The organism is Frigoribacterium sp. 9N (assembly GCF_902506305.1).
Lineage (GTDB): Bacteria > Actinomycetota > Actinomycetes > Actinomycetales > Microbacteriaceae > Frigoribacterium.
Map to the genome: position 1 here is coordinate 1455712 of NZ_LR733392.1, position 56473 is coordinate 1512184.

Below are 56473 nucleotides of genomic sequence, written 5' to 3' on the forward strand. Positions count from 1 at the left end.
GTCAGGCGGGGCGGGCGAGGGTGCCCGCGGCGGCACCGATCAGCTGGACGGCCTTGCGGCGGCCCGTGTCGGTGCCGAGCGTGGCCTGTCCGCCGGCGTGGGCGAGCAGCTGCGACGCGACGCCCGGCGCGAGCCGGTCGGCCAGGCCGGGCAGGCGTTCGACCCAGGCGCGCGTCACGTCGTCGGCGAGGCGTTCGCAGGCCCGGGCCTCGGCCTCGTCGCCGTTGCCCCGGTGCCACTGTCCCGTCACGACCAGATGGGCGACGAGGGCCGCCGCGTCGCGCGCCGGGTGCCCGAGCCCCGCGGTGTCGACGTCGAGCAGACCGGTGACCCGCCACGGCTCGGACGGGTGCACGAAGAGCTGCTCGAGGTGCAGGTCGCCGTGGATCACGGCGAGGGCGTCCGAGGCGGATGAGGCGCGGCGCCGGTCGATCTCGTCGTAGAGGCCGTCGATCTCGGTCGCCCGGTCGGGCAGCGCGGCGCGCAGCGTCGAGCGGTGCCAGGCTCCGTGGTCGAGGGCGTCGGACTGCGCCCGCGCCACCACGTCGACGCGGGCGATGCGCGTGCCGAGGTCGACCATCTGCTCGACGAACCGCGGGTCGTCGACGAGCTCGACGACGCGCTGCCCGGCCGGCACCCCCGGGACGCGTTCGAGGACGAGCAGGCCGTCCGCCCGCGAGGCGAGCACGGCGGGCACCGGCAGCCCCTGCGCCCGGAACGCCTCGTGCAGGGCGACGATCGGTGCCACCCGGTCGGGGCGGACCACCTTGAGGAAGACGGTGGTCTCGGCGGCGTCGAGTCGGATGACGGCGCGCTTGCCGGGTCGGTACGCCGCGACGCTCAGCCGCGGTTCGGTGACGACGACGCCGAGCGCCGCGAGCGCGTCGGCCACCCGGTCGGGATACGTGGCCCCGGCGAGCGCCGGCAGCATCGGGTCGGCCGGGTAGGCCCAGACGGCGAGCGGCTGACCGGTGGTCGGGTCGCGGGTGAGCACCGAGGACTCGTCGGCGGCCCGGGTGTCGGTGTCGATGAACGTCAGCACGGTCGAGGTCGCGCCGACCGGGTCGACCGTGTCGACCTCGTAGCCGTAGAGGAACCCGGCGCCCGAGGGCTCGACCGAGTGGGGTCGGAAGGCGACGACGGTCAGCCCCGAGTTCGCGAACGCGGCGGGGAGCACCTCGGCGGAGTTGGGCCACACGAGGACGCAGTCAACCAGCAGCCGGACCGATCGGTGGGGAGGCGCGGGCGGGGTGACCGTTTCGTGACCTGTCGCGACGTCGCGACGCGGGCGGCGCCTCCCCGTCTACCCTGGAGGGCGTGAAGGTCGTCTCGCGCATCCGGCAGACGAAGCGCACGCCCCTGCTCCAGGTGGTGAAGACGAGCGTCGCGGTGATGGCGGCCTGGTTCGCCTCGGTGGCCCTGTTGCAGCAGCCCCTGCCGATCTTCGCCGCGATCGCGGCCCTGCTCGTGGTGCTGCCGAGCGTCAACCAGTCGTTCGTGCGCGGCCTCGAGCGCAGCGTCGGCGTCATCGCCGGCGTGCTCATCGCCTTCGCGGCCGGCCAGCTGTTCGGCGACGCGACCTGGATCGTGCTGGCGATCGTCGTGGTGAGCCTGCTCGTGGCCTGGGCCTTCCGGCTCACGCCGAGCTCGGCGAACCAGGTGCCGATCTCGGCGATGCTCGTGTTGGCGATCGGCGCCCAGACCCCCGACTACGCGCTCGACCGGGTGCTCGAGACGATCATCGGTGCGGCCATCGCGCTCGCGATCAACGCGTTGATCGTGCCTCCCGTCGCCCTCGCCCCCGCGCACCTCGCCGTCGGACGGCTCGCGCGCGACATCGCGTCCGTGCTCGACGAGACCGCCGCCGTGCTCGACGAACCGGTCGACGGGTCGCGGCTCGCCACGGGCCTGACCAGGGCCCGCGAGCTCAGGGTGGCCCAGGCCCGGGCGGTCGACGCGGTCACCGCGGGCGAGGAGAGCCTCCAGCTCAACCCCCGTGCGAGCCGCAACCGCAGCGTCCTCGAGGCCGACGCGGCGCTGCTGCGGCGCCTCACCGTGCTCGTCAACCGGGTGGTCGGCATGGTGCGGTCGGTCCACGACAACTACGACCCCGGGCTGTCCGACGACCCCGTGGTGCAGAGCATCGCCGAAGACCTCCGACGAGCCGCCCACGACGTGCGCCTGCTGGCGCGGACCACCGAGGAGGCGCTGCCGGCCGGGCGCGCCTCCCGCCTCCCCGACGCCACCGGCGGTCCCGCGACGGGCACCGGGCACGACGACGGCCCGGCGCTCACGTCGCCGGTGAGCGTGCTGCGCCCCGACCCGGACAACTGGGTGCTGGTCGGGTCGCTGCTCGAGGACCTGCGCCGCGTGCGCGAGGAGATCATCGGGTAGCATCCGACGATGCGACGGGGCCGGGCGACAGGGGTGGCCGACCCGACCCTCGACCGCTACGCCCCGTTCGCGCTGGTCACCGAGCCCGGTGCCCTCGGGCTCACCCGCTCGACGATCGAGACGGCACACGGCCGGACGGTGGTGCACCATGCGGCGGCGTCGGCCGACCGGTCATCGCGCCGCCGGGCGACCGTCCTGCTGCACGGGGCGGCCGGTTCGTGGACGACGTGGACCCCCCTGCTGCAGGCCGCCCACGAGGTGGACGCGGTCGTCTCCCGCCCGGTGCTGATCGACCTGCCGGGGTGGGGCGCCTCGCCCGAGCCGGACCCGGGCCTCGACGTCGAGTCGGCCGCCGCCGTGGTGGTCGAGGTCGCCGAGGCGCTGGGCGTCACCGAGTTCGACCTCGTCGGTCACTCGATGGGCGCGTTCGTCGCCCTGCACCTGGCCGCCGTCCGACCCGACCTGGTGCTCAGCGTCTCGGTCGTGTCGGCGACGTCCTTCTCGGCGATCGACGCCGTGACGCACCCGGTGCGGGGCCTCGTGCGGTTGCCGGCCTTCACGCTGCTGCGTGCGGCGTTCGGGGTGCTGCCCCGCGCCTCCGCGTCCCTCCTGCGCGGCGCGGCCCGCATCGGACTGCTGCGAGCGCTGTCGTCGCCCGTGTTCCGCCACGTCGACCGCGTCCCGCGCTCGGTGCTCGAGGCGTTCGTGGCCGAGCTCAGGCCCCGGGGCTTCCTGGCGGCCTCGAGGTCGGGGCAGGGGTACGACGCGACCCGGTGGCGAGGCATCGACTGCGACGTCGCCGCCGTCAGCGGAGCCGACGACGTCTTCGCCCGGTCGTCCGACCTCGACCGCCTGGCCGGCGTCGTGCGGCACGCCCGGACGACCCTGCTCGCCGACTGCGGGCACTTCGCCCACGTCGAACGGCCCCACGAGACCTTGCGGGCGCTCGGCTGGGTGGAGGGCTAGGACGCCTCGGCCGACGCCGCCGAGCCCGCCCCGGCCTCGACCTCGCGCACGATCATCGCGACGCACCGCGCGTGGCCCAGCGGCCGGAAGTGGCCGTCGACCGGGAACTCGAGGTTGACGGCCCCCGGCAGCACGCTGCCCTCGGTGACGTGAGCGTCGAACCGCGACGCCATCGACGTGATGGTCCCGTTCGCCTCACGCTGTCCCGCGAGCCGCAACAGGTCGGCGTCCCGGGGCGAGAAGGGCCTCAGCGCCCTGACCGGCAGCACCCTCGCCCAGCGCGACCCCGAGAAGGGACTGTTGACCGTCACCATGCGGGTGATGCGTCGCTCGGCGTCGGTCGAGACCATCATCGTCTTGCCGACGAGCCCGCCCTTGCTGTGGGCCAGCACGACGACGTCCCGCAGGTCGTGGGCGTCGAGGATGCGTTGGGCCACCTCGGCGGTGGCCGCGATCGGACGGCGGTTGTGGCCCATGCCGGGCACCACGACGATCGGGTGCCCCCGATCGTTCAGCCGGTCGGCCACGGGTCGGAGGAAGCGCCAGGTCTCGTAGACGCCGGGCAGCAGCAGGACGGGCTCACGGTCGCCGTCCCGGTAGCGACGCGGCACCACCCGGCCCGACCGCGGGACGAGGTGCACCCACCAGACGTACCGGTAGTCGAGCACGACCGTGCGGACGAAGCGCCAGAGGCCGACCCGGCGACGTCCGTGGCCACGCGACGGTGTGGAGCTCATGCCGCCACGGTAGGCGTCGTCAGGCGGCGGTGCCCACCAGGGGCAGCTCGCCCCAGGGCTCGCCCTCCGGCCAGGCGATCGACTCGACCGCGGCCCGGGCCATCTCGAGCGTGACGTCCCAGCGGCCGCAGATCGACGCCCACGGCGGCGGGAACTCCGACGCGTCGTCGAGCAGCGCCAGGGCGAGTCGCCCGAGCCCTGCGCGGGCCGCCGCGCTCGCCGCGTCCGGCAGGGAGTCGGTCAGCCCGTGGACGACCCTCACCCGGTGGGCGAAGTCCATCTGCTCGATGTCGTCGAACGCCCCCCAGGCGCTCTCGATCTCTCGTCGCAGCCTCGTGATCTCGACCGCGTCGAAACCGTGACGGTCGGCGCGTCCGGGTACCGCTCGTGCCATGTCAGCCCCCCTCAGAGCATGGCCACGGATCGGGTACCCACGGCCGGGCGTCGGCTTCGGTGCCGATGCAGGCGAACATACCATCCAGTACGGTCCGGGCTCCAGCACCCTCGATCACGAGTCGATCACGGCGGCGAGCGACCCCTTGGACCGGCTCGGGACGGCATGCACCGGCGACCCCTCGGGCCGACGCGCCCCGGCGTCCCCACCCGCCGCCGGTCGAGCTGTCCCCCGAAGGCTGAGCCATCGCCCGGGCCCACGGTCTACCGTCCACGTCGCACCCACCGGTGCGACGACTCCGCACGAACCCACGACGAACGGGAGACATCATGTTCCAGGGATCCGACCAACTCCGCGACAACATGCAGAAGGTCCTCGTCGACCTCATCGAGCTGCACGTCCAGGGCAAGCAGGCGCACTGGAACCTGCTCGGCTCGAACTTCCGCGACCTCCACCTGCAGCTCGACGAGATCGTCGACGCGGCCCGCGAGTTCAGCGACGAGGTGGCCGAGCGCATGCGCGCCGTCTACCTGATCCCCGACGGCCGCACCTCGACCGTCACCCGGGGCACGAGCCTGCCCGAGTTCCCCGCGGGCCCCGTCGAGACCACCGCGGTGGTCGACCTCATCGTCGACCGCATGTACGCCGTCACCGGCACGATGCGCACGGTCCACGACGACGTCGACGACGAGGACCCCACGACGGCCGACGTGCTGCACAGCATCCTCGAGCGCCTCGAGCAGCTCGCCTGGATGACCGGCGCCGAGAACCGCCACCCCGAGAAGGACGCCCGCCAGGACGACACGCGTCAGCGTGACGAGGACGCCGCGGCCGAGGGCCTCGACCGCGTCGGCGCCGTCGCCAACTGACCCGACCACCTCACGAGGGCACCGTCCGGGAGCGCGCCACCCGCGCCTCCCGGGCGGTGCCCTCTCTCGTCGAGAGGACGACCCCATGACCGAATCGTTCGACCACGTCATCGTGGGCGGCGGCATGACCGCCGACGCCGCCGCGAAGGCCATCCACGACACCACCCCGGACGCGTCGGTGCTGATCGTCAGCGCCGACGTCGACGCGCCGTACACGCGCCCGGCGCTGTCGAAGAAGCTCTGGACCGACCCCGACTACACCGAGGCCGACAACGCTCTCGGCACCGTCGCCGACTCGGGTGCCGAGATCCGGCTGCGCACGCTCGTCGAGTCGATCGACCGCGAGGCCCGCACCGTGACCACCGACCGCGGCGACGTGATCGGCTACGGGGCCCTGCTGCTCGCCACCGGAGGCAGCCCCGTCGCCCTCGACCTGCCGGACGACGACCGCGTCGTGTACTTCCGGACCGCCGAGGACTACCGCCGACTCCGCTCGCTCTCGGGCGGCGGCCGGCACGTCGTCGTCGTGGGCGGCAGCTACATCGGCACCGAGCTCGCCGCGGCCCTCGTGCAGAACGACACCCGCGTGACGCTGGTCTTCCCCGACGACGTGCTCGGCGGATCGGTGTTCCCCGCGTCCCTCGCCTCGTCGTTCGAGAAGAGATTCGAGGAGGCGCGGGTCGAGCTGGCGCGCGGACGTCGCGTCGAGAGCGGCACGGCCGACGACGCCGGCGTCCACCTCCGGCTCGACGACGGCTCGACCCTCGACGCCGACGCGGTCGTCGTGGGGCTCGGCATCTCGGTCGACGACCAGCTCGCGGCCGACGCGGGTCTGGCCGTGGACGACGGCATCGTGGTCGACGAGCACCTGCGGACGAGCGACCCGAACGTGTTCGCCGCCGGCGACGTGGCCTCGTACCCGGACGCGATCCTCGGGCGCCGCCGCGTCGAGCACGTCGACAACGCGAAGTCGCAGGGCCCCGTCGTCGGTCGCAACATGACCGGCGCCGACGAGGTCTACGACCACACGCCGTACTACTACTCGAAGGTCTTCGACCTCTCGTACGAGGCCGTCGGCACGCTCGACGCGTCGCTCGAGACGATCGTCGACGACAAGGGCGAGGGCGAGGCCGTGGCGTACTACCTGGGCGACGACGGCGCGGTCGAGGGCGTGCTGCTCTGGAACGTCGAGGAGGCGCGTGACGCGGCCCGCACCGTCATCGCGGCGGGCGTCGTGCCGCGCGACGAGCTCGTGGGGCGCATCTGAGGACGCGCCGTCGGCACGACGACGCCCGCCCGATCGGCTGACCGGGCGGGCGTCGTCGCGTCGGAGGGTCGTCGCAGGGGCGACGGGCCGGGCGTCCCCGGGGGGCCCGCCCGCACGGGCGGCGGTCTCAGCCGAACAGGAACGGCGGGCGAGCCGCCCGGTCGAGGTCCAGCGCGAAGATGCCGCCGCTCAGCGGGAACTCCTCGAGCTGTTCGTCGCTCAGCCCCTCGCGGGCCGACAGCACGAACAACGTCCGCAGGTCGTCACCACCGAAGCCGATGCCGGTGACGTTCGGCACCGGGAGGGTGATCTCGTCGACGAGACCACCGTCGACGTCCAGGTGCACCACCTTGCCCTCGCCGTAGATGGCACCCCAGAACTCTCCCCGCTCGTCGCGGGCCAGGCCGTCGTGGGCGCCCTGGGACGAGAACGGGACGAGCTCGCCCAGGGTGCCGTCGGCATCCCACGAGGCTCGGTAGATCGTGTCGTCGCCGGTGTCGGTGAGGTAGATCTCGCTGCCGTCGTCGTTCCACTCGAACCCGTTGGTCGTGGCGAAGTCGTCGCGGAGCTGCGTGAGCGTGCCGTCCGGGGCCACGCGGTAGAGACCGGCCACGGGGCTGCCCTCGGGGTCGGTCGCACCGACGACGAAGGCGCCGAACGGGTCGCACTTGCCCTCGTTGAGGCGCAGGCGCTCGTCGGCGTGGTCGACGGTCGCGATCGTCCGCTGCTCGGTCCCGTCGTCCCGCATGACGACGACGGTGTCGTCGAGGGCCGCGATCAGGCCACCGCCGCGCCGACGCTGGAAGCTCGGCAGGGGCGGGTCGACGACGACGGTCGTGTCCCTCGTGCCGTCGGCCGACGTGCGGTGCAGGAGGCCGTTCGTGATGTCGGTCCAGACCAGCTCGTGGGCGTCGACGTCCCAGACGGGACTCTCGCCGAGCGTGGCCTTCGCGTCGAAGAAGAGGCGGGGCTCGGACGTGGTTCCGGTCGGAAGAGGCATCCGACCGGTCTACCCGCCCGACATGTCCACCGGCTCCTTTTCTCGCCCCCAGGGGTACGGAGGCCGTTGTTGGCACACAGAACACTGCGAGGGACGGGCACGAGGAGGCGCGCTGGGCCACCGTAGGAGGCGTGACGGACACCCTCGAGACCACCGACGACATCCAGGCCGACCACTTCGGCGCGACGACGGCCGCCGCCGGCGAATGGCACCGCCCCGACCCCCGGGACGACGGCTACGTGCCGCTGCGCTCCTACGGGGCGATCGGCGACGGTCGGACCGTCGCCCTCATCGCCCGCGACGGCCAGATCGACTGGCTGCCGATGCCCGACATGGACAGCGACCCGGTGTTCTCCGGCATCGTCGACGCCGGCAAGGGCGGACGCATCGAGCTGCGTCCCGTCGACGACGACTTCGAGGTGCAGCGCGAGTACGTCGAGAACACGAACGTCCTCGTGACCCGCTTCCGCACCTCCACGGGCGTCGTCGAGATCACGGACGCCCTCGTCACGGGCATCGCCGGTCGGCTGCCCTGGGCCGAGCTCGCCCGCCGCATCGAGGGCGTGACGGGGTCGGTCGCCATGCGCTGGGCGGTGATCCCGGGCAACACGTTCGGCACGCACCCGATTCGCCGGGTCGACACGTTGCACGGGCCGGTCCTGCGCGCCGCCGACATCAACCTGGCGCTCGTCGGCTTCGAGCACGGCCGCCTCGACTCGGTCGAACCCGGCGACGGCGAGGCCCACGGCGGGCCGCACCGGTTCTGGGGCGAGTTCACCACCCACGAGGGGTCGCGCTCGTTGATCTGTCTCTGCGGCGTCGAGGACGAACCCCTGCACCTGCCCGACCCGCACGTGGTCGACCAGGGCATCGACCGCACGGTGCGCAACTGGCAGACTTGGTCGGACGAGTTCAACTGGGACGGCCCGTGGTCCGACGCCGTGCAGCGCAGCGCCCTCGCGCTCAAGCTGCTGATCTTCAGCCCCACCGGCGCGATCGCGGCAGCCGCCACGGCGGCCCTGCCCGAGAACTTCACCGGGGACAAGAACTGGGACTACCGCTTCGCCTGGGTACGCGACCTGGCCTACACGGTGAACGCGCTCGTCCGCTTCGGCCTGCGAGAAGAGACCCAGGCAGCCGTCTCGTGGTTGCTCTCGGCGCTCAAGGCCAACGGCCGCACGATGCACATCTTCCTCAACCTCGACGGCTCGGTGCCGGACGGCACCCACGAGACGGGGTCCGAGGGCTGGCGCGGCATCGGCCCGGTCTACAAGGGCAATCCGGCGGGCGAGCAGCTGCAGCTCGGCACCTACGCCGACATCCTGGCGATCATGAGCCAGTACGCGGCCGACGGCAACATCCTCGACGAGTCCACCGGCGACCTGCTCGCCGGTTTCGCCGACGACGCCTGCCGCCGCTGGCAGGAGAAGGACTCGGGCATGTGGGAGCTGCCGGACGAGCAGCACTACGTGAGCAGCAAGATGGGCTGCTGGCAGGCCATCGACGCCGCCCTGCACCTCACCGAGGTCGGCCAGATGCACCCCGACCCCGAGGACGTCGTCTTCTGGCGGAAGAACCGCGACCTGATCGAGGACTGGGTCGCCGAGCACGGCTGGAACGAGAAGATCGGCTCGTACGTCATGTACCCGGGCAGCGAGAAGCTCGACGCGTCGGTGCTGCTGCACGCCCCCAGCGGTTTCGACCGCGGCGAGCGCATGTCCCGCACCATCGACGCGATGCAGCGCGGGCTCTCGGCCGGCCCCCTGCTGTTCCGCTACAGCGAGGTCGATCAGGAGGAAGGCACGTTCGTGGCCTGTGCCTTCTGGCTCGCCAGCGCCCTGGCGTGCGTGGGCCGTCAGGAGGAAGCGGTCGAGCTGATGGACCAGCTCGTGCAGCAGCCGAACGACGTGGGCCTGCTGACCGAGATGATCAGCGCCGACGACGGGCAGTTCCTCGGCAACGTGCCGCAGGGCCTCAGCCACCTCGCCCTCGTCAACGCGGCGATCACCATCGACGAGATGAGCCGTGAGGGCACCACCGACGACATGGAGGGCCAGTGACGAACGACCACTCGACGCCGATGCCACCGGCGACCCCCGACGACCTCGCTCTCGTCGACGCGTGGTGGCGGGCCGCCAACTACCTGACCGTCGGGCAGATCTACCTGATGGACAACGCGCTGCTCACGCGGCCGATCGCGCGCGACGACATCAAACCGCGCCTCCTCGGCCACTGGGGCACGTCGCCCGCGCTGAGCTTCGTCTACGCGCACCTCAACCGCGTGATCCGGCGCGACGACCGCGACCTCTTGTACGTCTGCGGCCCGGGGCACGGCGGGCCGGCCATGGTCGCCAACACGTACCTCGAGGGCACCTACAGCGAGCTGTTCCCCGAGGTGACGCAAGACGCGGCGGGACTGCAGAAGCTCTTCACGCAGTTCTCGTTCCCGGGCGGCATCCCGTCGCACGCGGCACCCGAGACCCCGGGGTCGATCAACGAGGGCGGTGAACTCGGGTACTCGTTGAGCCACGCCTACGGTGCGGTGCTCGACGACCCCGACCTGGTGGCCGTCTGCGTCATCGGCGACGGCGAGGCCGAGACCGGGCCATTGGCGACGAGCTGGCACGCGAACAAGCTGCTCGACGCCCGACACGACGGGGCCGTGCTGCCGATCCTCAACCTCAACGGCTACAAGATCGCCAACCCGACGGTGCTCTCGCGCATCCCCGAGGGCGAACTGCTCGAGCTGATGCGGGGCTACGGATACGAGCCGCTCGTCGTCGCGGGCGGTTTCGACGGCGAGGACCCGATGCGGGTGCACGAGCGCATGGCCGCCGCCCTCGACCACGCCTTCCTCCGCATCGACGAGCTGCAGCGGGAGGCCCGCGACGGCGACGGCACCGCACGCCCGCGGTGGCCCATGATCGTGCTGCGGACCCCCAAGGGGTGGACGGGCCCGAAGGTCGTCGACGGCGAGCGCGTCGAGGGCACCTGGCGCGCACACCAGGTGCCGCTCAGCGGCGTGCGCGAGGACGACGGTAACCGGGCGCAGCTCGACGACTGGATGCGGTCGTACGGCGCCGACGAGCTCTTCGACGAGACGGGTCGGCCGGTGGCCTGGCTCGACGGACTCCGCCCGCGGGGAGCGAAGCGCATGAGCGCGATCCCGGCGTCCAACGGTGGTCTCGTGCGTCGTGACCTGCACCTCACGGACTACCGTGCGCACGCGGTCGAGACCTCCGACGATCGCCGCACCCAGGCCGAGGCCACACGCGTCCTCGGCCGGTGGCTCGCCGAGATCGTGCGCGACAACCCGTCGACCTTCCGTCTCTTCGGGCCCGACGAGACGGTGTCCAACCGACTCGACCCGGTGTTCGACGTGACCGAGCGGGTGTGGGCGGCCGACATCTGGCCCGACGACGAGCACGTGGCCCGAAGCGGCCGCGTGATGGAGGTGCTGAGCGAACACCTGCTGCAGGGACTCATGGAGGGCTACCTGCTGACCGGGCGCCACGGGCTGCTCAACACCTACGAGGCCTTCGTGCACATCGTGGACTCGATGTTCAACCAGCATGCGAAGTGGCTCGAGAGTGCCGACGAGATCGACTGGCGCGCGCCGATCTCGTCGTTCACCTACCTGTTGTCGTCGCACGTCTGGCGGCAGGACCACAACGGCTTCTCGCACCAGGATCCCGGGTTCCTCGACGTCGTCGTCAACAAGCAGGCGCACCTCGTGCGCATCTACCTGGCCCCCGACGCCAACACGCTGCTCGCCGTCGCCGACCACGCGTTCCGCACGACCGACACGGTCAACGTGATCGTCGCCGGCAAACAGGAATCCCCCGCCTGGCTGTCGCTGCCCGAGGCCGAGGAGCACGTCCGACGCGGCGTCGGCATCTGGGAGTGGGCGGGCACCGAGGGGACGCCCGTCGACGGGGTCGACCCCGACGTGGTGCTGGCCTGCGCGGGCGACGTGCCGACCCTCGAGACCGTGGCGGCCGCCGACCTGCTCCGTCAGGTGCTGCCGTCCCTGACCACGCGCGTCGTCAACGTGGTCGACCTGATGCGGCTGCAGGACGCGAGGGAGCACTCGCACGGCCTCACGGACGACGACTTCGACGCGCTCTTCACGACCTCGAAGCCGATCGTCTTCGACTTCCACGGCTACCCGTCGCTCGTCCACCGGCTCACCTACCGCCGCACGAACCACGCGAACCTGCACGTGCACGGCTTCCAGGAGAAGGGCACCACCACGACGCCGTTCGACATGGCCATGCTCAACGACATCGACCGCTACCGGTTGGTGCTCGACGTGCTGCACCGCGTGCCGGGCCTGGCCGACGAGCACCCCGAGCTGGTGGCGGACGTCGAGTCGCGGCGCGAGGCGGCCCGGGCGTACGCCTACGAGCACGGCGAGGACCACCCCGACGTCACCGGCTGGCAGTTCGGCGCCTAGGGGTGCGACAAGCCGCCGCGCCGGGCGTACGGTCGGGCGCATGACGCCGAAGGACGAGACTCCCCCGCAGCTGAAGAACCCCGACATGTACGAGGCACTCCGCGACGAGGGGGCGTCGAAGGAGAAGGCCGCGCGCATCTCGAACGCCGCCGCCCAGAAGGGCAACAGCGAGAAGAAGGTGGCCGCCAAGGGCGGGAAGTCCGGTTCGTACGACGACTGGACGGTGGAGGAACTCAAGGCACGCGCGAAGGAACTCGGCGTGACCGGCTACTCCGACCTGAAGAAGGCCGACCTGATCGAGGCGCTCCGCGAACACTGACCGTCGCGGTCAGCCGGCCTTCTTCTTCGGGGCCGCCTTCTTGTCGGAGGCGGACGAGGCGGGCTTCTTCCTCGCCGCGGAACCCGACCCTCCGGACGTCGACCGCGAGGACTCCTTCTTCGAGGGCTCCTTCTTCGCAGGCGACTTCTTCGCGGCGGGTTTCGTCGACGACGACGCCGCGGCCTTCTTGGTCGGCTTGGGATGTCCGCCCGACCGGTTCTTCTCGACCGACCGACGCAGCGCCTCCATCAGGTCGATGACCTCGCCGCCCTCGTCGTCGTCCTCGGGCTTCTCGCCGAAGGTGGCGTCCGTGTCGAGCGACTCGCCTTCCTCCAGCTTCGCGTCGATCAGCTGTCGCAACTGCTCCTGGTAGTCGTCGCTGAAGTCCGCGGGCTCGAAGTCGTCGCTCAACGAGTCGACGAGCGACGACGACATGTCGAGTTCCTTGTCGCTGACGCGCGTCTGCTTCTCGAGCGCCGGGAACCGTGCCTCGCGCACCTCGTCGTCCCAGAGCAGGGTCTGAAGCATCAGCACGTCGCCGCGGACGCGCAGGGCCGCGAGCCGGGTCTTCTGCCGCAGCGAGAAGTGGACGATGGCCGTGCGGTCGGTCTCCTCGAGGGTCCGGCGCAGCAGCACGTAGGCCTTGGGCGAGGTGCCGTCCGGCTCGAGGAAGTAACTGCGGTCGAGCATGATCGGGTCGACCTGGTCGCTCGGGACGAACTCGAGCACGTCGATCTCGCGCGAGCGCTCCTCGGGCAACGACTTCAGGTCGTCACCCGTGATCACCACGGTGCGGTCGCCGTCGTCGTAGGCCTTGTCGATGTGCTCGTAGTCGACGACCTTGCCGCAGATCTCGCACTTCCGCTGGTACCGGATGCGGCCACCGTCGGCGTCGTGCACCTGGTGCAGGGACACGTCGTGGTCCTCGGTGGCGCTGTACAACTTGACGGGGACGTTGACGAGCCCGAACGTGATCGCGCCCTTCCAGATCGATCGCATGACGCTCATCTTTCTCCGCGTGCGCTCCGAATGACCGCCGGTGGGGTACAGACCCCCGAGCGGCGGAGGCGCGGCGAGGGCACCGTGGGCGTCATGAGCCAATACGACAAGAAGAACCCGGTCGACCTCTACCCCGCGCCGCCGTTCCCGAAGCAGGAGCAGTCGCTGCCGGGCGAGGCCTGGAAGATGGACCCCAAGCCCGACCACGGCGAGACCAGCTACGTCGGCAAGGAGCGCCTCACCGGCTTCCGCGGCGTCGTCACCGGCGCGGACTCGGGCATCGGTCGCGCCGCCGCGATCGCGCTCAGCCGTGAGGGCGCCGACCTCGTGCTCAGCTACCTTCCCAGCGAGCAGAAGGACGCCGAGGAGGTGCGCGACCTGCTCGAGGGCGAGGGGCGCAAGGCCGTCCTCGTCCCCGGCGACATCTCGGACGAGCAGTACTGCAAGGACCTCGTGCAGAAGGCCGTCGACGAGTTCGGCGGGCTCGACACCCTCGTCATGGTGGCCGGCCGGATGAAGAGCAACGACGACATCCTCACGCTCACCACGGAGGACATCGACTCGACCATCAAGACCAACGTCTACTCGCTGTTCTGGCTGACCCAGGCCGCCATCCCGCACCTCGAGCCCGGTTCGTCGATCGTGACGACCGGCTCGGTGCAGGGCACGCAGCCGAGCCCGGACAAGATCGACTACGCGCTCACCAAGGGTGCGATCGGCGTCTTCACCTCGGGGCTCGCGCAGCAGCTCGCGCCCAAGGGCATCCGCGTCAACCAGGTCTCCCCCGGCCCGGTCTGGACGCCCCTGCAGCCCGGCTCCGACGACGCCGAGACGGTGTCGGAGTTCGGCGGCCAGGCGCCGTTCGGTCGCCCCGGCCAGCCCGCCGAGCTCGCCGCCGCGTACGTGCACCTGGTGAGCCCGGAGTCGAGCTACACCTCGGGCGCGACCATCACGATCGCCGGAGCGATGCCCGCGGTCTGATCCGCGCCTCCTCGGCTCCGTCGTCCCGACGACGCCACGGCCCGTCGTCCCGCCCCGCGGGGAGGCGGGCCGTGGTCGATCCGGCGGGTCCCCGTCGTCGGCGGCGGGTCGGCGCCGACCCGCCGCCGACGACACGGACCCACGGCCGGGTAGAACGAGGAACACACGAGACAGGGAGGCGCGCGATGGCGGGCAAGGGACGCGGCGAGACGGTCGAGGTCGGCGGGCACCGGTTGCAGTTGACGAACCTCGACAAGGTGCTCTACCCGGACGCCGGCACGACCAAGGCCGACGTCCTGGGCTACTACGCCGCCGTCGCGGAGTGGATGCTGCCGCACGTCGAGGGTCGGCCGGCCACCCGCAAGCGCTGGGTGAACGGCGTCGACGGCGAGGTGTTCTTCGAGAAGAACCTGCCCGACTCCGCGCCCGACTGGGTCGCCCGGCACACCCTCGAGCACAAGGACCACGCCAACGTCTACCCGATGGTGAACGACGTCGCGACGCTCACCTGGCTGGCGCAGGTCGCCGCGCTCGAGGTGCACGTGCCGCAGTGGCGGTTCGGCCCGAAGGGGGCGCAGCGCAACCCCGACCGGCTGGTGCTCGACCTCGACCCGGGCGAAGGCGTCGGCCTCGCCGAGTGCGTCGCCGTGGCGCAGCTGCTCAAGCCGATCGTCGAGGGCATGGGCCTCGAGCTGATGCCCGTGACGAGCGGCAGCAAGGGCGTGCACCTGTACGCCCGGCTCGACGGGAGGCAGACCAGTGCCCAGGTCGGCGAGGTCGCCCACGAACTGGCCCGTGCGATGGAGGCCGACCACCCCGACCTCGTGCTCAGCACCATGGGCAAGGCCGACCGCCGGGGCAAGGTGCTGCTCGACTGGTCGCAGAACAACGGCAACAAGACGACGGTCGCCCCGTACTCGCTGCGGGGTCGGTCCCGGCCGACCGTGGCGATGCCTCGCACCTGGCGCGAACTCGCGTCGAAGACCCTGGCGCAGCTCGAGTACACCGACGTGCTCTCGCGCCTGAAGCGGCGCGGCGACCCCCTGGCCGACGTCTCGGCGCACGTGCCGGTGCCCTCGGGCGAGCTGGGCGAGGACTTCCGCAACACCGAGGCCCCCGACCACGACCCCTCCGAGAAGGTGCGCGACCGCCTCGAGGTCTACCGCTCGAAGCGCGACGCGTCGAAGACCGCCGAGCCCGTGCCCGACGAGGCCCCTGCCTCGACCGACGGCACGAGCTTCGTCATCCAGGAGCACCACGCCAGCTCGCTGCACTGGGACTTCCGCCTCGAGCACGACGGCGTGCTGGTCAGCTGGGCGTTGCCGAAGGGCGAGCCCGACGACCCGGGCACGAACCACCTGGCCGTCCAGACCGAGGACCACCCGCTCGAGTACGGCACCTTCGAGGGCACGATCGCCAAGGGCGAGTACGGCGCCGGCGAGGTGACCATCTGGGACTCCGGCGAGTACGAGCTCGAGAAGTGGCGGGAGGGCAAGGAGGTGATCGTCGTGCTGCACGGCGAGCAGCGCGGCACCCGACGCGTCGCGCTGATCCACACCGGCCACGGCGGTGGGCGGGCGGAGTCGAACTGGCTGATCCACCGCATGAAGGACGACGCGGGCGACGTCGGTTCGCACGACGGCGCTTCCGTCGGCAATTCAGGAGGACGACCGCATCGAGCCCGGAAGACGACCGAAGACGCGCGATCCCCTGAGTTGCCGCCGTCCGCGCGGGCGAATCGGCGAGTCGACGCCGGTAACTCCTCACGCACGGCGCACGCGACCGGCGGCTCCCCCGGAGGGTCGGGCCGCGCCTCCTCGGCTCGCGACGGGAAGCAGGAGTTCCCGGCACCCGACCCGGTCGCGCCGATGCTGGCGACGACGGGCGACGCGCACGACGTGTCCGAGGGCGGGTGGGCGTTCGAGATGAAGTGGGACGGCATCCGCGCCGTGGCGGTCGTCCACGACGGCGCGGTCACGCTGACCAGCCGCAACGGCAACGACCTCACCCCGGCCTACCCCGAGCTGCAGGTGCTGGCGGAGCGGGTCGACAGCGAAGGAGGCGCGGTGCTCGACGGCGAGATCGTGGCCGTCGACGAGAAGGGTCGCCCCGACTTCGGCCTGCTCCAGACGCGCATGGGGTTGACGCGGTCGCGCGACGTGGCGCGAGCCGCCGCAGGCGCGCCGGTGAAGCTGCTGCTCTTCGACGTCATGCGGGCCGAGGGGCGCTCGCTCGTGAAGGACGAGTACGACGACCGGCGCGAGGTGCTCGAGCGGATCGTCGAGAGCGGCGGGGCCGTCGACGTGCCCCCGGCGTTCGACGGGGACCTGGAGGCGGCGGTCGCGACCTCGAAGCGCCTGCGACTCGAGGGCGTGGTCGCCAAACGGCGCGACGCGACCTACAGCGCCGGTCGACGGTCCCGCGCCTGGATCAAGATGAAGCACCACCAGACGCAGGAGGTCGTGATCGCGGGCTGGCGCCCCGGTGCCGGCCGGAGGGCCGACGGCGTCGGCTCGCTCCTGATGGGCGTCCCGGACGAGGACGGGCTGCACTACGTCGGCCGGGTCGGCACGGGGTTCACCGACCGCGAGCTCGACGAGCTGTTGCCGGCGTTGCGCGCGGCCGAGCGGAAGACCAGCCCCTTGGTGGGCGTGCCCGCCGTGGACGCCCGCGGTGCCCACTGGGTCACCCCGTCCCGGGTGGGCGAGGTGTCGATCGCCGAGTGGACCTCGACCGGGCGGCTGCGGCAGCCGAGCTGGCGCGGGTGGCGGCCCGACAAGTCGCCGGACGACGTCGTCCGCGAGGGCTGAGGCCGGGCCGTCGGACGACGGGGCATCGATCGGCGCCCGTCGGGTGTTGAGTGCAGCATGAGCACACCTCCCCCGGCCCCGAGCGACGACGCGACCCTGCGCGGCAGGCGGGTCGTCCTCGTGGTCGCGGTGCTGGCCTCGTTCGTGGCGTTCCTCGACGGCTCGATCGTCACCGTGGCGCTGCCCGCGATCGCCCGCGAACTCGGCACCGGCACGGGAGGCGGCGCGACGGCCGACGACGGCGCGGGCCTCGCCCTGCAGCAGTGGGTGGTCGACGCCTACCTGCTGACGCTCGGGTCGCTCATGCTCGTGGCCGGCTCGCTCAGCGACACGTTCGGCCGGGTGCGGGTGCTGCGCGCGGGCCTGATCGGCTTCGCCGTGACGAGCGTGCTCGCCGCCCTCGCCCCCGACCCGGGCCTGCTGATCGCCGCCCGGGCCCTGCAGGGCGTCACCGCGGCCCTCCTCGTGCCGAGCAGCCTCGCCCTCATCACCTCGACCTTCAGCGGCCCCGCGCAGGGCAAGGCCATCGGCAGCTGGACGGCCTGGACCGGCGTCGCGTTCCTGATCGGCCCGCTGACCGGGGGCGCGCTCGTCGACACGCTCGGCTGGCGCTGGGTGTTCGCCGTCGTCGTCGTGCCGGTCGTCCTCACCCTCGTGTTGATGACCCGGTTGCCCGGCGACGCCCACCGGGGGCGCGACGGTGCTCCCCCGCGGGTCGACGTCGTGGGCGCCGTGCTGGCCGCGGTGGGCCTCGCCGGACCGGTCTTCGCGCTCATCGAGGGGCAGCGCGTCGGGTTCGGCACCTGGTTCGTCGTCACGCCGCTCGTGGTCGGCCTCGCCGCGCTCGCCGCCTTCGTCTGGTGGGAGCGCCGCTCACCCGCTCCGATGATGCCGCTGACGCTGTTCCGGACCCGTACCTTCACCGTCGGCAACCTGGCCACCGTCGGCATCTACGCGGCCCTCAGCCTCGGCACCCTGACCATCCCCCTGGTGGTGCAAGAACTGGCGGGTCTGACGGCGACCCTGGCCGGGCTCGTCACCCTGCCGACGACGATCGTGTCGCTGCTGTTCTCGACCCTGTTCGGCACGCTCGCCGCCACCCACGGCCCGCGCCCGTTCATGACGGTCGGGCCGCTGATCACGGCGAGCGGCTTCCTCTGGATGCTGCTGGTCGCCGATCCGATCGACGTCTGGTGGCAGGTCGTGCCCGGCGTGGTCCTGTTCGGCTTCGGCCTGTCGGTGACCGTGGCTCCGCTCACCTCGACGGTGCTGTCGCAGATCCCGGCCGGCCAGTCGGGCATCGCCTCCGCCGTCAACAACGCCATCTCGCGCGTCGCCGGGCTCGTCGCGGTCGCGTTCCTCGGAGTCATCGCCGGAGGCGCGCTCACGGTGGGCGGGTTCCATCGCGTCGTGATCGTGGTCGCCGTGCTGCTCGGGGTGAGCGCCCTGGTGTCGTTCGTCGGTCTGCGCGACCGCACCCGCGCCTCCTGAGGGCGCCGGAGCGAGGCGACCAGCCGGACGCGACCAGCCGGAGGCGCGGCGTCAGGCCCCGAAGCGGCGCCAGGACGCGTCCTGCTGGGCCAGGCGGCGCAGGGCGAGCAGGAGCGGCTCGACCAACACGGTGCCGAGCACGACGTACTGCACCGCGGCGTCCACCGAATCGACCGGGATGCCCGCGATCTCGGCCTCGGCGACCTCGGCCATCGACCGCGCGTAGCCGTCGAGCGTCCCGTCGGGCAGCTCGAACCCCGCGGCCTCGAGTCCGTCGACCGCGACCTCGAGGGCCGCGAGCACGTCGGCCGACCCCGGATCGATCGTCCACCCCCACCCGGCCACGAGCGCTTCGGCCCGCGAGAGGTCGACGCCCTCGGGGGCCGTCGTCGTGACGGCCGACTGGGCGACGCCGAGCACCTCGGCGACCGTCTCGTGCTCACCGTCGAGCTGCCCGAGGACGGCGCGCGCGCCGGCGACGCTGAGCCCGCCCGCGCCGAGCAACGCCCGGACGAGCCGCAGGCGGCGCACGTGGTCGTCCCCGTACCGGGCCTGCGTGGCGCTGGTGCGCTCGCCCTCGGGCAGCAGCCCCTCGCGCAGGTAGTACTTGATCGTGGCGACCGGCACCCCGGTCGTCTCGGCGAGCTGGGAGATGCGCACGGACTGCCCCTTGACATTGGATAGCGCGACTCTCCAATATTGGAGAGCGCCACTATCCATCTAAGGAGACATCATGTCGAGAGTCAACCCGGGCCGCACCACGCACGAGCACGACGGCGAACTCGTCGTCTTCCTGATCGGCATGACCGTCAACCGCTGGTGGCGGCCCGACCAGTGGGGGCCGGTGTTCGCGGCGATGGGACCGATGCTCACCGAGTTGTTCAGCGATCCCGAGAGCGGGCTCGCGGGCATGAGGCTGACGCTCGGACGTGGCGGGCCGGTGCTCGTGCAGTACTGGACGTCGCTCGAGAAGCTCTACGCCTATGCCAGCTCGCCGCAGCAGGCGCACCGGCCGGCCTGGACGGCGTTCAACCGTCGGGCACGCACGGCCCCGGGGGCCGTCGGCATCTGGCACGAGACCTTCGTGGTCGAGCGCGCCGAGAGCATGTACGTCGGCATGGCACCGTCGGGGCTGGCCCGGGCGACCAGGTCGGTGCCGGTCGGTCCGCGCAGCGACACCGCGCGGGCCCGGGCCGCGAGCGGCCGGACCCCCGGCGCCGCGTCGGCCTGACGCCGCGTGCCGCCCCGCCGCGCCGCGTCCGTCACCGCACCGCGTGTCGTGCACCGCACCCGGTCGAGACGAGGTGCCGTGCACGGGACGCGGTGCGCTGTCGGCCGGTCGCGTCAAGCCCCCACGGGCCCCATTGCCCTCGAGTCGCCTGTGACCCTACGATGAGCCAGACGTGAGCCGCCCTCGTTCGGGGGTGGCTCCAGCTCTGTCGTGAGACAGCCGTGATTACAAAGGAGTAATCGTGTCCGCTGCCCCTGCCCGCTCCTCCTCGACCCCTCGGTCGCGAGCCCCGCGCCGTCCGCGCCGCGGTCTCGCGCTCGCCGCCGGCACCGCCGCCGCGGCCCTGCTGCTCAGCGGCCTGCCCGCGATCGCCGCGCAGGCCGCACCGGTCGACCTCGCCCGCTTCGGCACGGTGACCGCCTCGGCGAGCCAGGCCGACGGCGACGGCACGTTCCCCGCCGAGGCCCTGATCGACGGCGATCCGGCGACCCGCTGGGCGAGCGGCAACGGGCCCGACGAGGACGTCGAGTTCACCGCGTCGGTGATCGTCGACCTCGGCGGCACCGCCCGCGTCGACGCGATCGGCCTCGACTGGGAGGCCTCGTACGCGACCGACTACACGGTCGACGTCACGTCGGGCGACCCGACCCTGCCCGCGAGCTGGACCACCGCGCAGACCGTCGCGAGCGACGGCGGCCGCGACGACGTGACCCTGTCGACGCCCACCGAGGCCCGCTACGTGCGCGTCAGCATGCTGCACCGCTCGGCCGCGACCTGGGACCCGGCGCGCCCCCACTTCTACGGCTACTCGGCCTTCGGCCTGCAGGTCTTCGGTGAGGCCGAGACGCGCTCGGTCACCTTCGACCGGTCGACCGCGACCGTCGCGGCCGGCCAGACCCTGACCGCGGGCCTCAGCCTGACCGGTCCGAGCGACGAGCCGGTCACCGTCCGGGTGCGCTCCACCGGCGGCACGGCGGTGGCGGGCACCGACTACACGGCGCTCGACGAGACCGTCACCTTCGCGCCCGGCGAGACCAGCGCCTCCGTGGACCTCGTCACGACCTCGACGGGCGCCCTCACGCCCCGCAGGTCGATCGAGCTGACCGCGTCCGAGCCGAGCGACCCGACGGTCGTCGGCACGCGGGCCACGCTCACCGTCGCGCTCACCCCGACGGGCACCCTGCCGAACGTCGGCGCGACCACGGTGCTCGACGACTTCGAGGGCGGCGTGCCGAGCGGCTACTTCGGCTGGGGCCAGAGCCCCGCCGTCACCCCGACCCTCGAGACCGGGGAGGCGCAGCGCGAGGGAGCGACCGGCGTCCAGGCCCTGCGCGTCACCGTCGCCGGCCCGACCACCGCCGAGAGCTGGTTCGGCTTCTCGCACGACGTCCCCGCCACGGACTGGAGCGACCACGACGGCTTCTCGTTCTGGTTCAAGGGCGCCGCCTCGGGCCTGCCCCTGCGCTACGAGCTGAAGAACGGCGACGGCGCCCTCTTCGAGCAGACCGTCGTCGACGACAGCGCGGACTGGAAGCAGGTCAGCGTGCTGTTCGCCGACCTCCGTCAGAAGGGCCAGCCGTCCAGCGACCTGCGCTTCGACCCGTCGGCGTCGACCGGCTTCGCCGTGACCCTGACCGGCCTCGGCGCGGGCACCTGGCAGGTCGACGACGTCGCCCTCTTCGAGCGCGCGACGATGATCGAGGACTTCGAAGGCGACGTCCCGCTCGGCACGACGGCCGACCCGCTCGGCTTCTTCACCTGGGGTTCACCCGCGCCGCTCGAGCCCACCATCAGCCGCGACGTCACCGTGCAGGAGCGCGACGGCCGCGCCGACAACCACGTGCTGAGCGGCACCTCGTCGATCCCGGCCGGCGGCTACGGCGGCCTCAGCCACAACCTCGCCGACAGCCAGGACTGGTCGAGCTACCAGGGCCTGCGCTTCTGGTGGTACGCCTCGCAGGCGAACAACCCGGCCTCCCCGACGGCGGGCGCCGACATCAAGGTCGAGATCAAGGACGGCGACCCGGCCGGCGGCGACAGCGCCGAGACCAGCGAATTGTGGGCGACGACCTTCAAGGACAACTGGGGCAGCAGCACCAACCGCTGGAAGCTCGTCGAGCTGCCCTTCTCGGCGTTCACGCCGTCCGGCTACCAGCCGGGTGACGCCGCGACGACGAACGGCACCCTCGACCTGACGAGCGCGTTCGGCTACTCGTTCACCTTCACCCCGGGCACGCCCGCCCCGGTCGGCTACGCCCTCGACGACACGCAGCTCTACGGCACCCCGGCGAGCGCCGCGTCCGTCACGGTCGACCCGTCGCAGGACGTCTACCTGGTGGACGCCGGCGGCTCGGTCGAGATCCCGCTGACCGTGACGACGGCGGGCGACGAGCCGTTGGCGTCGGACGTGTCGGTCGACTGGTCGACCGCCGACGGCACGGCCGTCGAGGGCACCGACTACGACGCGGCCTCGGGCACCGTGACCTTCGCGGCGGGGACCGCCTCGGGGACGGCGCAACCCGTGACCGTGTCGACCCGCGCCTCCTCGGGGGCCGCCGAGTCGAAGGAGTTCGCGGTCGCGCTGGCCTCGACCACGGCGAAGGTCGGTGACGGTCCGCGCGTCGTGATCGGCGCGCACGACCTGCCGTACCTCGACCCGTCGCTGCCGACGGCCGACCGCGTCGCCGACCTGCTCGGCCGCATGACGCTCGACGAGAAGGTGGGCCAGATGGCGCAGGCCGAGCGGCTCGGCCTGTCGTCGCCGCAGGACGTCAGCGGACGCGCGCTCGGCTCGCTGCTGAGCGGTGGCGGGTCGGTGCCCGAGGGCAACACCGCGGTGGCCTGGGCCGACATGGTCGACGCGTACCAGCGCGAGGCGCTGTCGACTCGCCTGCAGATCCCGATGGTCTACGGCGTGGACGCCGTGCACGGCCACAGCAACGTGGTGGGCGCGACGATCTTCCCGCACAACACCGGCCTCGGCGCGACCCGCGACCCGGCCCTCGTCGAGCGGATCGCCGAGGTCACGGCGACCGAGGTGCGCGCGACGGGCGTGCCGTGGACCTTCGCCCCGTGCCTCTGCGTGTCCCGCGACGAGCGGTGGGGCCGCAGCTACGAGTCGTTCGGCGAGGACCCCGACCTGGTGCGCACCTTCGCCGCCCCGTCGGTGATCGGCCTGCAGGGTGAGGACCCGACCGACATCGGCGGTGCCGACGAGGTCCTGGCCACGGCCAAGCACTGGGCCGGAGACGGCGGCACGAGCTACGACGAGTCCGTGGCCGGCACGGGTGCGTACCCGATCGACCAGGGCGTCACGCACGCCGACTCGCTCGAGGACTTCACCCGGCTGCACGTCGACCCGTACCTGCCGGCACTCGAGGCGGGCGTGGGCACGATCATGCCGTCGTACTCGGCGGTCGACCTGGGCGACGGGCCCGTGCGCATGCACGAGAACGCGGCACTGAACGACGACCTGTTGAAGGGCGACCTGGGGTTCCAGGGCTTCCTCATCAGCGACTGGGAGGGCATCGACAAGCTGCCCGGCGGCAGCTACGCCGACAAGGCCGTGCGCTCGGTGAACGCCGGGCTCGACATGGCGATGGCGCCGTACAACTACGGCGCGTTCATCGACGCGATCGTGGCGGCCGTCCGCTCCGGTGACGTGGCCGAGTCGCGGGTCGACGACGCCGTGCGTCGCATCCTCACGCAGAAGTTCGACCTCAACCTGTTCGAGCAGCCGTTCGCCGACCGCACCAACGTCGACGGCGTCGGCTCGGCCGAGAACCGCGCCGTCGCCCGTCAGGCCGCCGGCGAGTCGCAGGTGCTGCTGAAGAACGCCGGAGGCGCGCTGCCGTTGGCCGCGGACGCCGACCTGTACGTGGCCGGCTCCAGCGCGGACGACCTCGGCCGCCAGATGGGCGGCTGGACGATCAGCTGGCAGGGCGGATCGGGCGACACGACGACGGGCACGAGCATCGCCGAGGGCATCCGTGAGGTCGCTCCCGGCGCCTCGGTCACCCTCAGCCCCGACGCCTCGGCACCGATCGGCGCCGGTCAGACCGGCGTCGTCGTGGTCGGCGAACGTCCGTACGCCGAGGGTCAGGGCGACGTGCCGAACAACGGCTCGAGCCTGTCGCTGACGGCCTCCGACCAGGCGATCGTCGACGAGGTCTGCGCCGCTGCCGCATCGTGCGTGGTGCTCGTGGTCTCGGGCCGACCGCAACTGCTCGGCGACGTCGTGAGCGTCGCGGACGCGGTCGTCGCGTCGTCGCTGCCGGGCTCCGAGGGTGCGGGCGTCGCCGACGTGCTGTTCGGCGACCGACCGTTCACCGGGCGCCTGCCCGTGACCTGGGCGGCCCGCGCCGACCAGGTGCCGATCAACGTGGGCGACGCCGACTACGAGCCGCTCTACCCGTACGGCTGGGGCCTGCGCACCGACGGTACCCGCGAGCGTCTGGAGGCGCTGGTCGCCTCCCTGCCCGAAGGCGCCTCCCGAGCGGCGGTGCAGGCCGTGCTCGACGCCGACGTGTGGGACGGCGACGGTGCCGTGACGGACGCCGCCGCCGCGCTGCGCCTCCTGCTCGCCGCCGTCGCCCCGGTCGGCGGGACCGACCTCGGTGCGATGTCCACGTCGGACGCCCTCGTGTCGGTCGCCCGCGACCTCGCCCAGCAGGCGATGGTGGACGGCACGGCGGTCGACGGGTCGGCGGCCCTGACGGCCGACGCCGAGAACGCGCTGCAGCGCGGTCTGCCGGACGTGGCACTGGCCGGCTTCGCGACGGTGCTCGGCATCGACCTGGACGTCGTCGAGCCGACGAAGGTCGTCGTGCCCGGCACGCTCGACCCCGCGACCGCCCGCCCGGGCGACACGGTGTCGATCACGGCCACCGGGTTCGTCGCCGGGGAGGACCTCGCGGGCACCGTGTTCTCGGAGCCGCAGTCGATCGGCGCCACGACGGCCACGGCGGCCGGGGTCGGCGTGCTGCGGTTCGTCGTGCCGGCCGACCTCGAACCCGGGACGCACGTCGTCGAGCTCGAGGGGACGGGACAGATCGCCCGGGCCACCCTGACGGTGCTCGCCGCGGCGGTGCCGGGCGACCCGGGGACGCCGGGTGGCGGGACGCCGGGCACGGGCACGCCGGGTGGAGGCGGGTCGGGCACGGGCTCGGGCGGCACCGTCGTGGCGTCGCCGGTCGGGCTCGCCTGGACCGGCTCGGGCGAGTGGATCGGCATCGCCCTCGCGGCGTTCCTGATCGTGGCGCTCGGGGTCGCCCTGCGGCTGCGTCGGCCTCGCGACCGCGGCTGACGCGCCCCGCCGCACCGCGCCTCCCCCCACGAACCCCGTCTCGAACGATGCACCCCGCTTCTTCCGGGTGCATGGTTCGGAACGGGGTTCGTCGTCGCGTCGGCGCTGCGTCACCTGAGCGCAGCCGCTGCTAGCGTCACGGGGTGCTCACCACCGACCGCCTGCTGCTGCGCCGCTGGCACGAGTCCGACCGTGCGCCGTTCGCGGACCTCAACGCCGACCCCGAGGTGATGAGGTACTTCCCCTCGACCCGCACGCGTGCCGAGAGCGACGCCCTGGTCGACCGGCTCGACGCCGCGATCGAGGCGGACGGCTTCGGGCTGTGGGCCGTCGAGCGTCGCGACTCGGGCGCGTTCGTCGGCTTCGTCGGGCTGTCCCGTCCCACGTTCGACCCCGCGCTCGTGGGGCAGGTCGAGATCGGGTGGCGACTCGCCCGTGAGGCCTGGGGTCAGGGCGTCGCCACCGAGGCCGCCCGAGAGGTCGTCCGGTTCGCGTTCGACCCGTCCGGCGCCGACCTGCCCGCCCTCGTCAGCTTCACGGCGGCGACCAACGAACCGTCCCGCCGCGTGATGCGTCGCCTCGGCATGGCGCACGACCCCGCCGACGACTTCGAGCACCCCGCGCTCCCGCCGGGCCACGCGCTCCGGCCGCACGTGCTGTACCGCCTGAGCCGCGCCTCCTGACCCGCGCCACCGGCGACGCCGCTCCGGGCGACGGACCGCCGAGGCAGGGGGCACGCGAGACGCGACCGGCCCCACCCTGTGGCCTACCTGGGCTCGACCCCGACCAGGCGGTCGTCCACGTCCGCCGCGACGAGCACCGTGCCCACCTCCGCCAGCGGGATCGTCCCGCCCACGAGCGACTCCAGCGGCCACCGTCGCCACGCCTCGGTCGCCCACGCCACGGACGAGTCGAGACGCTCCGGCTCCGCCTCGCGCACGCCGCCGACCGTGACGAGCCCCTCGACCAGTCGGGCACCGCTCGCGCCGACCTCCCCGCCGCGCGCTGCCGCCCCCGCCAGCACCACGACTCCCCCGACGGCCACCCGCTCGACCAGGGCCGACGCCGCCGCGACCCCGTCGAAGGCGAGCCCCACCGTGCGGTGACGCCCCGACCGGTCGACCGACGCGAGCACGCGAGACAGGGCGTGCGGCCCGGTCGCCGCCCCGGGGTCGGCCACGGCGACGGCGCCGAACGCGCGCGACCTCTCGCGCCGCGCCTCCTCGGGGTCGACGACCACGACGCGCGCCCCGGCGTCCGTGGCCATCGCCGTCGCGACCAGTCCGACGGCACCCGCCCCCGACACGACGACGACCTGGCCCGCGAGTGACGGCACCCCCGAGAGTCCGAGCACCGAGGAGGCGCGGTGCAGCACCTCCGCGGCCGTCGCGGTCACGCCCGCCACCGGGGCGAGCACGGCCGCGGGCACGTCGTCGGCGACGACCACCACGGTGGTCCCCCGGCGCAGGTGCACGTGGCTCGCGACCGTGCCGGACAACTGCCAGCTGCGCCGCGTGCGCTCCTCGCCGTACCGCTCCCCCGAGACGCAGGCCGAGGTCAGACCCCGATGACACGGGACGCACCGACCGCACGCCACCGTGCCGGACCAGACGACGCGCATGCCGGGCCGCAGCCGTCGGCCGTCGTGGGCGCGGGCGTGCTCGTCGGCCTCGACGACCTGCCCGACCGCCGAGCCGCCCGGCACCACGGGCAGGCACGCCGCCCCCCGATCGCCGAGGGAGCGCACCACGTCGAGGCGGACGGCCGTGAGCTCGACGGCGACCAGGGCGTCCCCGCGCGCGAGGCGCACCCCGGGCACGGCGATCTCGCTGAAGCCGTGTCCGCTTCCGACCCCGGTGCCGAGCCAGACCTGTGCCGACGCCGGCGGGTCGAGGCACACGTCGCGGCCGTCGAGCACGGGACGCATCGGGTCGACCCGCGGCCGCCCCGCCTGCGTCGCCCTCGACATCGTCCCCCACCCCTCGCACCCGGCCTCCGGTGCACGCCACGACCCTAGGCACGGCGGGTGGCGGCCCGGCGAACCGCGGGCGTCCACCCGGTGAACGCGTCGGACCGTCGAGTGGGCGGAAGATGCCGTCACCCACCCCGTGACCAGCATCTCCTGCCCACTCGGGCCCCGGTCACGGCACCGGCAGGAGGGACGGAGGCGCGGCCCGGGTCAGGCGACCGGCGTCAGCCCCAGCGCCCGGATGACGTCGTCGGCCTCGTCCTCGGGCGACCGGCCGGCGTCGACCACGACGTGCCGCTCGTCGGCCTCGGGCGGTTCGAGCGTCGCGACCTGCGAGTCGAGCAGGGCGGTCGGCATGAAGTGGCCCTCGCGGGCGGCCATCCGGTCGCCGAGCAGGTCGCGGCTGCCGCGCAGGTAGACGAAGACGACGTTGTGCTCGCGCAGCACGTCGCGGTACTTCCGTTTCAGTGCCGAGCAGGCGATCACGCCGGGCACACCTGCCAGGGCGTGTTCGACGATCCAGGACGAGACCGTGTCGAGCCAGGGTGCCCGGTCGTCGTCGTCGAGCGGGGTGCCGGCCGCCATCTTCTCGACGTTCTCGTCGGGATGCAGGTCGTCGCCCTCGTACGAGTCCCAGCCGAGCCGCTCGGCGAGCAGGGCCGCGACGGTCGACTTGCCCGAACCCGACACGCCCATGACGACGAGCACGGGGTCGGCGGCGTACGGACCGCCCGCCGGCACCGCGCCTCCCGCATCCGGCGCGGCAGCCGAGGAGGCGCGGTCCCCGTTCTCGAGGACGGTCATCAGATGAACACGCTCGCGAGCATGACCCCGGCGAGGGCCGTGAGGCTGAGGACGCACTCCATCAGGCTCCAGGTCCTGAAGTTCTGGCCGACCGTGGTGCCGAGGTACTCCTTGATCAGCCAGAAGCCGGCGTCGTTCACGTGCGACAGGAAGACCGAACCCGCACCGATGGCGAGCACCAGCAACGACGCCTCGGGGGTCGACATGTCGGCGGCGAGCGGGGCCATGATGCCGGCGGCCGTGACCGTGGCGACGGTGGCCGACCCGGTGGCGACGCGGACGAGCGCCGCGACCACCCAGGCGACGAGCAGGACGCTCACGCCCGACTCCGACACCGCGTCACCGATCACGGTCCCGATGCCCGTGTCGATCAGGACCTGTTTGAACCCGCCACCGGCGCCGACGATGAGCAGGATGCCGGCGACGTCGGGCAGCGACGAACCGAGCGTCTTCGACACGGCGGCCTTGTCCATGCCCCCGGCGCGGGCGTAGAAGACCATCGCGTAGAGCACGGCGACGGTCAACGCGACCATCGGCGTCCCGAGGAACTCGAGAAGGTCGACCCAGGTGCCGGTCGCCGTGGGCAGCGCCGCCTCGCGGATCGAGCGCGCGAGCATGAGCACGACGGGCAACAGGATGCCGATCAGGGCGTTGACGAAGCTGGGGCGCCTGCGGGCCGAGCCCTCGCCGCCGTCCTCTTCCTTCGAGACGAAGAGGTCGGGGACCGGCACGGGCGCCCACTTCGCGGCGAGCTTTGAGAACAGCGGGCCGGCGACGATCACGGTGGGGATCGCGACGAGCACGCCGAGGCCGAGCGTCAGGCCGAGGTCGGCGCCCACGGTCGAGACGGCGAGCAGCGGGCCGGGGTGCGGGGGCACGAGGGCGTGCATCGCCGAGAGGCCGGCGAGCGCCGGGATCGCGATGCGCATGAGCGGCAGGCCCGACCGGCGGGCGACGAGCACGATAACGGGGATCAGCAGCACGAGGCCGACCTCGAAGAACATCGGCAGGCCGATCAGCGCGCCGATCAGGGCCATCACCCAGGGCAGCGCCTTCTGCGACGAGCGCGAGATGAGGGTGTCGACGATGCGGTCCGCTCCGCCCGAGTCGCTGAGCAGCTTGCCGAACATCGCGCCGAGCCCGATCAGGATGCCGACGCTCGTCATGGTCGATCCGAAGCCCGTGCCGAAGCTCGTGACGGCGTCGCCCGGAGCGAGGCCGGCGCCGATGCCGACCCCGACGGCGCCGAGCAGCAGCGCCAGGAAGGGGTGGACCTTGAGCCAGGTGATGAGGCCGACGATCACGACGATGCCCACGAGGGCCGCGATGATCAACTGCGCGTCGGTGCCCGAGGGCGTGGGGGCGGCCGTGGCCGCTGCGAGGAGGTGCATTCCGTCGCGTCCTTCCGAGGACGCTTCACTGCGACCTCTTCGTCGTGGGCCGGAGCCCGGGGGGGTTGTCGTCCGTCGGCGCCGGACGGATGTCTGGCAGTCTTGTCCCACGGACGAACCTGATTAGTGTGAATAATCAGACTTATGGAGTGTGCCACAGTCGGCACCACCCCGCCACCTGCCTGCCCACCCCCCTCGATCAAGGAGTCGTCGATGACCCCCGGCCTGGCAGCATCACGAGAACGCGGCCTGCACGCCCGGGTGGTCGACGTCCTCGGAAGCGAGATCGTCGACGGTCGACTGACCGTGGGCTCCATCCTGAACCTCGACGACCTGGCCGTCCGCTTCACGGTGTCCCGCTCGGTGCTGCGCGAGGCCCTGCGCGTGCTGCAGTCGCTCGGCATGGTCGAGCCGCGTCAGCGCATCGGCACGCAGGTGCTCCCCCGCACCTCGTGGGACCTCATGAACCCGCAGATCATCCTCTGGCGCGGCCGCAGTCCCGAGTACTTCGTCCAGATGCGCGAACTGCTCGAGCTGCGGCTCGGGCTCGAGCCGGTCGCGGCCCGACTGAGCGCGCTCGCCTTCACCCCCGACCAGGCCTCCGCCGTCGAGGACGCCGCCCGCACCATGGTCGCCGCCGCCGCGTCCGGTGACGGCCGCGCCTACCTCGAGGCCGACGTCGCGTTCCACACCGCCGTGCTGCGCGGCTCGGGCAACGACGTCATCGGCCACTTCGCGTCCACCGTCGAGGCCCTGCTGCGCACCCGGACCGAAGAACGCCGCTTCACCATCACCGAGTACACGCCCGCGGCGGCCGGACTGCACCTCGACCTCGCCCTCGCGATCCGGGCCGGCGACGCCGACGAGGCCTTCTCGCGCTCGTGGCGGCTGATCGACACGACCGTCGACGAGTTCGTGGCCGAGTCGGGCGGCTCCCCCGCCGTCTGATCGGCCCCGACCGCCCGGCCGTGGCCGTTGCTCGGCGACAGCCTCCCGCCCGGTCCCGGCCGCGCCATCGGCGCGTACGGCCGACTCACCGAGGAGGCGCGGTGGACGCACAGGCGCCCGTCACGTCCCGTTCACGCACCGGTCGCCCCCGGGGTGGAGCATCGACGCATGATCTCGCTCAGCGCCCTCGTCAAGCCGAAGGACGGAATCCACTCGGTCCGCCTGCTCGAGAAGAGCCTCCGCGACCACTACGAGAACGTCCCCGTCACGGACCACCAGTACCTCGTGCGCTTCGCCGACGGTCCCGCCCTGGTGACCGACGAGCTCGCCGGTCTGCGGGTCGACGTCGTGGTCTCGGACGAGCGGGCCGCGTCGCACTTCCGCGAGGCGCTGGCGGGCGAGATCGCGACCCGCGTCCTCGGGCGCACCGTCGACGTCGTGTGGTCGCGCTCGGCGAGCGTCCCCGCGCCGCTGCGCTGAGGCACGGCGGGGGCGAGGGGGGTCAGTCGCCCTCGGCGTCGGCGGCCGCGATGAGCTTCGTCATCGTGCGGTGCAGCACGACGAGCTCGTCGGGCGTCACCCCGAGCCGCGCCATCATGCGGGAGGGGATGCTCTCGGCCTCACGCCTCGACGCGGCACCGGCCGGGGTCAGCTCGATCGACAGCGCGCGCTCGTCGTCGGCCCGGCGCGCTCGGGTGAGCATGCCCTGGGCCTCGAGCCGCTTGAGCAGCGGACTGAGCGTGCCCGGGTCGAGACGCAGCAGACGGCTGAGCTCACGACCCGACAGCGGTGCGTGCTGCCAGAGGGCCAGCATGACGAGGTACTGCGGGTGCGTCAGCCCCAGCGGCTCGAGCACCGGACGGTAGGCCGCCACGACGCCCCGCGAGGCGACCGAGAGCGCGAAGCAGATCTGGCTCTCGAGTTCGAGCGGATCGGCGCCGGCGGCGCTCATGCCCGCGGCGCCGGGCAGTGCACCATGGTGCGGACGCCCGTGCGGTCGACGACGTGCTCGTCCATCGGGGCGCCGCAGAGCGGGCAGGCGCCACCGTGCTGGGGGGCCACCGCCGGCGCCTCGTTCTTCAACCCCAGCTGCGCGCCGCCGATGTAGGGACGCAGTCGGGCGTTCATGCGCTCGACCAGGTCGCCGAACCTGCTGCCGTGGTCGTGGTGCCGCTCGGGTCTCGTCATGATGGTTAGTCTACCAACGATTGGTGCCCCAACGACAGGGCCACGGCGGACGGAGACGCGACCGCGCCCGCCCCGACGAACGGGGCGGGCGCGGAACGGCGGAACCGAGGAGGCGCGGGTGGCGTCGCTCAGGCGACCTTGCGACCCTGCGCCAGCGTCTGGTGCGCCCGGGCGGCGAGTTCGCCACGGACCAGCACCTCGTACCGACCGGCCTCCATGGTGCGGACCGACGAGAAGTCGCGACGACCACGCAGCATCTTGTGGCCGACGAAGCCCCACAGCGCTCCCCACAGCGCACCGAGGCCGACGGCGACGAGCAGCACGCCGATCCAGGCATCCGACGGGGCGAAGATGCCGAAGAGCAAGCCGAGCAGCAGGCCGAACCACGCTCCGCCACCGGCACCGCGTCCCGCGGCCTTGCCCGAGGTCAGCCGACCCGACACGTTCTCGACGGTCCGGATGTCGTGCCCGACGATGGACACGCTCTCGACGGGGAAGCCCTCGTCCGACAAGAGGTCGACGGCCGACTGGGCGTCCTCGTACTTCGTGAACGACGCGAGCACCTGGGGGTAACCCGCACCCGCGAAGGCGCCGATGCCGCCGGGGCCCGGGGTGCCCGTCGTCGGCGTGGCCTGCGGCCCGGGCTGGCCGTAGCCGGGCTGGCCGTACGGCGCACCCGACTGGTCGCCCTGACCCGGCACGATGCCCGACGGGCCCGGGGCCTGCCCGGCCTGCCGACCCTGGTCGCCTGCCGGCTGCTGTCCGGCGGACTGCGGTGCGTACTCGCCGTACGCGGGGCGGGGGCGGTCGTCGGGGGTGGGCGTGGTGTCCTGCTCGTTGCTCATGCTCCCGTTCTATCGCGCCCGCGTCGACGCGGAGGGAATGCACAGACGGCCCACAGCATTCCTTGGCCCGCTCCCAGTCCCACCGGCCGCACTTCGGTCCCGTCCACGTTCGGGTGTCGGTCACGTGGGGCAGGATCGACGGATGACCACCACCCACGTCCTCGTGCTCGACTTCGACGGGACCGTCTGCCTGGGCGACGGCGCCGTCCTGACCTACGCGCGCCTCCTGGACGAGGCCCTCACGGCGACCGACGAGCGGCACCCACCCCGGCTGGTCGAAGCGGTGCTGGCCCGGTTCGTCGGCAGCCCGCTCGCCGACGAACCCGCCGGGGTCGAGGCCGCGCTGGCCGAGGCCGACGGGTCGCCCGACGGCTACGTCGTCGCCGAGCGGGTCTCGCGCGCCCTCGGCGTCGCCGACACGGCCCGCTCGGCCGCCTACGCCGGGGCCCGGGCGGCCCTCGCGGACGGCCGTCTCGAGATCGAGGCGCCGGACGGGCTCGCCGAACTGCTCGACTCGCTGCCCGACGGCGTGCGCGTCGTGCTCGTGACGAACTCCCCCGAGCACGGCGTCGTCCAGCCCCTCGAACGACTGGGCCTCGCCGACCGCGTCGACGAGATCGTCACCAACGCGCGCAAACCGTCCGGGCTGCCCGCCGTGCTCGACCGGCTCCGCGCCGACGCGGGTCTCGCCGGCCGCCCCGACCGTCTGCTCAGCGTGGGCGACATCTGGCCGAACGACCTCGAACCGGCCGCCGCCCAGGGTTCGCCGACCGCGTTGGTCGAGCGGTTCCCCTCCGTGGACGCCCGGCCGACGCATCGCGCGGCGACGCTGCCCGAGCTGTACCCGGCGATCCGCGCCTGGGCGGGACGCGCCTCCTGAGCCGAGCCGCGCCTCCCCCGACCAGCCGCACGCCCTGAGCGCCCCGCGCCTCCGGAACACGGCCCCCGAGGAGGCGCGCCATCCGTCGCGGGATCGGCGGCGGCGGCGTCCGGGCCGGCGTCAGACCGTCGCCGGCACCACCGCGAAGCGGGCACCCGGGTGGTCGGCCGAGAGGTGTGCGCCGGGACGGCCGAGCATCTGCTCCCGCAGCGTGCCCGTGGCCGGCTCGGCCGGCATCCGGCCGCGGCGACGCAGTTCGGGCACGACGAGGTCGGCGAAGTCGGCCAGGTCGGCCGTGCCGAAGATCGGCTCGATCAGGAATCCGTCGAGGTCGGTCTCGTCGACGAGCCGCTCGAGCTCGTCCGCGACCTCGACGGGGTCGCCGACCAGCTGGAGCCCCCGGGTGCCCTTGCCTCGCAGGTCGTCGAGGATCTCGCGCACGGTCGGGGCCGGCGAACCGTCCTTCGGCAGGAACCGGTCGATGTTGCTCTGACCCATCTGCCCGACCGGGCCTCCGTCGTCCTGCAGCTGCGTCAGGTCGCGGGACGGGTCGAGCGAGAGCAGGTCGATGCCCGTGTTGCCCGCGTAGAGGACGGCGACGACCTCGTCGGTCTGGAGGTCGTCAAACTCCTTCCGCAGCGCGACGGCCTCGTCGTGGGTCGGGGCCACCGTGACGGTCAGCCCGACCATGATCTTGACCGACTCGGGGTCGCGGCCGAGGGCGGCCGCCTTCGCGCGGATGTCGGCGACGTTCCCGGCCGTCTTCGGCACCGTCGTGCCCTGCACGAAGACGCACTCGGCGTTGCGCGCGGCGTAGGCGCGCCCCCGGTCGGACGTGCCGGCCTGGAACAGGACGGGCGTCCGCTGCGGCGACGGGGCGACCGTGAAGTAGCCGGACGACCGGAAGTGCTCACCGGCGAACTCGACCCGGTGGATCCGGTCTCGGTCGGCGAGGACGCCCGCCTCGGCGTCGCCGCGGAACGCGCCGTCCTCCCAGCAGCCCTCCCAGAGCGTCATCGCCAGGTCGACGTACTCGTCGGCCTGGTCGTAGCGGGCGTCGTGGCCCCGCATCTGGTCGTGGCCGAACAGCTCGGCGACGGTGTTCTGCGAGGCGCCCGTGACGATGTTCCAGCCGATGCGGCCGCCCGTCAGGTGGTCGAGCGTGGCGAAGCGGCGGGCCGACTGCACGGGGTGGTCGAGGCCGGTCGACGAGGTGACGACGAAGCCGAGGCGTTCGGTCTCGCGGGCCAGGGTCGGGATCAGCAGGGCCGGGTCCATGCCGGGGAAGTTGATGCCGCCCCGCGCCGCGGTCTCGGGCAGGTCGCCGTCGACCGACGGGTAGCCGAACCCGTCGGCGAAGAACAAGAAGTCGAAGCCGGCCGCGTCGAGCAGCTTCGCCATGCCGATCCACAGGTCGAGCCCGTGGTAGCCGAGCGAGTCGCTGCGCGGGTGGGACCAGCTGAGGGTGCCGCCGACCTGGGGGCCGGCGACTTCGAACACACCGAGACGGATCTGCTTCATGCCGTCAGTGAACCGGACGGTTCACCCAGAGTCCAGCCCCGAAACAAGGTCTTAACACGGGACTCCTCTCAGGCGGGGACGGCGGCGGCGCGGACGCGGGCGACGAGCGCCGCGGTCGCGTCGACGGCCGCGCGGTCGACGGCCGCGCTCGCCCCGGCGCTGAGCAGCGTCGCCTGGAGACCGCGCCAGAGCGCGACCGTCTCGTGCGCGAGCGACTCGGCCCGCGCCTCCTCGACGCCCTCGGCGCGGTACGCGGCCGCCACCTGACCCACCCACTCGGAGCCGATGTCGCCGAGCAGCGAGGCGTAGCGCTCGCGATCGAAGCTCGCGAGGCCGAACACCTCGAAGAACAGTCGGTTGAAGGGCTGGTTGACGGGATCGGACACCGTCCGCCAGACGGCGAGGAGGCGCTGGTCGAGCGGCAGGTCCGGCCCGGCCAGGTGGTCCACGACCCCGACGATGCCCGGGAACCGCCGTTCGGCCCCGTGCAGCGCCGTGACGACCAGTTCTTCGCGGCTGCCGAAGTAGTACAGCAGCATGCGGTTGTTCGAGCCGACCGCCGTCGCGAGGGCGCGCAGGGTGAGCTGGCCGACGCCGTTCTCGAGCACGTGGTCGACGACGCGCTCGAGCAGTTCGGCCCTCTTGTCGGACGACTCACGCGTGGCCATGACCCCGAAACTAACGTCTCGCGAGGTCGGCGACGACGGCAACACGACCGAAACGACGATGAAACAGTCCGGGTCTAGCTTTTCGACACCTCACCCGAACGAACCTCAGGAGTTCCCCCATGAGCCCTCTCTCCGTTCCTCCCGCGTTCCGCTCCACCTCCCTCGACCGCCGCGGGTTCCTGCGCCTGGGCGGGTCGGCCGCCCTCGTCGTCGGCACGACCGCCCTGCTCGCCGCCTGCACCGACTCGTCGGCCGGGACGGGCGCGGCGACCGGCGGGGCCGCGTCCGGCGGGTCGTTCGGCACCATCGCCGTCCAGCTCTCGTGGATCAAGAACATCGAGTTCGCGGGCGAGTACTTCGCCACGGAGAAGGGCTACTACACCGACGCCGGCTTCAGCGAGGTCACGCTGCTCGCGGGCGGCGGGCAGACCGGAGCCGAGGAGGCGCTGCTCGCCGGGCAGGCCAAGGTCGGGTTGTCGTCGGCCTCGCTCACCGGCCCCTCGGTCGCGCAGGGCGCCGCCCTCAAGATCATCGGCACGACGTTCCAGAAGAACCCGTTCTGCCTGCTCTCGCTCGAGGAGGGAGAGCCGATCCGCACCCTGGCCGACCTCAAGGGCAAGAAGATCGGCGTGCAGTCCGGCGGCAACCAGACGATCTTCGAGGGCTTCCTCAAGGCCAACGACATGACGCTGGACGACGTCGAACTCGTCGCCACGCAGTACGACATCGCCCCGCTCGAGACGAACGCCTACGACGCGCACATGTCGTACATCACGAACGAGCCGATCCTCGCCGAGATGGACGGCTTCACCCCGGTCGTGCTCGGCTTCGCCGACAACGGGCTGCCGTTCGTCGCCGAGACCTTCACCGTCACGCAGGACACCATCGACAACGAGCGCGACATGCTCAAGGCCTTCCTGGTCGCCGAGATCAAGGGCTGGACCGACGCGGTGAAGGACCCGGAGCAGAGCGCGAAGTACGCCGCCGAGAAGTACGGCAAGGACCAGGACCTCGACGTCGAGGAGCAGACGGCCGAGGCCGAGGCGCAGAACACGCTGATCCTCACCGAGGACGTCAACGCCAACGGCCTGTTCACGATGACCGACGAGCTGGTCGCCGAGAACATCGCCTCGCTCAAGGCCATGGGCACCGACGTGTCGGCCGACGACCTCTTCGACCTCAGCATCATCAAGGAGGTCTACGAGGAGAACCCCGACCTCGTCACGACCTTCGAGATCCCCACGGCATGACCATGACGGACGGCACCACGACCGCGCGCACCACGGTGCCGCTCACGACGGCCACGGGCGACCCCGCCGGCCGACCCGAACTCGCCACGGGCATCAACATCCAGGGGCTGACCAAGTCGTTCCAGCTCGGCCGGAAGAGCGTGCAGGCCCTGACGCAGATCGACCTGGGCACGAAGAAGGACTCGTTCCTCAGCCTGCTCGGCCCCTCGGGCTGCGGCAAGTCGACCATCCTGCGCATCCTGGCGGGGCTCGAGACGCCCACCTCGGGCAGCGTCGTGATCAACGGCAAGACCGCGGCCGAGGTGCAGCGCGGGCACGAGACGGGCATCGCGTTCCAGGACTCGGCCCTGCTGCCCTGGCGCAGCGTCGAGAACAACATCCGCTTGCCGCTCGAAGTCGCCGGGCTGACTCCCCCGGCCGGCCTGATCGACGACCTGATCGACCTCGTCGGCCTGAAGGGCTTCGAGAAGGCCAAGCCGGCGCAGCTGTCGGGCGGCATGCGCCAGCGCGTCTCGATCGCCCGCTGCCTCGCCGTGCAGCCGACCATCATGCTGCTCGACGAGCCCTTCGGCGCGCTCGACGACATGACGCGGCAGCGCATGAACGTGGAGCTGCTGCGCATCTGGGGCGAGAAGCCCGCCACGACGCTCATGGTGACGCACGGCATCGCCGAGGCCGTGTTCCTGTCCGACGTCGTCGCCGTGATGAGCGCCCGGCCCGGCCGCATCGCCGAGGTGGTCGAGATCGACCTGCCCCGACCGCGCCTGCCCGAGCTGACCCGCACGCCTGAGTTCCACGCGTACGTCGACCGCATCTCCGAGATCCTGTTCGGCTCGCACGGGGCGGCCGCCGATGACTGACCTGCACACGTCGCCCCGCGAGACGGCCGAGCGCGAGGTCGAGGCGGAGCTGGGCCAGAGCGTGGCGCTCCAGGCCGAGACCATCCGGGGTCGCGAGCGACGGTCGGTGCTCGGCTCGATGGCCGCTGCCCCGCCGTGGGTCGGCGCCCTCGTCGGCATCGTGCTCATCGTCGCGATCTGGCAGGTCGTGGCCGTCACGCTCTTCTCGGTGACGGGCTCGGTGCCCCCACCCGGCCAGGTGCTCGTCCAGCTCGTCACCGACCTCAGCGACCTCGTCTACTGGCGCGCCATCGGCGCGACCGCCGGCAGCGCGGCGTGGGGCTTCCTCTGGGGCAACCTCATCGCGTTCGCGTTGGCCTTCGCCGTGCTGCTCGTGCCGTGGTTCGAGGGCCTCTCGACCCAGCTCGCGGTGGTCTGCTCGTGCATCCCGCTGACGGCGATCGCGCCGATCGTCACGCTCATGTCGCCCGCCGGCGGCCGGACGACGTCGATCTTCCTGGCCGCGCTCAGCGTGATCTTCACCACCGTCATCGGCACCCTGCTCGGCCTGCGGGCCGCGAGCGAGACCCAGCTCGACGTGATCACGGCCTACGGCGGCTCGCGCTGGACGCAGCTGGTCAAGGTCCGTCTGATCGCCGCCCTCCCCAGCATCCTCGCGGCGCTGAAGCTGGCGGCACCCGCGGCGTTCCTCGGGGCGGTGCTCGGCGAGTACTTCCTCATCGGCGTCGACCAGGGCCTCGGCATCCTGCTGCTCGCGGCGCAGGCCACGGCGGCGTCGGTCAAGCTCTGGGCGCTGGCCCTGATCTCGGGCGGCATCGCCGGGATCGCCTACTTCGTCATCGGGCGGATCAGCCGACTGGTCACGCCCTGGTCGGCGGGCGACAGCCGCGCCGGAGAGGGGTTCTGATGGCCACGACCCTGCCCACGGGCACCGGCACCCGCGTCACCGCCCCCGCGGTCTCGACCAGCGCCTCCTCGACCGCCCGGTTCGTCCTGCGGCGCATCGGCCGCACCGTGCTGACGATCGCGATCTCGGCGATCATCCTCGGCATCCTGTGGAACCTCGCCATCGTCGTGCTGCAGGCCAACGCGTTCATCGCGAAGACCCCGGCCGACGTGTTCCGTTGGTTCTTCGTCGACTCCGAACTCAGTCGGACCACGGCCGCCGAGAACCGCGTGCACATCGCCGGCCTGCTCGGCGTGACCCTGTGGCACGCCGCGATCGGCTTCGTCTTCGGCGTCGGCGGGTCCCTCGTCGTGGCGATCGTGTTCACCCTGATCCGCCCGGTCGAGTTCATGTTCATGCCGATCGCCATGCTGCTGCGCACCGTCCCGCTGCTCGCGATGGCGCCCGTGATCTACCTCGTGCTGGGCAACGGCATCGTCACCGCCGGCTTCATCGGCGGGGTGGTCGTGTTCTTCCCGCTGTTGGTGAACCTGACCCTCGGCTTCCGCTCGGTCAGCGCCCAGTCGGTCGACCTCATCCGGGTCTACGGCGGGAGCCGGTGGACGATCATGCGCAAGGTCGCGTTCCCCACCGCCCTGCCGTACTTCTTCGCCTCGATGCGCATCGCCGTGCCGGGAGCCATCACCGGCGCGATGCTCTACGAGTGGCTGTTCACCTACGAGGGCCTCGGCGCCGCCATCACGGCCGCCAAGTCGCAGTCGCAGTACGGCGAGATCTGGGCGATCGTCGTGCTGATCACCCTCGTCTCGATCGTGCTCTACACGGTCACGACGTTCGTCGAGACGGCGGTGCTCGCGAAGTGGGGCCCCAACGCCGGCAAGGCGACCGCCTCGTGACGCGCCGCGTGCTGGTCGACACCGACACCGGCATCGACGACGCCCTCGCGCTGCTCTGGCTCGCCGCACAACCCGACGTCGAGATCGTCGGCATCACCGCCGTCTACGGCAACTGCGCCGTCGACGACGCCCTGCGGAACGTCGGACACGTGCTGCGGCTCGTCGGGCTCGAGGACGTCCCGGTCGCCCGGGGCGCGGAGGGCCCCCTCGAGGCGGAGGCGCACATCGCGCACTACGTCCACGGTCACGACGGTCTCGGTGACGTCGTCGCCGACCGGCCGCTCCCGCGCGTGCTGCTCGACACCCCGGCGGCCGGACGCCTCGTCGAGGTCGCCCGGGAGTCCCCGGGCGAGATCGACCTGCTCACCCTCGGGCCGCTGACCAACGTGGCCCTGGCGCTGAGGGCCGAGCCGCGCCTCCTGACCCTCTTCCGGTCGGTGACGATCATGGGCGGCAGCGGGCCGTTCCCTCCCCTCGGCCGCACGGACATGGTCGACGCGAACGTGCAGAACGACGGCGTGGCCGCGCGGGAGGTCTTCGCCGCCCCGGCGACCTCGCGCCTCATGGTCGGCGTGAACGCGACGTCGCAGGTGATCACCGACGAGTCGCACGTCGCGGCGCTCCGGGACTCGGGCACGCCGACCGGCACGTTCGCCGCCGACGTCCTGGCGACCTACCTGGACTTCTACCGGAACGCCTGGGGCCGCCGCGTCAGCCCCGTGCACGACGGACTCGCCGCCGCGCTGATGGTCCACCCCGAGTGGATCGCCGACAGCGTCACCGGCCCCGTCGGCATCACGAACGACGGCTTCGCGACCCGCGGCCGGGTGCTGCGCACGGCCGACGGCGCCGAGGTCGACTGGCACCCGGACGGCCCCGTACCGACCGGTGACCCGTCGACCCCCACGACGGCGGTCACCGCCGTCCACACCGACCTCTTCCTCCCGTCGTTCGTCGACGCCCTGATCCACGGAGCCCGCTCGTGACCACCACCTCCCCCGCCGACGCGACCCGCGCCTCCTCGGCTGCCGCCCCCTCACCCGCCGGCGCCGTCGTGCGCGACCTGCGCGCCCTGCCCAAGGGCCACCTGCACCTGCACATGGAGGCGGCGATCCGCCCCGACTCGCTGGCCGACATGGCGGCGGCGTCGGGCGTCGTCGTGCCGATGCCGACCAGCTTCGGCGACTTCAGCGAGTTCAGTGCGACGTACCAGGGCATGCTCGTGGTCCTGGCCGAGAGGGAGAACCTCTTCCGCCTGATCGACGAGGCGGTCGAGGACTGCGCCGTCGAGGGCGTCGCCTACGTCGAGTTCGGGGCGAGCCCGCAGTTCTACGTCGCCACCTTCGGGTCCCTCGACGCCTCGCTGCGGGCGATGCTCGCGGCCTGCGCCGAGAGCGGCGAGCGGTGGGGCGTCGAGGTCGGCCTGATGATCACGGTCGACCGCACCGAGAGCGTCGAGGCCGCGAACGAGCTGGCCCACCTGGCCGCCGCCTACGCCGACCGCGGCGTCGTCTCGCTCGGCCTCGCCAACGACGAACGCGGCAACCCGGCCGCGCGCTACGAGGAGGCGTTCCGCATCGCCAAGCACGCGGGCCTGCTCTCGACGCCGCACGCCGGCGAGCTCGCCGGCCCGGACCAGATCGAGGAGGCGCTGGACGTCCTCGGTGCCGACCGTGTGCTGCACGGCGTGACGGCCGTACAGAGCGAACCGCTGATGGCCCGACTGGCCGCCGAGGGCGTCTGCCTCGACGTGTGCCTCACCTCGAACGTGCTGCTCTCGGTGATCCCCACCATCGAGGACCACCCGCTGAAGCGCCTCGTCGAGGCCGGCGTGCGGTGCTCGATCAACGCCGACGACCCCATCCTGTTCGGGCCGGGCGTGCTGGCCGAGTACGAGCTGGCCCGGACCACCCTCGGTCTGTCCGACGAGCAGCTCGCCGCATGCGCCCTGAGCTCGATCGAGTGCTCGGGGGCGAGCGACGGACTCAAGGAGCAGGCGGCCGGCGAGATCGCGGCGTGGCTGGCGGCGTGACCCCGCCCATCCGCCGTCTGGTCGTCGAGGGCGCCCACGTCGCGACGGTCGACGCCCACGACACCGAGCACGCCGGCGGGCACGTCGTCGTCGACGGATCGCGCATCGTCGCCGTCGGGCCGGGACCCGCCCCCGCGTGGTGCACCGCCGGGCTGACCCCGCCCGGCCCGGCGGCCGGGTCGGCTCCCGGGCCGGGCGGGCCTGCTTCTGAGCCAGCCGGGCCGGACGCCGCGGCGATGCCGGTCGAACGCGTCGACGGCCGGGGACACCTGCTGACCCCCGGCCTGGTCAACACGCACCACCACCTCTACCAATGGCTGACCCGTGGCATCGCGCAGGACTCCATCCTGTTCGACTGGCTCGTCGCGCTCTACCCGACCTGGGCGCGCATCGACGAGCCGCTCGTCGAGGCCGGGGCCGCCGCCGCGATCGCCGTGCTCGCCCGGTCGGGGTGCACGACCGTCGGCGACCACCACTACGTCTTCCCGGCCGGTGCCGGCGACCTGGTGGGCGGCATCGTCCGGGCCGCCGCGACCGTCGGCGTCCGTCTGCACGCCACGCGCGGCTCGATGGACCTCGGTCGGTCGCGGGGCGGCCTGCCCCCGGACTTCGCCGTCGAGACCACGGACGCCGCGCTGCGCGCCAGCCAGGAGGCGGTGGCGCGGTTCCACGACCCGTCCGGCGACGCCCGGGTCCAGATCGCGATCGCGCCCTGCTCGCCGTTCTCGGTGACGCCCGACCTGCTGCGCGAGGCCGCCGTCCTCGGGCGGCAGCTCGGAGTCCGGCTGCACACCCACGGCTCCGAGACCGTCGAGGAGGACGCGTTCTGCCTCGAGCGGTTCGGCCGCACGCCGACCCAGTACCTGGAGGACCTCGGCTGGCTCGGCGACGACGTCTGGATGGCCCACTGCGTCCACCTCGACGACCACGCGATCGGACGGTTCGCCGCGACGGGGACAGGTGTGGCGCACTGCCCGTCGTCGAACGGTCGTCTCGCCGCGGGCATCGCCCCGATCGCGTCGTTGCTGCGCGCGGGGGCGCCCGTCGGGCTCGGGGTCGACGGTGCCGCGTCGAACGAGTCCGGCCAGCTCGGCACCGAGATCCGGCAGGCGGTGCTCTTCGGGCGCCTGCGCTCCGGGGCGGACGCGTTCTCGGTCCGGCAGGGCCTGCGCCTGGCGACGATCGGCGGTGCCCGCGTGCTCGGACGCGACGCGGACCTCGGCTCGATCGAGGTCGGGAAGCTCGCCGACCTCGCCCTCTGGCGCGTCGACGGGGTCGAGTTCGCGGGCATCGCCGACCCGGTGGCCGCCCTGGGGCTCGCCTCGATGCCGCCGCTGGCCCGGCTCTGGGTCGGCGGCGACGCGGTCGTGGCGGACGGCGAGCTCGTCCACGCGGACCAGGGTCTGCTCGCCGAGGGCGCGGCCCGGGCGTCGGCGGAGCTGCGCGCCCGCGTCTGACGCGACCCGCGCCTCCTGCGCCTCTTGTGCCCGTCGGCGTGAGGGCACGACCCGCGCGACCCGCCACGAAGTAAACACTCCGCCACGACATCTCGTGGCGGAGTGTTTACTTCGTGGCGGCTTCGGGGCCATGGCCTTCGAACAGACGGCCCGACAACGACGAAAGCCCCTCGCGAGGAGGGGCTTTCGGTGGTTCTGGTGGATCTGAGGGGACTCGAACCCCTGACCCCCTGCATGCCATGCAGGTGCGCTACCAGCTGCGCCACAGACCCAGAACTGTTGCCCTTCGGAGGTTTTCACCCCGTCCGAAGCAACTCGTCTACATTACTACACTTTTCGACCGCGCACGTTCACCCGCCCTCGACCCTGCTCGAGCGCGGCCGAGAAGACACGACATGCCGCTCACCTCGGGAGGTGAGCGGCATGTCATGAGGCCCCGCCGACACGGCGGGGCCCAGGAGGCGCGGGGAGGCTAGGCCTCGGCCGGTGCGTCGGCTGCGACCTCGGCCGGAGCGGTGGCCGACTCGGTCAGCACGTCGAGCGGGATGGTCGGGCAGTCGCTCCAGAGGCGCTCGAGGGCGTAGTACTGACGGTCCTCGTCGTGGAAGACGTGGGCGACGACGTCACCGAAGTCGAGCAGGACCCAGCGGCCCTCGGCACGACCCTCACGGCGGAGGGTCTTGACGCCGGCCTCGAGCATCTTGTCCTCGATCTCGCCGGCGATGGCGACCACGTTGCGTTCGCTGCGGCCGGTGGCCAGCAGGAACACGTCGGTCAGGGGCAGGGGGCCGGACACGTCGAGGGCGACGAGGTCGTCGGCCTGCTTGTCGTCGGCCGCGCGTGCGGCGATCTGCAGCAGCTCGATGGCACGAGGGGTGGCTGTCACGTGTTCCTTAGGGGGTAGGTGGTGATGCGGGCCGACCGGGGTCGGTTCGGGTGGGTCGGGCCTCAGCCCAGCACCCCGGTGGCGAAGCCACCGATGATCAAGCCGATGATACCGAGGCCCACGACGCCGCCCGAGATGCCGAGGATCAGCGGCAGGTGGTTGCCCTTGGGCTGCGACGCGGCCAGCACGACGGCGCGGGTGGACGTGTGCGTGCTGATGGCCCGGCTGGCGCGCACGGGCTCGGCGTCGCTCGACGCCTGCTCGGCGTCGCCCTGCTCGAGGATGCGGTCCATGTCGGAGTTGTCGATGCGTGCCTGCGAGCCGGTCGACGCCAGGCTGCGCGGCAGGTCGATCGAGCCCGTGATGATGATCTCGCCGGTCGCGTTCAGCGCACCGGTCACGTCGGCGACCTGCGCGTCGGTGAGGATCAAGGCGTTCTGCTGACCGGTGCTGGTGCCGAGTTGGCGGCCCGGGACGGACTCCGCGTCGGGCTCGTCGGACTGGGTGGACCAGTGGCCGGACGGGACGACGGGTGCGGCGTCGGACGAGTCGTCGCGCTGGTCGCGTGACGGACCGACGCCGGACGGTCGCGGCGCCGACGACACGGGACGGGACGGGGCAGGAGGCGCACTCGGCGAGTCCTGTCCGCTGCGGTCCTGCTCGTCGGACAGGGCGAACGGGAACACCGTCGGCGTCGACGTCGGGGTGGGGGTCGAGGACACCGGGGTCGCCGCGCCGGTCGCACCCGTGCGTCGGGGCCCGGGGACGTCGTCCGACGAGTCGTCGTCGTCCGACGGGTCGACGTCCGACACGGCGGACGGCACGGGGGCCGACGCGGGACGGAGGGCCGCCGAGGCCGGCGCGGACGCACCGGGCGCAGAGGCCGGCCGGTCGGCGGCCGGGGCGATCTCGTCGACGGTGTTGAGCGCGTCGGCCAACGGACGACGGGGTTCGGGAGCTGGTGCCTGCAGAGGCACCGGGGAGGCGTCGCGGCTCTGGCTCGCGTCGCGCAGGGCGCGCATCTGGCGGCGGGTCAGGCCGGTGCCGGGGTCGACGACCGAGCCGGGTGCGGGGGGCGGCACGTCGCGCAGGGCGGCAGCCGACGGCACGGGAGTCGGCATCGGCACGTCACCCGTGGGGGTGGTCGCGGGCCGCGGGGCGGGAGCGGACGTCGAGGCCGGCACCACGGGCACGGCACCGGTGATGGCCTGACCGGCCTCGCGGGCTCGCTCGAGGTCGCGGATCTGTCGCCGGGTGAGGGGCGGCTGACCGTCGGACGTGCTCATGAAACGCTCCGATACAGATGGTGCTTGGAGATGTACTGGACGACGCCGTCGGGGACCAAGTACCACACCGGAAAGTCTCGACCCACCCGGGCGCGGCAATCGGTCGACGAGATGGCCAGTGCGGGGACTTCGAGCAAGCTTACGTCGCTCTCGGGCAAACCGCTAACGCTGAGGTCGTGCCCCGGCCGGGACACGGCGACGAAGTGGGCGAGGTCCCAGAGCTCTTGGACGTCTTTCCAGTCGAGGATCTGGGCGACGGCGTCGGCGCCGGTGATGAAGAAGAGCTCGGCCGTCGGACGGAGGCGTCGGATGTCGCGCAGGGTGTCGATCGTGTAGGTCGGCCCCTCGCGGTCGACGTCGACGCGGCTGACCGTGAAGGTCGGGTTCGACGCCGTGGCGATGACCGTCATGAGGTAGCGGTGCTCCGCCTCGCTGACCTCGGGTTTCATCCACGGTTGACCGGTCGGCACGAAGACGACCTCGTCGAGGTGGAACGACTGCGCGACCTCGCTGGCCGCGACCAGGTGCCCGTGGTGGATCGGGTCGAACGTGCCGCCCATGATGCCGACGCGGGGTCGCCTGACGCCCTCGCCGTCGGGCACGGTGGCGCCCGCCACGACCATCTCGCCGACCTCGGCGGTCAGTGGTTCTCGGGGTGACCGAACTCGTCGATCGGACCGTCGTGGTGGTCGAGCTTGTTCGCCTTGCGCAGCGAACGGTTGGCGACGTCGCGGTAGCTGAACACCACGTAGCCGAGGACGAGGAACGCGACGGCGAAGACACCGGCGATGACGGGTGCCGGCGCGATCAGCGGTGCGAGTTCTTCGTGGGCTTCGGCGAGCAGCAGCGAGGCGTCGAGCATGGGTTCTCCCGTTCAGGCGGTGACGATCGTCGGTCAGTCTACCCGCGGACCTGGCCCTGACCCCGCACGACCCATTTGGTGCTCGTGAGTTCGGCGAGCCCCATCGGTCCGCGGGCGTGGAGCTTCTGGGTCGAGATGCCGACCTCGGCCCCGAAGCCGAACTCGCCGCCGTCGGTGAAGCGGGTCGAGGCGTTGACCATGACGACGGCGCTGTCCACCTCGGCCAGGAACCGCTCGGCGGTCACCAGGTCGTTGGTCACGATCGACTCGGTGTGGTGCGTCGACCACCGGGCGATGTGCGCCATGGCCTCGTCGACGTCGGCCACCACCCGGACGGCGAGGTCGAGCCCCATGTACTCGGTCGCCCAGTCGTCGTCGGTCGCCGGGACCCCGTCGGGGAAGACCTCGAGCGTCCGTTCGTCGCCGTGGATCGTCACGCCGGACGCGCGCAGGGCACCCAGCACCGGCGGCAGCAGGCGTTCCGCCGCCTCGCGGTGGACGAGCAACGTCTCGAGGGCGTTGCACACGCTCGGACGCTGCACCTTGGCGTTCTGGACGATGTCGACGGCCCAGCCCTCGTCGGCGCTCGCGTCGAGGAAGACGTGCACGACCCCGGCACCGGTCTCGATGACGGGGACCGTCGACTCGCGGACCACGGTGTCGATCAGCTCGGCGCTGCCCCGGGGGATCAGGACGTCGACCAGCCCTCGGGCCCGCATGAGGTCGGCGGCCCCCTCGCGGCCGAACTCGTCGATGGTGACGACGGCGTCGGCCGGCAGCCCCACCTCGGCGAGGGCCTCGCGCATCACCTCGACCAGCACGCGGTTGGACTGCTGCGCCGCGCTGCCGCCGCGCAGGACGGCCGCGTTGCCGCTCTTCAGGGCGAGCGCGGCGATGTCGACCGTCACGTTCGGCCGGGCCTCGTAGATGGCTCCCACCACGCCGAACGGCACGCGGACCTGGTCGAGGCGCAGCCCGTTCGGCAGCACCTTGCCCCGCACCGACTCGCCGACCGGGTCGACCAGCGAGGCCACCAGCTCGGTGGCGGCCGCGAGCCCGGCCAGTCGACCGGAGTCGAGCCTCAGGCGATCCTGGAGCGAGGCGCCGACGCCGTTCTCGCGCGCGTTCGCCAGGTCGAGCTCGTTCGCCGCGACGATCCGGTCGACGTTGGCGAGCAGGGCGGCGGCGACGGCGCGCAGACCGGCGTCCTTGCGGTCGGCCGTCGCGGTGGCGAGCACGCGGGAGGCGGCCTTCGCGGCGGTCAGCTTGTCGGTGAGCGACGGGGCCGGGGCATCGATGAGCGACATGCACGAAGCCTATGCGCCGCTCCCTCGTCTCGCGAGACCGCTCCGGCGGTGACCGCGGCGGCGCGGACGCCCCCGAGGAGGCGCGGGTCAGTCCGGTCGCCCGCCCGCGGTCCCTGGCTCCCCCGCCGCAGGTCCCGACCCCGCGGCTCCCGCCGCCTCGAAGAAGGTGCCGACCTGCTCGCCCGCGAGGGCCCGGGCGACGTTGGCGGCGCTCGTCACGAGGACGGGGGTGCCGGCCTCGGCCGCGAACCGGGCGGCCGCGACCTTCGTGCCCGCGCCTCCGGTGCCGACGCCGGCCGCACCGGCCGCGCCGAAGGTGACCCCGGCGAGGTCGTCGCCGAAGGGCACGTCGACGAGGGCGACGGCGCCGGGTTCGTGCGGCGGGCGGGTGTACAGGGCGTCGACGTCGCTGAGCAGGACGAGGGCGTCGGCACCGACCAGCTGCGACACCAGCGCCGCGAGCCGGTCGTTGTCGCCGAAGCGGATCTCGTGGGTGGCGACCGTGTCGTTCTCGTTGACGATCGGCAGGATGCGCAGCTCGAGCAGGCGCTCCATGGCGCGCTGGGCGTTGCTGCGGTGCGTCGGGTTCTGCATGTCCCCGGCGGTCAGCAACACCTGCCCCGCCACGATGCCGTAGCGGCGCAGGCTCTGCTGGTACCGGTAGATCAGGACGTTCTGCCCGACGGCGGCGGCCGCCTGCTGGGTCGCGAGGTCGGTCGGGCGGGAGTCGACGCGCAGGTGCGGCAGGCCCGTGGCGATGGCCCCGGACGAGACGAGCACGACCTGGGCACCCCGCCCGTAGGTCGCGGCGAGGGCGTCGACCAGCGGCTCGATCTGTCCGGCGTTCTCACCGCTGATCGACGACGAGCCGACCTTGACCACGATGCGGCGGGCCGTGCCGAGGCCGGCGCGGTCGACGACGCCCCCGGTCACGCCCGCTCGTCGCCTTCGACGTCGTCGCCCTCTTTCACGAGGAACCCTTCGTCGTCGGTCCACAGGCCGGCGGCGCGTTCACGCTGGAGTTCGGCGCGGGCCTCGGCCTTGGCGTCCATGCGCTCGAAGTACTCCTCGCGGCGCTGGTTGCGGGTCGGGCGGTCGTTCTGGATCAGGCGCGGGTCGGTGCCGCGGGCGCTGGTCATCAGCTCGGCCGTCGAGGTGAGGGTGGGCTCCCAGTCGAAGACGATGCCGCCCTCGGGGCCGATGACGACCGTCGAACCGGCCTGTGCACCCGCCTTGAACAGGGCGTCCTCGACGCCGATGGCGTTGAGCCGGTCGGCGAGGTAGCCCACGGCCTCCTCGTTGTTGAAGTCGGTCTGCACGACCCACCGCTCGGGCTTCTGGCCCAGGATGCGGTAGACGTTGCCGTAGGTGCCACCCTCGACCCTGATGACGAAGGGCTTCTCGTTGACGGCGCGGGGGCGCATGACGATGCGAGGAGGCGCGGGTCGCGCCGCGATCTCGGCGCGGCTGGCCTCGACGACCTCGGCCAGGGCGAAGGACAGGTTGCGCAAGCCCTCGTGGCTCACGGCGGAGATCTCGAAGACGCGGTAGCCGCGGGCCTCGAGCTCGGGCGTGACGAAGTCGGCCAGCTCGCGACCGTCGGGCACGTCGACCTTGTTGAGCGCGATCAGCTGCGGGCGGTCGAGCAGCGGCTTCTGGCCGTCCGGGACGGGGTACGCCTCGAGCTCGCGGAGGATGACGTCGAGGTCGGTCAACGGGTCGCGGCCCGGGTCGAGCGTCGCGCAGTCGAGCACGTGCAGCAGGGCCGAGCAGCGCTCGACGTGCCGGAGGAACTCGAGCCCGAGGCCCTTGCCCTCGCTGGCCCCCTCGATGAGCCCGGGGACGTCGGCGACCGTGTAGCGCGTGTCACCCGACTCGACGACGCCGAGGTTGGGGTGCAGCGTCGTGAAGGGGTAGTCGGCGATCTTCGGCTTGGCGGCCGAGAGGGCGGCGACGAGGCTCGACTTGCCGGCCGACGGGTAGCCCACGAGCGCGATGTCGGCGACGACCTTGAGTTCGAGCAGGACGTCTCCGGCCCAGCCGGGGGTGCCCAGCAGGGCGAAGCCGGGCGCCTTGCGCTTGGTCGACGAGAGGGCCGCGTTGCCGAGGCCCCCGATGCCGCCCTCGGCGGCGACGTAGCGCATGCCCGGTTCGACCATGTCGATCAACTCGACGCCGTCGGCGGACTTCACGACGGTGCCGACCGGCACGACGAGCTCGAGGGTCTCGCCGTTGGTGCCGGCCCGGTGGTCGCCCATGCCGAAGCCGCCGTTGTCGCTCGAGCGGTGCGGTGCGCGGTGGAACCCGAGCAGCGTCGTGACGCCGCTGTCGCTGACGATGACGACGTCTCCGCCGTGACCGCCGTTGCCGCCGTCGGGGCCGGCCAGCGGCTTGAACTTCTCGCGCTTGACGGACACGCAGCCGTTGCCGCCGTTGCCGGCGCGGAGGTGGAGGGTCACTTGGTCGACGAATGTGGCCATGAGGTGCTTGATCTCTTTGTCTGTGCGTGCCGGTGCGAGCTGCCCGGGTCAAACACGTCTGGGGCGAGCAGGATGCTCGCCCCAGACGGTGCGACCCGCGAGGGGCCGCCGATGCGGGTCGTGTGCCGACGCCGCGTGGTGGTGCTAGACCGTCGCCGTCGCGGAGGCGACGATGTTGACGACCTTGCGGCCGCCCTTGGCGCCGAACTCGACCGAGCCGGGGGCGAGGGCGAAGAGGGTGTCGTCTCCGCCGCGGCCGACGTTGACGCCGGGGTGGAAGTGGGTGCCGCGCTGGCGGACGATGATCTCGCCGGCGAGGACGACCTGGCCGCCGAAGCGCTTCACGCCGAGGCGCTGTGCGTTCGAGTCACGACCGTTTCGGGTGGACGATGCGCCCTTTTTGTGTGCCATGTGTTCTCAGCCCCTGGTTCAGTTGATCGAGGTGATCTTGACGCGGGTCAGGTCGGCACGGAAGCCCATGCGACGCTTGTAACCGGTCTTGTTCTTGTAGTTCTGGATGACGATCTTCGGGCCGCGCAGGTCGTTCAGCACCTCGGCGGTCACGGTGATCCCTGCCAGGGCGTCGGCGGCGGAGGTGACGGTGTCACCGTCGACGTGCAGCACGGCGGGGAGGGTGATGGAGTCGCCTTCGGCGGCCTTGAGGCGGTCGAGGGTGACGATCGTGCCGACCTCGACCTTCTCCTGCCGACCACCGGCGCGCACGACTGCGTAGACCATGTCTGTTCCTTAAGAGTTGGGGTGTCCGGCACGACGCGGCCTCCAGCCAGCGCGCACCAACCGCCCATCGTACAGGGGGCCGCTGGGGCCGTCAACGCGTCCTCCGACGGGCGCCGCGCCTCCTCCGTCCACGACCCCCGCACCGGCAGGCGGACCGACGAGTAGCATCCAGGGCGTGATCCTGATCGACGAGGCCGTGTGGCCGGCCCACGACACGTTGTGGGCACACCTGGTGAGCGACGACTCGTACGACGAGTTGCACGCTTTCGCCGCCCGTCACGGCATCCCCCGCCGAGGGTTCGACCACGACCACTACGACGTGCCCGAGTCCCGACGGGCGGAGTTGATCGCCGGTGGGGCCGTCGCCGTGACCGGCCTCGACCTCGCCCGCCGTCTCGAACGCAGCGGGCTGCGGGTGTCCCAGCGGGTGAAACGCGGCCTCACGGCCTGACCGGTTCCGTCCGCCCCGGCCGCAGCCGCGCGGTCACCAACTCGTGTCGAAGCCCTCGTAGCTGGCCACGACCGCGCCCGAGGCGATCTCGACGATGGTGGTCGTGACCCCGTCGGCCACGGGGTCGATCGTGTACGAGTAGTCGGTCGGCGTCGTCGCGTCCCCGACCGACTGGACAGCCAGGTACTGCCCGTTCGGGGAGACGTCGAAGCCCTCGATCACACCGGATGCGCTCGGGGGCTGCCAGAGCGTCCGTGACGTGGCACCGTCGTCGGCGACGACGAGCGTCCGGTACGTGAGCCCGTCGTCGGACGGGACCGACACCTGCTGCACGACGTGGCCTGGGTCGAGGGCCACCAGCGGTCCGGCGAACGGGAGGACGCCGTCGACCGGGGCGGGGGCACGGGGGCGCTCGTCCCCCGTGGCGAGGTCGACGACCATGGAGGCGATCGCCGACGCGGCGATCAGCGTGGTGCCGTCGAGCGACACCCCCTGCAAGAGCGAGTACGTCCCCACGGGCCGCACGGGGTCCACTCCCGAGAGGTCGATGACGCTCACCGAGTCGTCGACGGCCTGGACGACGACGTCGTCCTCACCCGGCACGAAGGCCCAGTCGGTGGGTTCGACGGGCTGCCCGGAGAGGCCGAGGACCGGGGCCACCGCCCGCTCCCCCTGCAGCGGCAGCGTGTACAACGTCTCGACGTCCGAACCGGTCGGACGGAACGAGAACGCCAGCGTCGTCGTGGCACGGTCGGCCGCGAAACGAGTGATCAGGCCAGGGGCCTCGGGCACGGGCAGGGTCTCGACGGCGGCCCCGTCGAGCGACACGAGGCTGAGGCTGCTCTGCGTCCCGTCGTCCGTCACGACCGCGACGGCCGAGTCGAACACCTCGTAGGCCTGGATGCGCGGCGCGGACCAGACGGTCGTCCTGTCGGAGCCCCGCAGCCCGGCCCGTTCGATGCGGTCGTCGGCCCCGGACGTGCCGCGCACGAGCCGGTACGCCGTCGCCGGGGGCGTGCTGAACCGCGCCTCCAGGGTCGAGGTCTGTCGCTGGTAGACGCTCGAGACCCCGTCGACGCGGACGTGGTAGTCGGTGTCGTACGCGAGCCGGCCGGTGAAGGTCACGGCGACCACGTCACCCGACGTCTGCACCGTGAAGGCGGCCGCGGGCGTCACGACCACCTGCGAGGCGTCGACGTGCGCGAGCGCCTGGTTGGCGAACACCCGCAGCTGCTGACCGGGACGCTCGACCACGGCCGTCGTGTCGACCTGCGTCTCGCCGGCCTTGGGACCCTGGAAGTAGGTCAGCCCCACGAAGGCGGCACAGACCACCGCGAGGACGGTGACGACGGCGATCCATCGCGTGCGCCAGCGGGCACCGGCCTCACGGGCGTCCTGCTCGGTGAGGAACACGGGGTCGGACGCGAACGGATCGGGCGTGGCAGCCCCTCCCGTCGCGCCCCGGCCCCGTCCGCCCTCAGTAGAGGTACGGGTCACTGGGCTGTCCCACGGTGGTGACGTCGTCGGGCACGAGGGCGACGGGGTCCTGGCTCGAGCTGCTGCGGTTGGTGTCGAAGCCGCCCGTGACCTCGACCCAGTCGTCGGCGGCGACCTGGTCCTGCCACCCCGGCAGGTAGACGGGCACGCCGACGGGCTGGGCGTCGACCGCGCAGCACGTGATCACGAAGCGCGACACGTAGAACACGTCGTCGGGGTCGGTGTCGGACGGCGTGACGAACCCGACGACGTCGGCGGTCTTGCCCTCGTAGAACGCAAGGTCGGTCGTCTGCCGCAGCAGGCCGGCCCAGTCGAGGACGCTGAACGACCGGTAGGCGTCCGAGGAGGCGCTGGTCGCGTCGGCCACGGTCGTGCGGTCGAGCGCCGCGGTCGACGAGTTCACGTCGCGCTGGCCGGCCGTGGCGCTGGTGAGGGTGGCCGGGGGCAGGGCGACGACGGCGATCGCGATGGCGGCGGTGACGGCGACGCCCACCGAGAAGGCGAGACGTCGGGCGCCGGTGGCGACCGGCCGACGCCGGCGCGGCCGGAGGCCGTCCTCGACCGCGGGCACCTCGGCCGCGTCGAGGCGGCCGTCGTGGTCGTGGTCGTGCCCGGGATCATGGTCGTGGCCATCGTGCGCGTCGTCGCCCCGGACGGGTGAGAACGCCAGCGTGGCCAACGACAGCGTCATGCCGATCAGGATCATCACGACCGTGAAGACGTCGTACCGGGGGTGGATGTACAGCACGAGCTGCCCGGTCGCGGCGAGCCAGAGGGTGGCGACGCCGACGACGAGCGTCAGCAGCACCCCTTGCCACCGGTCGAGCAGTCGGCGCCAAGGGCGAGGAGCAGGGCTAGGCGACATAGTTGACCACCAGTCCGATCGCGGCACTGGTCAGGGCCACCACGAGGGTGACCTGCCCGAGCACCTTGGGTGTGTAGGTCGTCCGCAGCAGGGCCAGCATCTTGACGTCGATGATGGGGCCGAAGACGAGGAAGGCGGCGATGCCGCCTGGCATGAACGTCGAGGCGAACGGCAGCACGAAGAACGCGTCGACGTTCGAGCAGATCGAGATGACGAAGGCCAGCACCATCATCGCCAGCACCGACCAGACCGGGTTGCTGCCGAGCGTGACGAGCACCGACCGCGGAACGATCGTCTGGATCGCGCCCGCGATGGCCGCGCCGATGAAGAGCGCGGGCATCATGGTCGACATCTCGCGGCGGAACAGGTCGACGCTCTTCGCCGTGCGACCCCGGCCGTGCGCATGGCCGTCGTCGACCCGGCACTCGGCCGCGAACGAGGAGGTCAGCAGGCTCTGCTGGTTCGGGTGCTTGCTGAACAGCCAGCCGATCAGGTTCGCGATGACGAACCCGCCGATCAACCGGGCCACGAGGATGCCGTCGTCCCACCCGAACGCCTGGTGCGTGGTGATGATGGTGATGGGGTTGAGGATCGGCGCCGCGAGCAGGAAGGTCATCGACTCGGACACCGTGAAGCCCTTGAGCACGAGCCCCCGCGCCAAGGGCACGTTGCCGCACTCGCAGACGGGCAGGAACATGCCGAGGAACGAGATGACCGCGCGACGGGGCAGCCCCCGCTTCGGCAGCCACGACGAGAAGAACGCCTGCGGCAGCCACTCCTGCACGATGATCGACAGGACGATGCCGAGCAGGACGAAGGGCATCGACTCGACGATGACGCTGATGGTCAGCGTGACGAAGTCCTGCAGCGCGTTCGGCAGCAGGCCCGGGCCGAGGAGGGGCGAGGCGAGGCGGACGGCCACGAGCACGGCGAGCACGAGCCCACCGGCCACGAGCAGCGGGACGCGCGACGGTGCCCGACGAGCACGCCGTCCGGCGCCGTGCCCGGCGTGGTCGGTGCGCTCCCGGACGGGAGCGCTCACCGGTCGTCCTCGTTCGGACCGGCCGGGGGCGCGAAGCGCGACCAGTCGTCCGGTGCGGGGGCCGGGTGCGACGGCACGACGGGGCGCTCGGGCGGGACGACGGGGGCCGACGGCGCCGCGGCGACGGTCGTCGGGAGGCGGGTGGAGCGATCGCCCCGGACGGCAGGAGGCGCGACGTCGTCCTCGACGTCGCCCGCGTCGTCACCCTCCCCGGCCTCGGCGACCCGGGGCGCGGGCTCGACCGCCCAGACCTCGTCGCCATGGCCGCCGCCCAGCCACAGCCGGGCGAGCACGGCCCCGGCCACGAGCAGGGCGGTGTCGACGATGCCCGCCGACAGCGGGATGGTCGTCAGGTAGAGCGCGAGGTTCACCCATGTGCCGCCGTCGATCGAGAGCACGATGCCCGGCACGATCCCGACGACGGCCAGCGCGAGGGTTCCCGCGCCGCCCGCGACCACGGCGTGGCGGACGACCGTCCGGAGGTCGGACCGCGGCGTCAGCGGCCTGATCGTGGCGAGCACGACGAACGAGGCGACGTAGAACGGGAACGGGTAGAGCACGAAGCTGCCGAGGAACTGGCCGACCGGCGTCGCGACGAACCCGCTGGGGAACGCCGTCACCGAGAAGCCGACCGCCGAACCGACGAGTGCGACGAGGCCGAGGGCGAAACGCGCCACCAGCACGACGACCAGGGCCGTGGCCGCCACGAGCAGGCGCTCGCGTCCCTCCGGCCCGGAGGCCGAGACGGACGCAGCCCGGAGCCTCGACCTGACGGTCGGGGTTCCGGGCTGGGTCAGAGGCACGCAGTCACCCTAGACGACCTACAGATCGTCGGAGCTGACCCCCACGCCGAGGATGAACGGACCGGACTCGCCGGTCGTCGTCGGCTCGGCCGGAGCCGCTGCGGTCGTGCCCTGGCTGGAGGCGCGGCGCGAACGCGAACGCCCCTGCCCGGGCTGCTTCGGCTCGGGCAGCGCACCCAGCACCGAGTCGAGCAGCTGCTCGGCGTCCTGACTGCTGATGCGACGCGGCTCGCGACGCGTGGTCGCGACGGGGATGTCGAGGATCGCGACCGTGGCGTCCGGGGTCGAGACCGTGGCCGACGACCGGCGACGCGCCGTGGCCTTGGCGACCGGAGCCTCCGTGGGCTCGTCGACGGGTGCGGCCACGGCGGCGGCCGGAGCCGACCGCTCGGCCGGGGCGGCCGCGGGGACCTCGATCACACCGGCGCTCGAGTCGGCAGGAGCGGACTCGGCGGGCGACGACACGGCAGGAGCCGACTCGGCGGCGTCCTCGCCGGTCTCGCGCGCGGCACGTGACGATCCACGGCGCCCCTTGCGGCCCGAACGCCCGCGACGGCCTTCGTCGGCCTGGTCACCGGCTGCCTCGGCGGCCGGCTCGGCCTTCGTGGCACTCGCGGCGGCGGCGTCGATGGCGGCCTCGACCGCCGCGGCGGCCTGGCTGGCCGCGTCGTCGTCCTTGGCGCCGCCTTCTTCGGCATGGGCGATGGTGCTCGCCGCGATGCGCGAGAGGGCGTTCTTCACGTCGTCGGTGATGGCGTGCGTACCCGTCGTGGGGTGAGCCCCACCGGTCGGCGCCGAGGGGCCGCCGCGACCGGACTGCGGCGCGGTGCCGGCACCGGCGCCCGTGTTGTGGCCGTTGCCGCCCGACTTGCCGGACCCGCCGGCCTGGCCGCCACGTCGGCGGTCGCCCTGCTGGCCGCCCTTGCGGGGCTGCTGTTCTTGGACGCGCGCAGCGCTGCCGGCCTCGGAGAACGACTCGGCCAGGCCGAGGCCCAACTTCTTGCGCGTCATCTGGACGAGCCCGAGCGACGTGACCTCGGCCACCTGGTGCTTGGTGCGGTCGCGGCTGAGGCACTCGACCAGACGACGCAGCACGAGGTCACGGTTGGACTCGAGCACCATGTCGATGAAGTCGACGACGATGATGCCGCCGATGTCGCGGAGGCGCAGCTGACGGACGATCTCCTCGGCGGCCTCGAGGTTGTTCTTCGTGACCGTCTCTTCGAGGTTTCCGCCGGAACCGACGAACTTGCCGGTGTTGACGTCGACGACGGTCATCGCCTCGGTGCGGTCGATGACGAGGGAACCGCCCGAGGGCAGCCAGACCTTGCGGTCGAGCGCCTTCTCGATCTGCTCGTTGAGGCGGTACTCGTCGAACGCGTCCTTGTCACCCTCGTAGCGCTTGACGCGGTCCATGAGGT

52 protein-coding genes and 1 tRNA gene (1 of these 53 cut by a window edge) are annotated in these 56473 nt (G+C 72.5%); 24 read left to right on the top strand and 29 right to left on the bottom strand.

From position 1 onward, the window contains the following. Position 1: 1 nt before the first annotated feature. A complete protein-coding gene (locus ARTHRO9V_RS09865; RefSeq protein ID WP_123571814.1) occupies positions 2 to 1198 on the bottom strand; it encodes a phosphotransferase family protein in 1197 nt (398 codons plus the stop codon). Positions 1199 to 1317: 119 nt separating this feature from the next. On the opposite strand from ARTHRO9V_RS09865, the gene ARTHRO9V_RS09870 reads away from it, so the two are divergent. Together ARTHRO9V_RS09870 and ARTHRO9V_RS09875 are read left to right on the top strand one after the other, a co-directional pair. After that, on the top strand, positions 1318 to 2394 hold the full coding sequence (locus ARTHRO9V_RS09870; RefSeq protein ID WP_123571815.1) for an aromatic acid exporter family protein: 1077 nt from the start codon (positions 1318 to 1320) through the stop codon (positions 2392 to 2394). Positions 2395 to 2403: 9 nt separating this feature from the next. After that, complete coding sequence (locus tag ARTHRO9V_RS09875) at positions 2404 to 3360, top strand: alpha/beta fold hydrolase (RefSeq protein ID WP_159826864.1); 957 nt, start codon at positions 2404 to 2406, stop codon at positions 3358 to 3360. Here the strand turns inward: ARTHRO9V_RS09875 and ARTHRO9V_RS09880 are convergent. Beyond that, entirely contained in the window at positions 3357 to 4097 is a 741-nt protein-coding gene (locus ARTHRO9V_RS09880; RefSeq protein WP_159826866.1) for a triacylglycerol lipase, read from the bottom strand. The two genes, ARTHRO9V_RS09875 and ARTHRO9V_RS09880, sit on opposite strands and share 4 nt — an antisense overlap. Positions 4098 to 4116: 19 nt before the next feature. Beyond that, positions 4117 to 4491: a hypothetical protein gene (locus tag ARTHRO9V_RS09885; RefSeq protein WP_056048233.1), complete on the bottom strand. Its 375-nt coding sequence runs from the start codon at positions 4489 to 4491 to the stop codon at positions 4117 to 4119. Positions 4492 to 4820: 329 nt separating this feature from the next. On the opposite strand from ARTHRO9V_RS09885, the gene ARTHRO9V_RS09890 reads away from it, so the two are divergent. Beyond that, positions 4821 to 5360: a Dps family protein gene (locus ARTHRO9V_RS09890; protein WP_082460542.1), complete on the top strand. Its 540-nt coding sequence runs from the start codon at positions 4821 to 4823 to the stop codon at positions 5358 to 5360. Positions 5361 to 5445: 85 nt separating this feature from the next. Further along, the gene (locus ARTHRO9V_RS09895; RefSeq protein ID WP_123571819.1) at positions 5446 to 6627 is read left to right on the top strand and encodes an NAD(P)/FAD-dependent oxidoreductase; all 1182 of its coding nucleotides are present in this window, start codon (positions 5446 to 5448) and stop codon (positions 6625 to 6627) included. A gap of 127 nt (positions 6628 to 6754) precedes the next feature. On the opposite strand, the gene ARTHRO9V_RS09900 is transcribed toward ARTHRO9V_RS09895, so the two are convergent. Further along, a complete protein-coding gene (locus ARTHRO9V_RS09900; protein ID WP_159826868.1) occupies positions 6755 to 7627 on the bottom strand; it encodes an SMP-30/gluconolactonase/LRE family protein in 873 nt (290 codons plus the stop codon). 239 nt (positions 7628 to 7866) lie between these two features. On the opposite strand from ARTHRO9V_RS09900, the gene ARTHRO9V_RS09905 reads away from it, so the two are divergent. From ARTHRO9V_RS09905 to ARTHRO9V_RS09915, 3 genes are read left to right on the top strand one after another with little or no spacing between them, the layout of a single operon-like run. Further along, entirely contained in the window at positions 7867 to 9687 is a 1821-nt protein-coding gene (locus ARTHRO9V_RS09905; protein WP_233568530.1) for a glycoside hydrolase family 15 protein, read from the top strand. Positions 9688 to 9707: 20 nt separating this feature from the next. Continuing rightward, positions 9708 to 12083, top strand: coding sequence for a phosphoketolase (locus ARTHRO9V_RS09910; RefSeq protein WP_159828644.1), 2376 nt, complete (start codon positions 9708 to 9710; stop codon positions 12081 to 12083). Positions 12084 to 12123: 40 nt separating this feature from the next. Further along, on the top strand, positions 12124 to 12402 hold the full coding sequence (locus tag ARTHRO9V_RS09915) for a Rho termination factor N-terminal domain-containing protein (RefSeq protein WP_056048240.1): 279 nt from the start codon (positions 12124 to 12126) through the stop codon (positions 12400 to 12402). Between the two features lie 9 nt (positions 12403 to 12411). Here ARTHRO9V_RS09915 and ARTHRO9V_RS09920 read toward each other — a convergent pair whose 3' ends face one another. Then, on the bottom strand, positions 12412 to 13401 hold the full coding sequence (locus tag ARTHRO9V_RS09920) for a Ku protein (RefSeq protein WP_056049088.1): 990 nt from the start codon (positions 13399 to 13401) through the stop codon (positions 12412 to 12414). A gap of 93 nt (positions 13402 to 13494) precedes the next feature. Between ARTHRO9V_RS09920 and ARTHRO9V_RS09925 the strand changes: the two genes are divergently transcribed. The 3 genes from ARTHRO9V_RS09925 (at position 13495) to ARTHRO9V_RS09935 (ending at position 18683) form a co-directional block, all read left to right on the top strand. Beyond that, the gene (locus ARTHRO9V_RS09925; protein WP_056049091.1) at positions 13495 to 14382 is read left to right on the top strand and encodes an SDR family oxidoreductase; all 888 of its coding nucleotides are present in this window, start codon (positions 13495 to 13497) and stop codon (positions 14380 to 14382) included. Positions 14383 to 14567: 185 nt separating this feature from the next. Further along, positions 14568 to 17192: an ATP-dependent DNA ligase gene (locus tag ARTHRO9V_RS09930; protein WP_159826870.1), complete on the top strand. Its 2625-nt coding sequence runs from the start codon at positions 14568 to 14570 to the stop codon at positions 17190 to 17192. Positions 17193 to 17249: 57 nt separating this feature from the next. Next, positions 17250 to 18683, top strand: coding sequence for an MFS transporter (locus ARTHRO9V_RS09935; RefSeq protein ID WP_159826872.1), 1434 nt, complete (start codon positions 17250 to 17252; stop codon positions 18681 to 18683). Between the two features lie 51 nt (positions 18684 to 18734). On the opposite strand, the gene ARTHRO9V_RS09940 is transcribed toward ARTHRO9V_RS09935, so the two are convergent. Beyond that, positions 18735 to 19343 carry a MerR family transcriptional regulator gene (locus ARTHRO9V_RS09940; RefSeq protein WP_123571823.1) on the bottom strand — a complete coding sequence of 203 codons (609 nt, stop codon included), beginning with the start codon at positions 19341 to 19343 and terminating at the stop codon, positions 18735 to 18737. 73 nt (positions 19344 to 19416) lie between these two features. On the opposite strand from ARTHRO9V_RS09940, the gene ARTHRO9V_RS09945 reads away from it, so the two are divergent. From ARTHRO9V_RS09945 to ARTHRO9V_RS09955, 3 genes are all read left to right on the top strand, one after another. Continuing rightward, positions 19417 to 19914, top strand: a complete 498-nt coding sequence (locus ARTHRO9V_RS09945; RefSeq protein ID WP_159826874.1) for a DUF4188 domain-containing protein — start codon at positions 19417 to 19419, stop codon at positions 19912 to 19914. A 241-nt stretch (positions 19915 to 20155) separates the two neighbouring features. Next, positions 20156 to 25219, top strand: coding sequence for a glycoside hydrolase family 3 N-terminal domain-containing protein (locus ARTHRO9V_RS09950; RefSeq protein ID WP_159826876.1), 5064 nt, complete (start codon positions 20156 to 20158; stop codon positions 25217 to 25219). Positions 25220 to 25362: 143 nt separating this feature from the next. Continuing rightward, complete coding sequence (locus ARTHRO9V_RS09955) at positions 25363 to 25902, top strand: GNAT family N-acetyltransferase (protein ID WP_159826878.1); 540 nt, start codon at positions 25363 to 25365, stop codon at positions 25900 to 25902. 83 nt (positions 25903 to 25985) lie between these two features. On the opposite strand, the gene ARTHRO9V_RS09960 is transcribed toward ARTHRO9V_RS09955, so the two are convergent. The 3 genes from ARTHRO9V_RS09960 to ARTHRO9V_RS09970 form a co-directional block, all read right to left on the bottom strand. Continuing rightward, positions 25986 to 27146, bottom strand: coding sequence for a zinc-binding dehydrogenase (locus tag ARTHRO9V_RS09960; RefSeq protein WP_236557019.1), 1161 nt, complete (start codon positions 27144 to 27146; stop codon positions 25986 to 25988). Positions 27147 to 27398: 252 nt separating this feature from the next. Beyond that, complete coding sequence (locus ARTHRO9V_RS09965) at positions 27399 to 27992, bottom strand: gluconokinase (RefSeq protein WP_159826882.1); 594 nt, start codon at positions 27990 to 27992, stop codon at positions 27399 to 27401. Continuing rightward, a complete protein-coding gene (locus ARTHRO9V_RS09970) occupies positions 27992 to 29383 on the bottom strand; it encodes a GntP family permease (protein ID WP_159826884.1) in 1392 nt (463 codons plus the stop codon). The genes ARTHRO9V_RS09965 and ARTHRO9V_RS09970 overlap by 1 nt, the downstream gene beginning before the upstream one ends. Positions 29384 to 29596: 213 nt before the next feature. Between ARTHRO9V_RS09970 and ARTHRO9V_RS09975 the strand changes: the two genes are divergently transcribed. Then, the gene (locus ARTHRO9V_RS09975; protein ID WP_159826886.1) at positions 29597 to 30331 is read left to right on the top strand and encodes a FadR/GntR family transcriptional regulator; all 735 of its coding nucleotides are present in this window, start codon (positions 29597 to 29599) and stop codon (positions 30329 to 30331) included. A gap of 168 nt (positions 30332 to 30499) precedes the next feature. Then, positions 30500 to 30811, top strand: coding sequence for a hypothetical protein (locus ARTHRO9V_RS09980; protein WP_056048270.1), 312 nt, complete (start codon positions 30500 to 30502; stop codon positions 30809 to 30811). A 22-nt stretch (positions 30812 to 30833) separates the two neighbouring features. Here ARTHRO9V_RS09980 and ARTHRO9V_RS09985 read toward each other — a convergent pair whose 3' ends face one another. The 3 genes from ARTHRO9V_RS09985 to ARTHRO9V_RS09995 all read right to left on the bottom strand — a co-directional run bounded on the left by ARTHRO9V_RS09985 (position 30834) and on the right by ARTHRO9V_RS09995 (position 32364). Next, a complete protein-coding gene (locus ARTHRO9V_RS09985) occupies positions 30834 to 31283 on the bottom strand; it encodes a MarR family winged helix-turn-helix transcriptional regulator (protein ID WP_159826888.1) in 450 nt (149 codons plus the stop codon). Continuing rightward, positions 31280 to 31519, bottom strand: coding sequence for a hypothetical protein (locus ARTHRO9V_RS09990; protein WP_123520256.1), 240 nt, complete (start codon positions 31517 to 31519; stop codon positions 31280 to 31282). The genes ARTHRO9V_RS09985 and ARTHRO9V_RS09990 overlap by 4 nt, the downstream gene beginning before the upstream one ends. A 128-nt stretch (positions 31520 to 31647) precedes the next feature. After that, on the bottom strand, positions 31648 to 32364 hold the full coding sequence (locus tag ARTHRO9V_RS09995) for a general stress protein (RefSeq protein ID WP_236557020.1): 717 nt from the start codon (positions 32362 to 32364) through the stop codon (positions 31648 to 31650). 142 nt (positions 32365 to 32506) lie between these two features. On the opposite strand from ARTHRO9V_RS09995, the gene ARTHRO9V_RS10000 reads away from it, so the two are divergent. Continuing rightward, positions 32507 to 33244, top strand: coding sequence for an HAD family hydrolase (locus ARTHRO9V_RS10000; RefSeq protein ID WP_159826890.1), 738 nt, complete (start codon positions 32507 to 32509; stop codon positions 33242 to 33244). A 120-nt stretch (positions 33245 to 33364) separates the two neighbouring features. On the opposite strand, the gene ARTHRO9V_RS10005 is transcribed toward ARTHRO9V_RS10000, so the two are convergent. After that, a complete protein-coding gene (locus tag ARTHRO9V_RS10005) occupies positions 33365 to 34765 on the bottom strand; it encodes an NtaA/DmoA family FMN-dependent monooxygenase (protein WP_159826892.1) in 1401 nt (466 codons plus the stop codon). A gap of 68 nt (positions 34766 to 34833) precedes the next feature. Further along, a complete protein-coding gene (locus tag ARTHRO9V_RS10010; protein WP_056048284.1) occupies positions 34834 to 35433 on the bottom strand; it encodes a TetR/AcrR family transcriptional regulator in 600 nt (199 codons plus the stop codon). Between the two features lie 119 nt (positions 35434 to 35552). On the opposite strand from ARTHRO9V_RS10010, the gene ARTHRO9V_RS10015 reads away from it, so the two are divergent. The 7 genes from ARTHRO9V_RS10015 to ARTHRO9V_RS10045 are packed head-to-tail and all read left to right on the top strand — an operon-like array spanning position 35553 to position 42835. Next, a complete protein-coding gene (locus tag ARTHRO9V_RS10015) occupies positions 35553 to 36683 on the top strand; it encodes an ABC transporter substrate-binding protein (RefSeq protein WP_056048287.1) in 1131 nt (376 codons plus the stop codon). After that, positions 36680 to 37543, top strand: a complete 864-nt coding sequence (locus tag ARTHRO9V_RS10020) for an ABC transporter ATP-binding protein (protein ID WP_159826894.1) — start codon at positions 36680 to 36682, stop codon at positions 37541 to 37543. The genes ARTHRO9V_RS10015 and ARTHRO9V_RS10020 overlap by 4 nt, the downstream gene beginning before the upstream one ends. Next, positions 37536 to 38450, top strand: coding sequence for an ABC transporter permease (locus tag ARTHRO9V_RS10025; protein WP_201298931.1), 915 nt, complete (start codon positions 37536 to 37538; stop codon positions 38448 to 38450). Before ARTHRO9V_RS10020 ends, ARTHRO9V_RS10025 begins: the two co-directional genes overlap by 8 nt. Further along, on the top strand, positions 38450 to 39346 hold the full coding sequence (locus ARTHRO9V_RS10030) for an ABC transporter permease (RefSeq protein ID WP_159826896.1): 897 nt from the start codon (positions 38450 to 38452) through the stop codon (positions 39344 to 39346). The genes ARTHRO9V_RS10025 and ARTHRO9V_RS10030 overlap by 1 nt, the downstream gene beginning before the upstream one ends. Then, positions 39343 to 40332 carry a nucleoside hydrolase gene (locus ARTHRO9V_RS10035; RefSeq protein WP_159826898.1) on the top strand — a complete coding sequence of 330 codons (990 nt, stop codon included), beginning with the start codon at positions 39343 to 39345 and terminating at the stop codon, positions 40330 to 40332. Before ARTHRO9V_RS10030 ends, ARTHRO9V_RS10035 begins: the two co-directional genes overlap by 4 nt. After that, a complete protein-coding gene (gene add, locus ARTHRO9V_RS10040; protein ID WP_199736390.1) occupies positions 40329 to 41378 on the top strand; it encodes an adenosine deaminase in 1050 nt (349 codons plus the stop codon). The genes ARTHRO9V_RS10035 and add overlap by 4 nt, the downstream gene beginning before the upstream one ends. After that, positions 41375 to 42835, top strand: coding sequence for an 8-oxoguanine deaminase (locus ARTHRO9V_RS10045; RefSeq protein ID WP_199736392.1), 1461 nt, complete (start codon positions 41375 to 41377; stop codon positions 42833 to 42835). Before add ends, ARTHRO9V_RS10045 begins: the two co-directional genes overlap by 4 nt. Before the next feature lie 196 nt (positions 42836 to 43031). Here ARTHRO9V_RS10045 and ARTHRO9V_RS10050 read toward each other — a convergent pair. The 10 genes from ARTHRO9V_RS10050 to rplU form a co-directional block, all read right to left on the bottom strand. Then, positions 43032 to 43107 (bottom strand) — tRNA-Ala (locus ARTHRO9V_RS10050). A 200-nt stretch (positions 43108 to 43307) separates the two neighbouring features. Beyond that, on the bottom strand, positions 43308 to 43721 hold the full coding sequence (rsfS, locus tag ARTHRO9V_RS10055; RefSeq protein ID WP_055973644.1) for a ribosome silencing factor: 414 nt from the start codon (positions 43719 to 43721) through the stop codon (positions 43308 to 43310). A gap of 62 nt (positions 43722 to 43783) precedes the next feature. Further along, positions 43784 to 45007 carry a hypothetical protein gene (locus ARTHRO9V_RS10060; RefSeq protein ID WP_056048298.1) on the bottom strand — a complete coding sequence of 408 codons (1224 nt, stop codon included), beginning with the start codon at positions 45005 to 45007 and terminating at the stop codon, positions 43784 to 43786. Further along, positions 45004 to 45630 carry a nicotinate-nucleotide adenylyltransferase gene (nadD, locus tag ARTHRO9V_RS10065; RefSeq protein WP_082060195.1) on the bottom strand — a complete coding sequence of 209 codons (627 nt, stop codon included), beginning with the start codon at positions 45628 to 45630 and terminating at the stop codon, positions 45004 to 45006. Before nadD ends, ARTHRO9V_RS10060 begins: the two co-directional genes overlap by 4 nt. Before the next feature lie 17 nt (positions 45631 to 45647). Next, positions 45648 to 45869: a hypothetical protein gene (locus ARTHRO9V_RS10070; RefSeq protein WP_056048301.1), complete on the bottom strand. Its 222-nt coding sequence runs from the start codon at positions 45867 to 45869 to the stop codon at positions 45648 to 45650. Between the two features lie 38 nt (positions 45870 to 45907). Further along, entirely contained in the window at positions 45908 to 47176 is a 1269-nt protein-coding gene (locus ARTHRO9V_RS10075) for a glutamate-5-semialdehyde dehydrogenase (protein ID WP_056048302.1), read from the bottom strand. Between the two features lie 87 nt (positions 47177 to 47263). Continuing rightward, positions 47264 to 48109 (bottom strand): glutamate 5-kinase, encoded by an 846-nt coding sequence (gene proB, locus ARTHRO9V_RS10080; protein ID WP_159826900.1) that lies wholly within the window; start codon positions 48107 to 48109, stop codon positions 47264 to 47266. Then, positions 48106 to 49656 carry a GTPase ObgE gene (gene obgE, locus ARTHRO9V_RS10085; protein WP_123571841.1) on the bottom strand — a complete coding sequence of 517 codons (1551 nt, stop codon included), beginning with the start codon at positions 49654 to 49656 and terminating at the stop codon, positions 48106 to 48108. Before obgE ends, proB begins: the two co-directional genes overlap by 4 nt. 144 nt (positions 49657 to 49800) lie before the next feature. Continuing rightward, positions 49801 to 50067 carry a 50S ribosomal protein L27 gene (rpmA, locus tag ARTHRO9V_RS10090; RefSeq protein WP_123571842.1) on the bottom strand — a complete coding sequence of 89 codons (267 nt, stop codon included), beginning with the start codon at positions 50065 to 50067 and terminating at the stop codon, positions 49801 to 49803. An 18-nt stretch (positions 50068 to 50085) separates the two neighbouring features. Continuing rightward, complete coding sequence (gene rplU, locus ARTHRO9V_RS10095) at positions 50086 to 50394, bottom strand: 50S ribosomal protein L21 (protein ID WP_056048310.1); 309 nt, start codon at positions 50392 to 50394, stop codon at positions 50086 to 50088. Positions 50395 to 50569: 175 nt separating this feature from the next. Between rplU and ARTHRO9V_RS10100 the strand changes: the two genes are divergently transcribed. Beyond that, positions 50570 to 50845 carry a DUF4031 domain-containing protein gene (locus tag ARTHRO9V_RS10100; RefSeq protein WP_369794401.1) on the top strand — a complete coding sequence of 92 codons (276 nt, stop codon included), beginning with the start codon at positions 50570 to 50572 and terminating at the stop codon, positions 50843 to 50845. A gap of 33 nt (positions 50846 to 50878) precedes the next feature. Here ARTHRO9V_RS10100 and ARTHRO9V_RS10105 read toward each other — a convergent pair whose 3' ends face one another. The 5 genes from ARTHRO9V_RS10105 to ARTHRO9V_RS10125 all read right to left on the bottom strand — a co-directional run. Next, entirely contained in the window at positions 50879 to 52258 is a 1380-nt protein-coding gene (locus tag ARTHRO9V_RS10105) for a hypothetical protein (RefSeq protein WP_159826902.1), read from the bottom strand. 64 nt (positions 52259 to 52322) lie between these two features. Next, positions 52323 to 53150, bottom strand: a complete 828-nt coding sequence (locus ARTHRO9V_RS10110; RefSeq protein WP_236557021.1) for a TIGR03943 family putative permease subunit — start codon at positions 53148 to 53150, stop codon at positions 52323 to 52325. A gap of 46 nt (positions 53151 to 53196) precedes the next feature. After that, a complete protein-coding gene (locus ARTHRO9V_RS10115) occupies positions 53197 to 54249 on the bottom strand; it encodes a permease (RefSeq protein ID WP_159826906.1) in 1053 nt (350 codons plus the stop codon). Beyond that, positions 54246 to 55052, bottom strand: coding sequence for a hypothetical protein (locus ARTHRO9V_RS10120; protein WP_159826907.1), 807 nt, complete (start codon positions 55050 to 55052; stop codon positions 54246 to 54248). Before ARTHRO9V_RS10120 ends, ARTHRO9V_RS10115 begins: the two co-directional genes overlap by 4 nt. 18 nt (positions 55053 to 55070) lie before the next feature. Then, a protein-coding gene (locus ARTHRO9V_RS10125; RefSeq protein ID WP_201298932.1) for an Rne/Rng family ribonuclease crosses the window boundary here: on the bottom strand, positions 55071 to 56473 show its end. The gene runs 1510 nt beyond the window's last position; the window shows 1403 of its 2913 coding nt (coding positions 1511-2913); the start codon falls outside the window, past its right edge — the gene reads right to left on this strand; the stop codon is at positions 55071 to 55073.

What these genes read in the sequence shown, in the direction of transcription:
- ARTHRO9V_RS09875 (WP_159826864.1), top strand. Translation starts at nt 2,404, where the DNA reads ATGCGACGGGGCCGGGCGACAGGGGTGGCCGACCCGACCCTCGACCGC.
- ARTHRO9V_RS09880 (WP_159826866.1), bottom strand. Translation starts at nt 4,097, where the DNA reads ATGAGCTCCACACCGTCGCGTGGCCACGGACGTCGCCGGGTCGGCCTC.
- ARTHRO9V_RS09885 (WP_056048233.1), bottom strand. Translation starts at nt 4,491, where the DNA reads ATGGCACGAGCGGTACCCGGACGCGCCGACCGTCACGGTTTCGACGCG.
- ARTHRO9V_RS09890 (WP_082460542.1), top strand. Translation starts at nt 4,821, where the DNA reads ATGTTCCAGGGATCCGACCAACTCCGCGACAACATGCAGAAGGTCCTC.
- ARTHRO9V_RS09895 (WP_123571819.1), top strand. Translation starts at nt 5,446, where the DNA reads ATGACCGAATCGTTCGACCACGTCATCGTGGGCGGCGGCATGACCGCC.
- ARTHRO9V_RS09900 (WP_159826868.1), bottom strand. Translation starts at nt 7,627, where the DNA reads ATGCCTCTTCCGACCGGAACCACGTCCGAGCCCCGCCTCTTCTTCGAC.
- ARTHRO9V_RS09910 (WP_159828644.1), top strand. Translation starts at nt 9,708, where the DNA reads ATGCCACCGGCGACCCCCGACGACCTCGCTCTCGTCGACGCGTGGTGG.
- ARTHRO9V_RS09915 (WP_056048240.1), top strand. Translation starts at nt 12,124, where the DNA reads ATGACGCCGAAGGACGAGACTCCCCCGCAGCTGAAGAACCCCGACATG.
- ARTHRO9V_RS09920 (WP_056049088.1), bottom strand. Translation starts at nt 13,401, where the DNA reads ATGCGATCGATCTGGAAGGGCGCGATCACGTTCGGGCTCGTCAACGTC.
- ARTHRO9V_RS09925 (WP_056049091.1), top strand. Translation starts at nt 13,495, where the DNA reads ATGAGCCAATACGACAAGAAGAACCCGGTCGACCTCTACCCCGCGCCG.
- ARTHRO9V_RS09930 (WP_159826870.1), top strand. Translation starts at nt 14,568, where the DNA reads ATGGCGGGCAAGGGACGCGGCGAGACGGTCGAGGTCGGCGGGCACCGG.
- ARTHRO9V_RS09935 (WP_159826872.1), top strand. Translation starts at nt 17,250, where the DNA reads ATGAGCACACCTCCCCCGGCCCCGAGCGACGACGCGACCCTGCGCGGC.
- ARTHRO9V_RS09945 (WP_159826874.1), top strand. Translation starts at nt 19,417, where the DNA reads ATGTCGAGAGTCAACCCGGGCCGCACCACGCACGAGCACGACGGCGAA.
- ARTHRO9V_RS09960 (WP_236557019.1), bottom strand. Translation starts at nt 27,146, where the DNA reads ATGCGTCCCGTGCTCGACGGCCGCGACGTGTGCCTCGACCCGCCGGCG.
- ARTHRO9V_RS09965 (WP_159826882.1), bottom strand. Translation starts at nt 27,992, where the DNA reads ATGACCGTCCTCGAGAACGGGGACCGCGCCTCCTCGGCTGCCGCGCCG.
- ARTHRO9V_RS09970 (WP_159826884.1), bottom strand. Translation starts at nt 29,383, where the DNA reads ATGCACCTCCTCGCAGCGGCCACGGCCGCCCCCACGCCCTCGGGCACC.
- ARTHRO9V_RS09975 (WP_159826886.1), top strand. Translation starts at nt 29,597, where the DNA reads ATGACCCCCGGCCTGGCAGCATCACGAGAACGCGGCCTGCACGCCCGG.
- ARTHRO9V_RS09980 (WP_056048270.1), top strand. Translation starts at nt 30,500, where the DNA reads ATGATCTCGCTCAGCGCCCTCGTCAAGCCGAAGGACGGAATCCACTCG.
- ARTHRO9V_RS09985 (WP_159826888.1), bottom strand. Translation starts at nt 31,283, where the DNA reads ATGAGCGCCGCCGGCGCCGATCCGCTCGAACTCGAGAGCCAGATCTGC.
- ARTHRO9V_RS09990 (WP_123520256.1), bottom strand. Translation starts at nt 31,519, where the DNA reads ATGACGAGACCCGAGCGGCACCACGACCACGGCAGCAGGTTCGGCGAC.
- ARTHRO9V_RS09995 (WP_236557020.1), bottom strand. Translation starts at nt 32,364, where the DNA reads ATGAGCAACGAGCAGGACACCACGCCCACCCCCGACGACCGCCCCCGC.
- ARTHRO9V_RS10000 (WP_159826890.1), top strand. Translation starts at nt 32,507, where the DNA reads ATGACCACCACCCACGTCCTCGTGCTCGACTTCGACGGGACCGTCTGC.
- ARTHRO9V_RS10005 (WP_159826892.1), bottom strand. Translation starts at nt 34,765, where the DNA reads ATGAAGCAGATCCGTCTCGGTGTGTTCGAAGTCGCCGGCCCCCAGGTC.
- ARTHRO9V_RS10010 (WP_056048284.1), bottom strand. Translation starts at nt 35,433, where the DNA reads ATGGCCACGCGTGAGTCGTCCGACAAGAGGGCCGAACTGCTCGAGCGC.
- ARTHRO9V_RS10015 (WP_056048287.1), top strand. Translation starts at nt 35,553, where the DNA reads ATGAGCCCTCTCTCCGTTCCTCCCGCGTTCCGCTCCACCTCCCTCGAC.
- ARTHRO9V_RS10020 (WP_159826894.1), top strand. Translation starts at nt 36,680, where the DNA reads ATGACCATGACGGACGGCACCACGACCGCGCGCACCACGGTGCCGCTC.
- ARTHRO9V_RS10025 (WP_201298931.1), top strand. Translation starts at nt 37,536, where the DNA reads ATGACTGACCTGCACACGTCGCCCCGCGAGACGGCCGAGCGCGAGGTC.
- ARTHRO9V_RS10030 (WP_159826896.1), top strand. Translation starts at nt 38,450, where the DNA reads ATGGCCACGACCCTGCCCACGGGCACCGGCACCCGCGTCACCGCCCCC.
- ARTHRO9V_RS10060 (WP_056048298.1), bottom strand. Translation starts at nt 45,007, where the DNA reads ATGAGCACGTCCGACGGTCAGCCGCCCCTCACCCGGCGACAGATCCGC.
- nadD (WP_082060195.1), bottom strand. Translation starts at nt 45,630, where the DNA reads ATGGTCGTGGCGGGCGCCACCGTGCCCGACGGCGAGGGCGTCAGGCGA.
- ARTHRO9V_RS10070 (WP_056048301.1), bottom strand. Translation starts at nt 45,869, where the DNA reads ATGCTCGACGCCTCGCTGCTGCTCGCCGAAGCCCACGAAGAACTCGCA.
- ARTHRO9V_RS10075 (WP_056048302.1), bottom strand. Translation starts at nt 47,176, where the DNA reads ATGTCGCTCATCGATGCCCCGGCCCCGTCGCTCACCGACAAGCTGACC.
- obgE (WP_123571841.1), bottom strand. Translation starts at nt 49,656, where the DNA reads ATGGCCACATTCGTCGACCAAGTGACCCTCCACCTCCGCGCCGGCAAC.
- rpmA (WP_123571842.1), bottom strand. Translation starts at nt 50,067, where the DNA reads ATGGCACACAAAAAGGGCGCATCGTCCACCCGAAACGGTCGTGACTCG.
- rplU (WP_056048310.1), bottom strand. Translation starts at nt 50,394, where the DNA reads ATGGTCTACGCAGTCGTGCGCGCCGGTGGTCGGCAGGAGAAGGTCGAG.